This is a genomic window from Massilia polaris, assembly GCF_012927275.1.
GTDB classification, from domain to species: domain Bacteria; phylum Pseudomonadota; class Gammaproteobacteria; order Burkholderiales; family Burkholderiaceae_D; genus Telluria_A; species Telluria_A polaris.
Genome location: NZ_JABBGG010000011.1, coordinates 1 through 55,365 on the forward strand (window position 1 = coordinate 1; position 55,365 = coordinate 55,365).

Below are 55,365 nucleotides of genomic sequence, written 5' to 3' on the forward strand. Positions count from 1 at the left end.
GGAGACTCGAGATGGTTGGCCAGGAAGTGAAGGGTATCGTCGAGCATCGCGACGAAGGTTAACAGCGATGCCCGGCGTTTACAACAGCAAAATAAAAATGCCGTTCAGTCTTAACTGAACGGCATTAGGCTTCTGCCAGGCTTTTTTTCGCCCATCGTCCGCTCGTGTTCGCCACCGAACATTGGCGGCGGCAACTCTCCCGCATAATCGGCTATCACCGACGGGAGCACGCCATGGTTACGGTACGCAAGGGTCAAGCACCCGCCACACTGAAGCGCGATGAATTCCACCTGGTGTTCCACCGCTCATTCATGGATCCCGCCTTCGACGCCGTCGGCACCGAACTTGCCGCCATCGAAGAAATCGCCTGGGACAATTACCAGAAGGGCCGCAAAACGCCCGTCACCGCCAAGGCCGGACCCGGTTTTGCCGATCCCGACTACGACCTGTCGGTGGAATGGCGCGCCACCCGCGACCGCCTGATCGAGGCCGAGAAGCGCCAGAAAGATGCGGCCTCGCCCTCGCGCGTGCTGCTGATCAACGGTTCCGCCCGCAACGACGGCACCTGCCCGGGCGAAATCTCGAAGACCTTCCGCATGACGAAGCTGGCGCAGGACGTGCTCGACGCCGCCGGCATGCAGACCGACCTGCTCGACCTGAGCCTGCTGACCTCGGACTACGACCGCCACATCCACCCGTGCAAGGGCTGCGTGTCGACCGCGATGCCGCTGTGCCACTGGCCGTGCAGCTGCTATCCGAACCATGGCGAGCGCCAGACCAACGACTGGATGGCCGATATCTACGAGAAGTGGGTGTCGGCGCACGCGATCGTCATCCTGACGCCGGTGTACTGGTACAGCATGCCGTCGGTGCTCAAGCTGATGATCGACCGGCTGGTGTGCGCCGACGGCGGCAACCCCGACCCGACCTCGACCCACGGCAAGAAGCCCGAGCTGGCCAAGGAAATCGAGCTGGCGGGCTGGAATTATCCGAAGCACCTCGCCGGACGGGTCTACGGCGTGGTCGTGCATGGCGACGTCGCCGGCATCGAAGGCACGCGGCGCGGCCTGTCGGACTGGCTGGACTGGATGGGGCTGGCCGATGCTGGAAGCATGGCGCGGCTCGACCGTTACGTCGGCTATTTCGAGTCGTATGCGGAAAGCCACGAGGTGCTCGACCGCGATACCAATGTGCAGGAGGAAGTGCGCAATGTCGCGCGCGCCGTGGCGCATGCGGTCGGAGAATTGCGGTCCGGCCGGCTGTCGCAGCCGGACCGCAGCTTGAAGGAGCCGCGCCCGAAATAGGCGCGCCCGAAAATCAGATGGCGGTCAGGCCGCCGTCGACGGCCAGCTGGTGGCCGGTGATGAACGACGCGTGGCCGGAGCACAGCCACATCGCCGCTTCGGCGATGTCGCCAGCCTGGCCCAGGCGGCCGATCGGATTGGCGTCCTTGAGCTTTTCCTCGCGGGCCGGTTCGCGCTTGAGCGCGCGCGCCAGCATCGGCGTGTCGATCAGGCCCGGGCAAACGCTGTTGATGCGGATGCCGGCGCGGCCGTACTCGACCGCCGCGGTCTTGGTCATGCCGACCACCGCGTGCTTGCTGGCGGCGTAGATCGCCTGCGTCGGCGCGCCAGCCAGCCCGGCAACCGATGCCGTGTTGACGATGACGCCGCCGCCCTCCTGCTTGAGCATCTGGCGGATTTCGTACTTCATGCACAGCCAGGTGCCCTTGACGTTGACGCCCATGATACGGTCGTACAGGGCTTCGTCGGCTTCGGCCAGCGGCAGGTATTCTTCTTCGATGCCGGCGTTGTTAAACGCGCAGTCGAGGCGGCCGTAGTAAGCCACGGTCTTGTCGATCAGCGCTTCGACTTCGGCGTCGCGCGTGACGTTGCAGGATACGAACAAGGCCTTGCCGCCCGCTTCGACAATCATCGCGGCGGTCGCATGGCCGCCATCGACCGAGGTGTCGGCTACGACGACGCAGGCGCCCGCGCGCCCGAATGCGAGCGCAGCGGCCCTGCCAATGCCGCCAGCGGCGCCTGTCACCAGGACAACCTTGCCCGCGAACGAAATTCCCTCACCCCTGCTGCTTCCTGCCATCTAATTCTCCGTTGCTATGAACACGGGCAGCGTAAGATGCCCCAAGGAAACATCATACCATAGCCCCCAAATATGTATCCATCCCTACAATAATTCCAAATGCCTGGCGGGCTTTTCGTGTGCATGGTGGTGCGAGCTGATGCGAGTTGCGAGCAGCCCGTGGACGGTCCCGGCCAGGAATTCGCTACGCCTTTTCGCCAGGTTCGGGCAGGATGCAGGCGTCGACGATTTGCAGGTCGTTGTCCTTGGCGAAATTGACAACGAAGTGATAGGCGAGCGCGTCGAGCTTCTTCAGGTCGTTGTTGACCACGACCGCCTTCACACCGTTGAGCACGGTTGGCCGGACGTACGGGGAATATTTGAGGTGGGCATGGCGGCCGCCCTTGGCGCCTTCCGGCTGGAAGCAGGACATGACGCCGCACAGCCGCTCGGCCCAGTCGCTGGGCCGGAACTGCCTGCCATCGCTGGTCAGGCCAAGAATGAAGAACTCGTCAGCGAGGTCTTTCCTGGTTTGCGGTAACTCGGCCATAGGGCGGCTGGAACATGAATGCTGCGTGGATGATCCCCGGCGCGCGTTCGCCGGGTTTGGAACCGAACGGCAGTATTATATCTTATAGAAGAGTTGATGCCGCGATTTCGCTGTGGCAAGCGGGGCACAGCGGCCCTGCCCGCCGTAGCCGCTTAGCCGAGCCAGGCTGCGCTGGACGCCAGCAAAAGCAGCATCATCCATAATAACAGGGCGCGCCAGACCAGTCCCACGGTGCTCTGTAGCGCGCGCAGGTTCGGCTCTTCGCCCGGCAGGATATCGTCCTCGCTGTCGCTGACGTCGACCAGGGCGGCGTCGGGCGGCAGCACCTTGGCCGCATTCTCGTTCGGGGTGCCGAGGCGGACGCCCATGGCGCCGCCGCCGGCGGACAGGATGATGCCGCGCGCTTCGTCGGCCCAGCGGTGGGCGAAGTTGCGCCACGCGTAGATCGCGTCCTCGAAGTTGCCGACCACCGCGAACGCCACCGCCGTCAGGCGCACCGGCGCCCAGTCGATCCAGTAGAACGCCTTGGCGGCGAACTGCCCGAATGCTTCATTGCGCATGTGCTCAGGCTCGTTCCAGGCGCGCGCCAGGTATTCCGAGACGCGGTACATGACCGCGCCGGCAGGGCCGAGCGGCATCAGGAACCAGAAAAACACCCCGAACACGTTGCGGTGGGTGGTGATCAGGGACTTTTCGACCGCGATGCGGATGATTTCAGGCGTTTCCATGCCGACCGTGTCGATGCGCGCCCATTCGGCCAGCAGGCTGCGCGCGGTGGCTTCGTCGCCCGAATTGAGGGCCAGCTGGATCGAGGTGAAGTAGTGGCTGTAGTGGCGGAAGCCGAGGGTCAGGTAGACGATCAGCACGTTCCAGGCGAACGCGGCGAAGACCAGCTCGTAATGCATCAGGGTCCAGTAGATGGCGGCCGTCGGCACCATCAGCGCCGCCATCATCAAAATCCAGCCAAGGCGGCCATGGGTGGCGTCGCCGGCATTGAACCAGTGTTCGATACGCATCGCGAAGCTTTTGATCTCCGCATAAATCATATTATCTGCGCGCAAAGGCTTGAGTTGCTCGATCAGGAGCGCGCAAAGAATGGAGAGAAATGTCATCAAACGTCCTTTTTTGATATGAAGCAATACAGCATTGCCCGCTACGATAGCGCAGAGCAGTGCCGGAATCAAACTTATTGCCGAATTAGGCGCGCAGCAAGTGGAACAGGTTGCGCAGCATGCCGGCGGTGGCGCCCCAGATGAAGTGCTGGCCATAGGGCATCGCGTAGAAGTGGCGCCGCCCTGCCCCTTCGGGCATTTCGACCGACAGGCGCTGGTGGTTCATGCCGTCCATCAGGAACGCAAGCGGGACTTCGAACACGTCGGCCACCTCGTTGGGGTCCGGCGTCAGCTCGAACGGCGGATGGACCAGCCCAACCACCGGCGTGACCCGGTAGCCGCTTCCCGTCACGTAATCGGGCAGCAGGCCGATGACGTCGATATGGCTGCGCGCCAGCCCGATTTCTTCCTCGGTCTCGCGCAGCGCGGTGTCGACGGCCGAGTCGTCCTCGGGCTCGGCGCGCCCGCCGGGAAAGCTGATCTGGCCCGCGTGGGCGCTCAGGTGGTCGGTGCGGCGCGTCAGCAGCAGGTTCAGGCCATCAGGGCGCTGCACCAGCGGCACCAGCACCGAGGCGGCGGTCATGTCGCGGCGCGCGGCCAGCGATTCGTCGGCGGTTTCAGGGTGCCAGTGGGGCGGCGCGGCGAAGCGCTGGCGCAGCCAGTCCTCCAGCATGCGCTCGTGGTCCAGCGCGGCTTCTCCGGCGATCGCGTCGACCGGCAGCGATTGGGGATCGAAGGAAAATTTTGGCAAAGGCATTCCCGGACTATAGATGAAAAAAAGGCATCCTGTGAGGGATGCCTTTTCTCTAGTGCAGCTGTCGATATTACTTAGGAGCAGCCGAGCTAGCGCGACGGTTTGGCAGTTTCTCTTTGATACGTGCCGATTTACCCGAACGCTCACGCAGGTAGTACAGCTTGGCGCGGCGAACATCACCACGACGCTTGACTTCGATCGAAGCGATCAGCGGGGAATACAGCTGGAACGTACGCTCGACGCCTTCGCCGGACGAGATCTTGCGAACGATGAAGTTCGAGTTCAGGCCACGGTTACGACGGGAGATCACGACGCCTTCGTATGCCTGGGCGCGCTTGCGGGTGCCTTCGACGACGTTGACGTTGACGATGACGGTATCGCCTGGTGCGAAGTCAGGAATAGTCTTGCCGATACGGGCAATTTCTTCTTGCTCAAGTTGTTGAATCAAGTTCATTTTTATAACTCCAATAACCATCGTGCTGGCACCTGGGGCCCAGTAGAGGATGGGGTTTAAACCATGGGCGACATGCCCGAGGTTTGGTGCTGCTACAACACGGGTTTTTCCAAACCCGCCAAAAACTTTTCATCGGCTTTGGTCAGCAGGCCGGCGCTGCGCGCCTTGCCAAGCAGGTCGGGCCGCTTGTTCAGGGTGGCTTCCAGCATGCGCTGGCGCCGCCATTTTACGATCTCTGCGTGGTTGCCGCCCATCAGCACCGGCGGCACCTCGACACCTTCGTACGCTTCCGGCCGCGTGTAATGGGGCGAATCGAGCAGTCCGTTGACGAAGCTGTCTTCGATTGCCGAGGCATCGTCGCCCAGCACACCAGGCAATTGCCGCACTACCGCGTCCATCAGCACCATCGCCGGCAATTCGCCGCCCGACAGCACGAAGTCGCCGAGGCTGATTTCCTCGTCGACGCAACGGTCCAGCAGGCGCTGGTCGACGCCTTCGTAGCGGCCGCACAGCAGCACCAGTCCCGCTTCGTCCTTCAGCTGCATGACCTTTTCATGGGTCAGCTGCTTGCCTTGCGGCGACAGGAACACCACCCGCGGGGTTGGCAATCCGAGCTCGGTTTGCCGTTGTTTGGCTGCCGCGATCGCCGCTTCCAGGGGTTTGGCCAGCATCACCATGCCGGGACCGCCGCCATACGGGCGGTCGTCCACGGTGCGGTGCCTGTCGGTGGTGAAATCGCGCGGATTCCAGATCGTCAGGCCCCAGCGCTGCTGCTCGTGTCCGCGCCGGGTCACACCCGACTGCGTCAACGCGGCAAACATCTCGGGAAACAAGCTCACGACGTCAAACTGCATCGGGCTCTCGCTTCGACCGGGCCTTAATAATCGAGGCCCCAGTCAACAGTAATTTTTTTGGCTTCCTGGTCGACTATCTTGACGAAGTGGTCCACAAACGGAATCAGGCGCTCAGGCGCCTTTTCTTCGGAACCGGTTTCCACCGGCGCCACGCGCAGTATCGACTGCGCGCCGTTGTGCATCAGGTCGCTCACCGTGCCGAGGTTTTCACCCTGCAGGTTAACGACATCAAGACCGATCAGGTCAGTCCAGTAGAATTCATCGGCCGGCAGTTCGGGGAATTCAGCGCGCGAGACCGACACAGCGGCGCCCTTGAGCGCCTCCGCAGCATCCCGCCCGATGGTTCCGACCAACTGGACCACGACGTCGCCGCCGTGCATTTTCGCGGTCCGCACATCGACGGAACGCAGGCTGGGCTTATCCACCCACCAGGTTTTGATGCTCAGCAGCGCATCCGCATCCTCGGAGAACGGGGTGACCCGAATCGAACCGGTGACGCCAAAGGCGCCGGAAACGTAGCCGACCTGGGTCAGGTCGTCGGGGACTTGCACCCCGGGTGCTGCCGAACTGCTCAAAACAGGTACGACTTAAGCTACTGCAGGCTGGCTAGCAACCAGGCGAGCAACGGTTGGCGACAGTTGTGCGCCAACGCCTTGCCAGTAAGCCAGGCGGTCTGCGGTGATGCGCAGGCTAACTTCCTGACCCGATGCCATCGGGTTGTAGAAACCGATACGCTCGATGAAGCGGCCATCGCGGCGATTACGCGAGTCCGTAGCAACGATGTTGAAGAACGGGCGCTTCTTGGCGCCTCCACGAGCTAAACGAATAACGACCATAATAATTCCAAAAAGTTGTGCTGGGCGGAAAAAGCCGACAATTATAGCGCGCAATGCCGCACAGCAGCAAGCGTTAATGACAACAGGCGCGCAGTTCGGGCCAATTGAGCATTATCCCTGATTTTGGGCTGGACCGCCACCTGTACCGGCAGCCGGGCCGATGTTGGTTGGGGTCAGGTCTGGCATTCGGACACGAACTCAAGCGTCAGGCGCTTGAGTTCGTGTCCGAATGCCAGACCTGACCCCAAAGAATGGACGCTGGCGGGCGATCGCAATATGACCGATACTTTCACCTTTCCCGATTTCAAGATTGCCAAGTCCATGTCAACGCCGCACAAGAACAAGACCTTCGCTACCTTCCTCGCCGTCATCCTTGGCGGCCTCGGCGTACACCGCTTCTACCTGCGCGGGCCGCTCGACAAGCTCGGCCTGATGCACCTGTGCAGCCTGCCGATCGCGGGCATGGTGTACGGACTGGCGCCTGAGGCGGACGGCTTTTTCAAGCTGCTGCCGATCACCATCTCGTATATCGTCGCCTTCATTGAGGCGCTGGTGTTGGGCGTGACGGCCGATGAAAAATTCGACGCGCAGTTCAATGCTGGCTCCGGCCAGGCTTCGCAATCGCGCTGGATCCTGGCGGTGCTGCTGGTGACGACCATGATCATCGGTTCGGTCACCCTGATCGGCACCATCGCGCGCGTGTTCGACCTGCTGTACACCGGCGGCGCCTACGGCTAAGCCGTAGCGCCAAGCAGTTAATCGCGCGGCTTGCGGGAGTCGTCGCGCAGGCGTTCAGCCGCTTCCTCTTCCGACACCATCCGGCGCGCCGAGATGCCCGAGAAGGCTGTCGGGCTGGCCAGTACCAGGTTCGCATCCCAGCTCTGCCCCACCCGCATCATCTGCGGCGCCGGCAGGCTGTCCACCACGGCCGGGTCGATCCACGGCGCCACCTGCGCCAGCACCAGCTTGATGCGCGGCTTGATGGCCGCCTCGGCGATCCGTCCGCGCTGTCCCCACGCCACCAGCACCTGCCCGCTCGGGGTTCCGTCGCTATACACATTGGTGAACGCGATGTCGTAGCGGATGCCGTGCCGGTAGCTCATCATGAACTCTTCGAACAGCATCGCCAGGTCCTCGCGGGTGCTCGAATACGCGTAATCGTCGTTGGCCAGGTCCGCGCCGAAGAAACGGCCGACATCGGCGGCGCTGTACGCTTTCTGCTGCTCGCTTGCCTTGAGACCCTGGAACAACACCTGCCCCAGGCCCGCCATGTCCACCGAAGTCAGCGGATAGCTCGTGGACAAGGTGTCCGACACCAGCGTTTCGGCGCTGATCCGCCCGACCACGTTGCCCCAGATCGACAGCGACGGATTCAGCGCGCGGTGCGCAGGCGTGAAGAAGTCGGCGGCGTGCGCCAGCTCGTGGTACAGCAGGCGGCCCAGCACGCTCACCAGCTCATCGGCCGAACGGGTGGCGCGCTCGGTTGCCGGGAAGGCGCGGCGCGCATAGTCGTTGTCCTTGACCTGGCGGCCGAAGGCGCTGTAGTTCAGCTCGTCGTCGAAGGCGAGCCGGTAATCGGGCACTTCGGTGACGACATCGCGCTGGGCGGCGGTCAGCCACAGGTTGTTGGCGTCGAGGTAGATGGCGCCGGTGGCCGACATGTAGAAACTCGGGCGCACATGCGAACCCAGCACGATGGCCGTAGTACCGGCCAGCATGCGGCGGAAGTCGCCGTGCGGATCCTGGGTCAGCAGGAACTGCTCGAAATTGGCGCCGAGGAAATCGTGCGACACCAGCACCCGGCCCATGACCTGCGCCACGCTCGGGATCACGCCCGGCCCGGCCTCTTCCTGCAGCAATGGCAAGGTGGCGGCCGTGCAGAAGTTATTGCGGATGGAGTCGGTGTAGTACAGGGCGACGTCGTAGGTGCAGCGCCCGAGCGCGCTGGCGTAGCGCGCGGCGGTGCGGTAGGGATGCACGCGCGCGGTCATGTCGAACAGCGAGTCGGCGGCCAGCGTCTGGCGCTCGATGGCGATGATCACGTCGTCGGCATCCTCGCGCCCGGTGCTGGTGGTCATGGTCGCGCGGAACTTGAGCGCCGTGTCGGATCCCACCGTTGGGGCGCGGAACATCAGCACGCGTTCGTCGGCCGTGTTCATTTCCACTGTCGGACCGGACACCTGGATCCAGACGATGCGCGACACGCTGTCGCCGGCCGCCAGCACGGGCCAGGCCCGCAGCGACGTATCGGTTCCCGGGCGCACCGAGTGATCGGTGCGGACCGTGACGAAACTGCCTGCCGCGCGCGGCGCGACCGTGATGTCGGCCGTGACGGATTCGGCGACGCCGCTGGCCAGGCGCACGTCGGCGCGCAGCTTGACGACGCCGGCGTCCGCGCTGTCGAACGATACGGTCGGGCTTTGCGCGGACAGCAGGGTCACCGCCGGTCCGCTGACCTGGGTCCAGCTGACCTCCCCCATGACGCCGCTGCCGCAGGCGAGCACGCTGGCGCCGGCCGTCTTGCCAGTCTCGACCGTGGCATCGGCCACCACCTGCACCGTGCAGTCGCCGACAGGCGGAACCGGAACCGGCGCTGGTACCGGCGCCGGCGCGGGCGCCGCTGGGGTAGAAGCGTTGCCGCCGCCACCGCCGCAGGCCGACAGCAGCACGGTACTCAGCAGGAAGATGGCAAAGCGGATGGGGGCATGACGAACGAAAGGAAAACGGGTCACAAGCGGTCCAGTTCAGGCGAGGCCAGCTACGGCTGGGAACGCCACCGATTATAGACGCGAATTTTTCACTGCGGAGGCAAGAAGCGAGCAGCCAACATTTCCGCTCAACCTGTTACAGGGTCGCAACAAGTGACGTGAGGAAATTGACTTTACTGAACAACAATCATCTAATACGTCCATATGATTTTTGACACAGGAAGCGCCCATGGACTACAACGGCACCAGCGGCAATGACACGATCGACCAGAAGGCGCTGGGCATTGCCGACGGCAGCAGTATTTTCGGCGGCGCCGGCGATGACACCATCACGGCCAGTAGCGGCAACCTGATCGGTGAAGCGGGCAACGATACGCTGACCGGCACCGGCGCGTATGTCGGCGTGGCCTACTGGCGGTCGCCGGCCGGCGTCAAGATCAACCTGGCGACCGGCATCGCGCAGGACGGCTACGGCACCACCGACCAACTGGTCGGCATCCGCATCATCCAGGATTCGAACCATAGCGACGAGATCACCGGCGGCGCGGCCAGCGAAGAATTCTGGCTTAGCCGCGGCAACGACAAGGTCATCGGCGGCGGCGGCAACGATACGGTTATTTTTTACAATATCAAGTCGAGCGAAGTCACGGTCAGCTACGACAAGGCCAGCGACACCTTCACGCTGAAGAAGCACCTGGCGAACGGCGATAACGGGACCAGCACCGCCACCGGTGTCGCGGTGATCTCATTTACCGGCTCGGAATCGGATTCGCGAGATTTCAGCCGCGACATGTTCGATGACAGCACCGGTTTCCTGCGCAGCAAGCAGTTCCTGGCAGGCAGCGAGATGGGGAAGGTGCAGCAGCTCCGTACCGGCGACTTCAACGGCGACGGCAAGGCCGACATCCTCGCCGTTCGCACCAACGCCGACCTCGGCCTCACCGCCGAACCGCTGCAAATTCTGCTGGGCGATGGCGCCGGCAATTTCACCGACGGCAGCGCCGCGGTGTTCGGCGCCATTCCAAAAGTGAACTACGTGCCGCGCATTTTCGCCGCCGACTTCAACAAGGACGGCGTCACCGATATCTTCGCACCCGATTTCGGCTACGATGCACCGCCCTTCCCGGGCGGCCAGAATTCGCTGTACCTGTCGTCGCGCGCTACCGGTCACATCACCAGCGCAACATCGACGCTGCCGCAGGCGCTGCTTCAGAATCACGGCACTTCCCTCGGCGATATCAACAAAGATGGCCACATCGACATCTTCGTCAATGCGCTTAACGAACGTACCGGCAACGCCAACCAGTTGCTGGTCAACGACGGCACCGGCCGCTTCACCGTGTCGCACAACCTGCTGCCGGCGTCTATGACCAGCGCCACCTTCAATGCCGGCAACACCTGGTCGATGCTGCGCGACCTGAACGGCGACGGCTACGACGACATGGTGCTCGGCACCTGGGATCCAAGTCCGTTCCCGAGCCAGGTCCTGCTCAACGACGGGCGCGGCAGCTTCGCGTCGTCGACCCCGATCAACCTGCCGCGCAGCGCCCTGAACAAGGAGATCGTCATCGGCATCGAGACGATCAACCTGAACGGCGACGCCCTGCCCGACCTGGTGCTCTCGATGACCAACGGCGGCACCCACAGCGAGTTCTACACCACGCCGTACCTGCAACTGCTGGTCAACGACGGTAACGGCCGGTTCCACGACGAGACCCAGGCGCGCCTGCCCCAGAGCACGGCGACCGGCACACCTGGCGTCGCCAACTGGTACCTGTCGGCGCATGCGGTCGACGTCAACGGCGACGGCCACCACGACATCGTGGCGGACGGCACCGCATCGGCCACGTCAAAAGTGTTCATGAACGACGGACACGGCAACTTCAAGCTGGGCTGGGAAGGCGCGCAAGGCACGCACATCGTGGCCGCCGATGTCGATGGCGACGGCAAGATCGACCTGGTCGAGTCCGGACGCACAGGCTACTCGGTGCTGTTCAACACCGGCGCCGCGGCGATTCCGGCCTCCGGCGTCTATCGCGCCAGCGACCGCGGCGACAAGGTGAACGGCGGCGCCGCAGCCGAAACAGTCTACAGCGGCAAGGGCAACGACACCGTCGATGCCGGCGCCGGTCTCGACACCGTAATCTTCACCGGCAACCGCGCCGGCTACACGGTGGCCAAGACCGCCACCGGCTTTTCGGTAAGCGGCCCGGACGGCGTCGACGCGCTGGCCAATGTGGAGCGGATCAAGTTTGCCGACACCCACGTTGCGCTGGATATCAATGGCAGCGGCGGCCAGACCTACCGGATTTACCAGGCAGCATTCGACCGGGTGCCGGATGCGGCCGGACTGAGCTACTGGATGAAGCAAATGGATTCCGGCGCCAGCCTGGCCGATGTGGCCGGAGGATTCGTCGGCAGCAAGGAGTTTGCGGACCTGTACGGCGGCAGCAATCCGACCGCCGAAGCTTTTGTCGAGAAACTGTACACCAACGTCCTGCACCGCAAGCCGGATGCGGCAGGCTACGATTACTGGGTCGGCGTGGTCAAAGTGGGCGCGCCAAAGGCGGAAGTGCTCGCGGCCATCAGCGAGAGCGGCGAGAACCAGGCTGCGCTGGCCAGCATTATCGGCAACGGGTTTGCCTACGTGCCTTACGCAGGCTGATTGAACAGGCGGACGGGGCCACGGCCCCATCCGCCACTACTGCTTAGAACTGCTCGACTTCCAGCGCCAGCACACCGGCGCTGCCTTCCACGATCGCCGTACGCAAGCCCGATGCCTGCGACAGGATATGGTCGGCAAAGAAGCGCGCGGTCGCGATCTTCGCCTTGTAGAACTGCGCATCGCCCGCGCCCTCTTCCAGCTTGCGCTGGGCCGCCAGCGCGGCGCGTCCCATCTGCCAGCCACCCAGCACGATGCCGGCCAGCTTCAGGTACAGCACGCTGCCCGAGAACACACCCTTGACGTCGCCCTTGATGTTCGCCACCGTGTAGTCGACCACTTCGTCGAGCGCACGGCTGCCGTCCGCCAGCTGGCGCGCGATCGCCGCGAAATCGGCGTTGCCGCTTTCACGCAGCGCGCTTTCCGTCGCGCGCACTTGCGCGATCAGGCCCTTGGCCACGGCGCCGCCATCGCGCACCGTCTTGCGGCCAACCAGGTCGTTGGCCTGGATCGCGGTGGTGCCTTCGTAGATCGACAGGATCTTTGAATCGCGGTAGTGCTGCGCCGCGCCCGTCTCTTCGATGAAGCCCATGCCGCCGTGGACCTGGACGCCGTCGCGGGTGACCGTTTCGGACATCTCGGTCGACCAGCCCTTGATGATAGGGACCAGGTATTCGTACACCGCCAGGTTGGCCTTGCGCGTCTCCGCATCGGCATGGAAGTGCGCGACGTCGCTGATGCTCGCGCCGACGTACGCCAGCGCGCGCGCTGCCTCGACCTGCGAACGCATCGACATCAGCATGCGGCGCACGTCCGGATGGTTGATGATCGCGACAGGGCCCGCGGAACCGGCCAGGTCGCGCGATTGCACGCGGTCCTTGGCGAAGGCCGCGGCCTGCTGGTAGGCGCGGTCGGCCACGGCGATGCCCTGCATGCCGACGCCGAAGCGCGCCGCGTTCATCATGATGAACATGTACTCGAGGCCGCGGTTCTCTTCGCCCACCAGCGTGCCGATGGCGCCGCCGTGGTCGCCGAACTGCAGCACCGCGGTCGGGCTGGCCTTGATGCCCAGCTTGTGTTCGATCGAGACGCAGTGCGCATCGTTGCGCGCGCCGACCGAGCCGTCGGCGTTGACCATGAACTTCGGCACGACGAACAGCGAGATGCCCTTCACGCCCGGCGGCGCATCCGGCGTGCGCGCCAGTACCAGGTGGATGATGTTCTCGGCCATGTCGTGTTCACCGTAGGTGATGAAGATCTTGGTGCCGAAAATCTTGTAGGTGCCATCGCCCTGCGGCTCGGCGCGGGTGCGCACGGCGGCCAGGTCGGAGCCCGCCTGCGGTTCGGTGAGGTTCATGGTGCCGGTCCACTTGCCGGCAATGAGCGGCTCGAGGTAGGTGGCCTTCTGTTCGTCGGTACCGGCGGTCAGCAGCGCCTCGATGGCGCCGTCGGACAGCATCGGGCACAGTGCGAACGACAGCGACGCTGCGTGCAGCATTTCGATGCAAGGCGTCGCCACCAGCTTCGGCAGGCCCTGGCCGCCGAATTCGACCGGATGCTGCAAACCCTGCCAGCCAGCTTCGCCGAAGCTCTTGAAGGCTTCCTTGAAGCCCCTGGAGGTCGTTACCTCGCCGTCGCGCCAGAAGCTCGGCTCCTCGTCGCTCGGCTGGTTCAGCGGGGCGATCACGCCGCCGCAGAATTTCGCATTCTCTTCCAGTACCGCTTCAACCGTGTCGGCGGTAGCGTCTTCGCAGCCTGGCAGCTGGCTGATGGTCGACATTCCAGCCAGTTCGTTCATCACGAACAGCATGTCTTTCAGTGGCGCGTTGTAGCTCACCTTGATCTCCTAGTTATGCGCTTGCAATTGGCCCTACGGTTGGATCACGTTCCTGGATTCTTAACCGAGTTCTTTGACCAGTGCCGGTACGATCTCGAACAGGTCGCCAACGATGCCGTAATCAGCCACCGAGAAAATCGGCGCTTCCGGATCCTTGTTGATCGCGACGATGGTCTTCGAGTCCTTCATGCCGGCCAGGTGCTGGATCGCGCCCGAGATACCGACAGCGATGTACAGCGACGGCGCGACGATCTTGCCGGTCTGGCCAACCTGCCAGTCGTTCGGCACGTAGCCCGCGTCAACCGCGGCGCGCGATGCGCCCATTGCCGCGCCCAGCTTGTCGGCCAGCGGCTCGAGCAGTTTGAAGTTGTCGGCCGAACCCATGCCGCGGCCACCCGAAACAATGATCTTCGCCGCGGTCAGTTCCGGACGGTCCGACTTGGCCACTTCGCGGCCGACAAAGCTCGACTTGCCCGAATCGCCAACTGCCGTCACGCTTTCGGTCGCAGCCGAACCGCCGGTAGCGGCAGCCGAATCGAAGCCGGTGGTGCGCACGGTGATGACCTTGACCTTGTCGGTCGACTGCACGGTGGCGATCGCGTTACCGGCGTAGATCGGACGCTCGAAGGTGTCTGGCGAATCGACCTTGGTGATTTCGGAAACCTGCGCGACGTCCAGCTTCGCAGCGACGCGTGGCAGGATGTTCTTGCCGTAGGCGGTAGCCGGGGCCAGGATGTGCGAGTACGATGACGCCAGCGCCAGCACCTGCTCGGCGACGTTTTCGGCCAGGCCATCGGCGAAGTGGGCGGCGTCAGCCACCAGCACCTTCGATACGCCGGCGATCTGCGCGGCTTCAGCCGCTGCTGCGCCGCAGTTCGAACCAGCGACCAGGATGTGCACGTCGCCGCCGCACTGCGCAGCAGCGGTGATGGTGTGGTGGGTGCTTCCCTTGAGGGAGGCGTTGTCGTGTTCAGCAATAACTAGTGCGACCATGATTGTTCCTAATTTTTTGTGTGAGGACGGCCGGGCCGCGAATGGCCAGGCCGCGATCAGATAACTTTGGCTTCGGTGCGCAGCTTGGCAACCAGGGTCGCCACGTCAGGCACCTTGACGCCGGCCGAACGCTTGGCTGGCTCGACGACCTTCAGGGTCTTCAGGCGCGCAGCGACATCGACGCCCAGGTCTTCCGGCTTGACGATGTCGAGCGGCTTCTTCTTGGCCTTCATGATGTTTGGCAGCGTCACATAACGCGGCTCGTTCAGGCGCAGGTCGGTGGTGATGATCGCAGGCAGGGTCAGCGCCAGGGTTTCCAGGCCGCCGTCCACTTCGCGGGTCACGGTGACCTTGCCGTCTTCCAGCACAACCTTGGACGCGAACGTCGCCTGCGGCCAGCCCAGCAGGGCTGCCAGCATCTGGCCGGTCTGGTTGGAGTCGTCGTCGATGGCCTGCTTGCCGAGGATGATCAGCTGCGGCTGTTCCTTGTCGGCCAGCGCCTTGAGCAGCTTGGCGACCGCCAGCGGCTCGAGTTCGGCGCTGGTCTCGACCAGGATGCCGCGATCGGCGCCGATCGCCATGCCGGTGCGCAGGGTTTCCTGGCACTGGGTGACGCCGCACGATACCGCGACCACTTCGGTGACCTTGCCCGCTTCCTTCAGGCGCATCGCTTCTTCCAGCGCGATCTCGTCGAATGGATTCATCGACATTTTGACATTGGCGATATCGACGCCGCTGCCGTCGGATTTCACGCGCACTTTGACGTTGTAGTCGACCACGCGTTTGACGGGTACCAGGACTTTCATGGGGGTGCCTTTTGGGAAATTAGAAATTCGGTATTTGACTAAAGTGGCCTAGATTATAAGAGAAAAACCTCGACAGGACAGAATTAAAGCACGATCGTGCGATTTCTGGGTAGAGGGATTTGTCTAAATCGTCATTCATTGGCCATCGCTTATATCCTTCGTGGACAGCGACCGACGTTGAAGCATCGCAATCGGACCAGATATACAATGAAGATACACTGCGAGATTAGAGTCGCGCCAAGAAACCAGTTAGCTCAGCTACGAGGCAATTATGAAGAATACGACGGAACGAACGTCATCAGGATTTCTTGTCCGCTTCAGCGCTCGCGACACAACAAATCTTGTTAGCGAAGTGACTGTGGAGAAACTGGTCCAGATAACCGGATTGAGCAAGGATGAGCTAGTTCATCTTGCACTGAAGCAGATGGCGGATCGCTACTTGCCAAGCTACGAAAAAGATGACGGGCCGCTGATGGACGACCAATTGCGTGCCATCCGGGAAGGTAGTTCCGCCACAAGTACGCCGGACGAGAGTTTCACGGATAGAATTTTCTAACCGCATGGTGTCACGGCGACAGGGAAGGAAATTTGTGCCACTCCCTGTGGCGGGGGACATTGTGTGGTGTGCATTTCCTGAAATCGTGGGAATCCGAGGGGCCAAAAAGCGTCCCGCCCTGGTCGTTCGCGTTTCGCCAGCAACACATGAAGTTGCGGTCGTCTATGGCACCACTCAAAAAACCGATCAGCTTTATCCATCCGAAATTGCGCTTGATCCGTCAGACGCTGGCTTCGCAACCAGCGGCCTCGCGTATCGGACAAAGTTCGACCTCAGCCAGATCGTCCAACTCCCCTTTGACAGTGTCTGGTTCGGGCCTGCTCCTGGACGAGCTACGAACGCGCCACCTCCGAAGATGGGCACTCTCCACCCTAGCTGCTTTGCAGCCATGCACGCGGCGTTAAAAACAATTAAGCGATAAGCCCACATCAGCGCCGCCTAGCCGGCGTTTCCCCATCAAAGCGCTACTCCCGGACGGAAGAAATGACGATTATTGTGCTGAGCGCACCTGGCTGTCCGCGAGCGCCCAGCTCTTTGCCAGGTCGCGCAGCACGCCCTGCCCGTCAGCAGTCTTGCCCTGCCCCGCCAGCGCCTTCTCCAAGCCATTCAACGCCCAACCATTACCCGGATGTAGCGCTAGTCCCTCGCGGAAGGTCTGTTCCGCGGCAGCGAAGCGCTTCGCCTTCAATTGCATGCCGCCCAATCGCTGGCGCGGGCCGTTGGCCAGCATTGGCGGTTCGGCGCTGTCAATGAGGGCTGCCGCTTCCATCGCCTTCGCCTGCAGCGCAAGGGCGTCATCCGTGCGCTGTTCCGCCAAAGCGATTTCGGCGCCCAACTGCGCCTCCGAGCTGGCTACGAAGGCACGAATCATCTTCGCCATGTAGTCCTTGCCCGTGGACTTTGCGGCCAGCATTTTGGCCTTTGGCTTGAGCTTCTCAAGCGCGGCGCGCGCATCGGCATGCTGCCCGGTACGGGCCAGCGCGATACCGCGTGACATTTCGCCCAGCACCGTCGCCAACCCCTTGCCGCCGGTCGGCACCGGCTCCTTCACCAGCGCATCCCAACGCTGCAGGTGCAACAAGGTCAGCACCGGAAGGCTGCGCACATACTCGCCATATTCGTGGTCACCCTTGCTGCGGCCCGCCGCGCCGCGCGCTGTTTCAAGCGCCAGGTCGCCCCGCCCTTCCATCAACGACGCGTACCACTGGAAATGCGAATTGTGGCCGCGCCAGTCCATGCTGACCGAGAAGTTCTGCTTCTTCAGCTCAGCGAACATCGTCTCGTCCGCCGCCACCGCAAGCTGGTTGACGCGCGTCGCGTCGGCGTAGCGGCCAACGTGAGCGTAAGTGTGCGATGGCATGTGCAGCAGGTGCGGCGACTTCGGCGCCAGCGCGCCCAGGCGCTCGGCAGAGGCAACGGCACGCGCGGCGACCGGCACCGCGTCAACCACGTGGATCATGTAATGGTTCAGCCCGACGTGTCGGGGATATTTGGCCAGGCCTGCTTCAACCATGTTGGCCACTTCGCCAATCCGCCCCAGCGGCTTGCCGGTCTTGTCGTCCCACCAGTCGCCGCTGGTGGCGACCATTTCCGCTTCCGCATAATGCGTGAGCACATCCGGGTCGGCCGGATAGCGTGCCGCCAGCTGCTGCATGTAGCCGGCGTACGCGACGTCAAGCGGGTCGGCCGGCTCGGACGATCCTGACGGCGAGCGGCACACTTCCGCGTACGGCAGCGCAAGCGGGCGGCCGGCACTGCGGCCATACCGGACGGCGAGCGACTCGATCAGCGCCAGGTCGCGTTCGGACACGCCTTTGCTGTGCTTGAGCGCGTAGTCGGCGTATTTGGCCGCTTCGGTCAGGTCGCCGCGTTTCGGGTTGTTGATGTTGGGGCCCATCTGCACCGCCACGCCCCATGCGCACATGCCGCACTCCGGGTCCTGCGCGAGCGCGGCCTTGAACGCGCGGATCGCCTCCGGGCGGTTGAACGCATACGCTTGCGCCATGCCCTGCGCGAACAGGCGGCGCGCCGCGTCGCTGCCGTGCGAGGGCGCCAGCGTGGCCTCGCCGAAGCCGTCCAGCATCGGCGCGGTGGCTCTGGTGTCCACGGTCAGGGGCAGGATCGTGCAGGCGCCGATCACCGACAGCGATAACGCGGTCATGCATAGCCGCTGCGGGAGTTTGGAGCGAAGGAGTTTGCGCATGACGTAGCCCGGTGTGTGAATGAGGTGAGGATTTGCTTAGATTGGCAATTTTGCCACATCTCACACTTCCCACCGAGATAACTTTTTACCGCTGCGCCGCAAAAGTACGGACGTGCGGACACCCGCCGGCGCGCACTGGGCGCGGCAAGGTTCGGAAAAGTCGGGAAGAGACCGGGATGGTGCGAGCGGACGCCCGCACCACGTGAGGATATTACTTACGGCGCATCAGGAAAACGAATTCGTGGCCGTTCTGGGTGTGCGATACGAGGGCATTGCCAGTTTGCTTGGCAAAGGCCTGGAAGTCACGCACGGAGCCGGAGTCGGTCGCGATGATTCGCAGCACTTCGCCAGTCGCCATCTCAGCCAACGCCTTCTTCGCCTTCAAAATCGGCAAAGGGCAGTTCAAGCCTCGTGCGTCGAGTTCTTTGTGATATTCCATGATCTCGCTGTCGAGTAGGGTGTCGCTCATCATTGCTGTGCAGGGTTTAATAGGTCACTCAACCGCATACTACTCCTATTTCCAGATCATGACGCACCGCACCAATATTTATCTTGGTTGTTGTGTTATCACAACGACAGTTGACGTATTGAACATGTAGAGGATGGGCCCGGCAGTGCCGGGCCCGGTTGCGCAGGCATGCGCTTAAGCGCGCTGGCCCACCCATTCCGCGACGCCCGCCAATGCTGCTGGCAGGCCGCTTGGATCGGTGCCGCCGGCCTGCGCCATGTCAGGACGTCCACCGCCCTTGCCGCCCACTTGCTGGGCCACAAAATTCACCAGCTCGCCCGCCTTGACCTTCGAGGTCGCGTCAGCGGTCACGCCGGCGATCAGGCTGACCTTGCCGTCGGTGACGCTGGCCAGCACGATGGCGGCCGTCTTCAGCTTGTCCTTCAGCTTGTCCATCGTTTCGCGCAGCGCTGTGACGTCGGCGCCGTCCAGCGTCGCCGCCAGCACCTTGATGCCGTTGACGTCGACTGCCCTGGAGACCAGCTCGTCGCCCTGCCCTGCCGCCATCTTCGACTTGACCGCAGCCAGTTCCTTTTCCAGCGACTTGACCTGGTCCTGCACCTGGCCGATACGCGCAGTCAGTTCATCAGGGCTGGTCTTGAGCGCGCCCGCAGCTTCCAGCAGGCGGCGGTTCATCGACTGCACCAGCGCCAGCGCGCCTTCGCCAGTCACCGCCTCAACGCGGCGGATGCCGGCTGCGACGCCGCTTTCGCCGATGATCTTGAAGAAACCGATGTCGCCGGTGCGGGTGACGTGGACGCCGCCGCACAGCTCTTTCGACGAGCCGATATCGAGCACGCGCACTTCGTCGCCGTACTTCTCGCCGAACAGCGCCATCGCGCCGTGCTTGACCGCGTCGTCGAACGACATCAGGTGGGCCTGGGTCGGATGGTTCTCGAGGATTTCGCGGTTAACGATCACTTCGACGCGCGCGATTTCGTCCGCGGTCAAAGGTGCGTTGTGGCTGAAGTCGAAACGGGTCTTTTCAGCGTCTACCAGCGAACCCTTCTGCGCCACATGGCCGCCCAGAACTTCGCGCAGCGCCTTGTGCATCAGGTGCGTGGCCGAGTGGTTGCGGATGGTGCGTGCGCGCTTGGCTTCATCGACATTCGCCGCGACCGATTCGCCCACCTTCAGCACGCCCGACTTCAGCACGCCGTGGTGGCCCGGTACGTCGGCCTGGATCTTGAGCGTGTCTTCGACGTCGAACTGGCCGGCCGCGCCCAAAATCGCGCCCTGGTCGCCCACCTGGCCGCCCGACTCGGCGTAGAACGGCGTGGTGTCGAGCACCACGATGCCCTGCTGGCCGGCGGCCAGTTCCTGCACCTGCACGCCTTCGGCATACAGCGCGATCACTTTCGAATCATGCGCCAGCTTGTCGTAGCCGACGAACTTGCTCTTCTCGCCGCTGTACTCGACGCCGGCCGCCATCTTGAACTTGCCGGCTGCGCGTGCGGTTTTCTTTTGCTGCTCCATCGCCGCGGTGAAGCCTTCTTCATCAAGCAGGATGCCGCGTTCGCGGCAGATGTCGGCGGTCAGGTCGAGCGGGAAGCCGTAGGTGTCGTACAGCGTGAAGGCGGTGGCGCCGTCCAGCTTCTGCGCATCCTTGGCCAGCTGCGCTTCGAGGATCTTCATGCCGTTTTCCAGCGTCTCGCCAAAGCGCTCTTCTTCCGCTTTCAGTACCTGTGCGACGCGCTCTTTTGCCTCGGCCAGTTCCGGATACGCGGTGCCCATCTCGTTCGACAGGTCGGCGACCAGCTTGTAGAAGAACGGCTTGGTCTGGCCCAGCTTATGGCCGTAGCGCAGTGCGCGTCGGATGATGCGGCGCAGGACGTAGCCGTGGCCTTCGCTGCTCGGGATCACGCCGTCGACGATCAGGAACGAGGCGGCGCGGATGTGGTCCGCGATCACGCGCAGCGATTTGCTTTCGAGGTCGGTGACGCCGGTCTCGCGCGCGGCCGCCTTGATCAGGGCCTGGAACAGGTCGATCTCGTAGTTGCTGTGCACGTGCTGGAGCACGGCGGCCAGGCGTTCCATGCCCATGCCGGTATCGACGCAAGGCTTCGGCAGCTTGTGCATCACGCCCGCTTCGTCGCGGTTGAACTGCATGAACACCAGGTTCCAGATTTCGATGAAGCGGTCGCCGTCTTCGTCAGGCGAGCCTGGCGGGCCGCCGGCGATGTCGGCGCCGTGGTCGTAGAAGATCTCGGTGCACGGGCCGCACGGGCCGGTGTCGGCCATCTGCCAGAAATTATCCGACGCGTAGCGCGCGCCCTTGTTGTCGCCGATGCGGATGATGCGCTCGCGCGGGACGCCGATTTCTTTTTCCCAGATGTCGAAGGCTTCGTCGTCTTCCATGTAGACGGTGACGGTCAGCTTATCGGCCGGCAGCATGTAGACCTTGGTCAGCAGCTCCCACGCGTACTGGATCGCGTCGCGCTTGAAGTAGTCGCCGAAGCTGAAGTTACCCAGCATTTCGAAGAAGGTGTGGTGGCGCGCGGTGTAGCCGACGTTTTCCAGGTCGTTGTGCTTGCCGCCGGCGCGCACGCAGCGCTGCACCGAGGTGGCGCGCGAATACGGGCGGGTGTCGGCGCCGGTGAAGACATCCTTGAACTGCACCATGCCGCTATTGGTCAGCAACATGGTCGGATCGTTGCCCGGAACGAGCGGGCTCGAACGGACAATCGTGTGGCCCTTGGATTCAAAGAACTTGAGGAATTTGTCGCGGATTTCGGATGATTTCATGTTGTGTGGGCGAGTTCGGGCAGCATGCTATAAAAAAACGATTATAGCGTAGGTCAGCCTGCGAAATCGGCCCCGATGATATCGATCCGGTCGGTGCAAAGCGCATCGACGCCCCAGCCGAGCAGCTCGCGCGCCCGCAGCGGGTCGTTGACCGTATAGCAAAACAACCCGAACCCGGCCTGTTTGACCTGGCGCGCGAACTGGCGCGTGAGCTTTTGGTGGTTGGCGTGGATGGCAACGGCGCCCAGGGTTTTGGCCTGTTCCAGCCAACCGGCCGGCGGGTCGTTCACCAGCAGCGCGCGCGGAATATCGGGCGCGGCCAGCTGCGCCGCGGCCAACGCCAGCGTGCTGAACGACGAAAACAGCGGCACCTGCAGCGGGTCGTCGGCGGCGATCTGAAGGCCGAACATGGCCTGGGTCAGCGTCGCCACCACCCTGCCGGTCTCCGCCTCGAAGCCCGGCGCCGGCTTGATCTCGACATTCATCCAGACCCCGCCGGCACGGCAGGCGTCGGCGAACTGGGTGTACAGCGGCACCGGCTCGCCCATGAAGCGCGGCGCGAACCAATTGCCGGCGTCCATCGCCACCAGTTCGACGGCGTCGTAGTCGGACACCTTGCCGGAACCGGGAATGGTGCGTCCGAGGAAAGGATCATGCATGACGACCGGCACACCGTCGCGCGCCAGCATCACATCGAATTCGACCGCATGGAAGCCATGTTCGATGCCGCAATGCAGGCCGGCCAGCGTGTTTTCGGGCGCCAGCTTGCCGCCGCCGCGATGGGCTACAACCTTGGGATAAGGCCACATAGTGAAATCCGGGTCAGGAATTCCAAAACACTATCACATCCGCGCGGTCATGATGAGGCTGGCCGCCAGGGCGAAATGAAGAATTACTGTGAACCAAAACCTTATCTGAAATGCGCGCTTGGATGATTTATGCCTCAGCCAACGCTGCGCCACGAGGGCTCCAGGCCAGCCGCCCGCAAGGCCGAGCAAAAGCAGTGTTCGCTCGGGCGTGCGGCGACGCCCGGTCCGGGCCGCACGTTTATCAAGCGCATATGCGGCGAAACACACGAGACTCGCGCAAACGTAGAACGCTGCCAGCGATGGAACTGCCTGGTCAATCATAACGACTCTTTTCTTTAGGAAATACAAAGCTTACGGCCTCCCGGTGTTGCTGTCCAATTATCGTGTTCGAGCGTGAAGTGCCGAACAGAGACGCGGCCGGTAACACCCTACGCTCGACAGACTGGCATTCACGGGCTTGTTGAGCACCGGAGTGCCTGTTATTTTTTCCATCAATTAGTGGAGGTCGATATGGGTTTCGATTTAGCGAATCTGCTTCAGCAGTACACGGGCGCCAACGCCAACACCGACCGCGCGGCAGACGATTTCGACCAGGTAGCGAATGCGGCGCCACGCGCACAAGTTGCCCAGGGCGTCAGCGCGGCATTGCGTTCCGACCAGACGCCACCGTTCCCGCAGATGGTCGGCCAGATGTTCGGACAGAGCGATCCCAACCAGCGCGCAGGCACGCTCAACCAGCTGATCGGCGGCCTCGGTCCTGGACTGCTGAGCTCGATCGCCGGCGGGGCGCTGGGCAATCTGTTCGGCGGCGGCAACAACAACGCCCAGCCCCATGTTACGCCTGAACAGGCAGCAAAAATGACGCCTGAGCAGGTACAGGAAATCGCGGCCAAGGCCGAGAACGAAAACCCGGGCATCGTCGACCGCATGGGCGACTTCTACGCGGAAAACCCAACCTTGGTAAAAGCTATCGGCGGCGCTGCGCTCGCCATCGTGCTGGGCCAGGTAGCACAGGGCATGCGTCGTTAAACTTTAAAAACAGGAGATAAAAATCATGGGTATCCTCAGCAATATTTTCCGCAAAATCTTCCCTTCGTCGCACCCGGCCGCAGCGCAAGCCAAGCCACCGGCAACGCCAGGATCGATGCAATCGCAGCCAACCCAGACCGCACAGCAGACTACGCCGCAGGCCGCGCCCCGCGCGGCAGCGCCTCCGGCCGCACCGATGGAAATGGTCGACGTCGAAGCTATCCTCAACAAGATGGCCCAGTCGGCCGGCGAGCCGCTGAACTGGCGCACCTCGATCGTCGACCTGCTCAAGCTGCTCAACCTCGACAGCAGCCTGCAATCGCGCAAGGAACTGGCGCAGGAGCTCGACTACAAGGGCGACACGGGCGATTCGGCCGCGATGAACATCTGGCTGCACCGCCAGGTCATGAACCGCCTCGCGGCGAATGGCGGCAAGGTACCTGCCGACCTGCGCGACTAAGTTCCCGCCGCTTTCTGCTGGCAATGTCCCGCCGTCGCGCGGGGCATGGCGTCTTGACCATGTCCTGCGCGCATGGAATACTCCGGTGCAAGCCAATTCGGCACTCGCCACCTGAGACTCCCACATGAAATTATTGATTGCCCTGCTGCTTGCATCCGGACCTGCCTTAGCCGATGATGCGGCGTTCTTCCGTTGCCGCGACATCAGCGACGACAGCAAGCGGCTGGCGTGCTATGACGCGGTCAGGCAGCCGACTGCTGTGCAGAAACGTGAAGTGCAGGAACAGGCGTTCGGGCTGACGCCGAAGCGGCCGGAGCTCGCGACGATCCAGAGCGTTATTCCGGGGTCGTTCGAAGGATGGGAAGGCGACCAGAGAATCAGGCTGGCCAACGGGCAGGTTTGGCAGGTGGTCGACGACAGCAACGGCGCCGTGACGGGCAAGGATTTGACAGCGACCGTGGCGCGTGGCGCGATGGGGGCGATGTATATGGAGATTGAGGGATCGCGCAAGTCGCCGCGGGTGAAGCGCGTGAAGTGACGCGGGTTGAATTCGGCGGATGCCCGGTCCCTTGGGAGCGCGCATCCGCCGAATTATGATTAGATTAGAAGTAGCTGAGACCCAGCGCGGCGCGCACTTCGTCAGCCGTGCGTGCAGCCACTTCCCGCGCCTTCATCGTGCCATCCTTCAGCACCTGCATCACATAGCCCCTGTCCTGCGCCAGCAGTTCGCGGCGCTCGCGGATCGGCGCCAGCATTTCCTGCAGCACCACTTCCAGCCTCTTCTTGACGATGCTGTCGCCCAGCCCGCCGCGAACGTAGTGCGCCTTCATCTCTTCCAGCGCCGCCTTCTCGGTGTCGAACGCGTCGAGGTACATGAACGCCACGTTGCCTTCCAGGTGACCCGGGTCCTGCACGCGCAAGTGCAGCGGGTCGGTGTAGACCTGCTTGACCGCCGCGCGGATTTCGTCCGGCGTCGCGCCCAGGTTGATCGTATTGCCCAGCGACTTGCTCATCTTGGCCTTGCCGTCGATGCCAGGCAGGCGGCCGATCTCGGGCACCAGCGCCTTCGCCTCGACCAGGATCGCGCAGTTGTACATGCGGTTGAACTTGCGCACGATCTCGTTGGTCTGCTCGATCATCGGGATCTGGTCTTCGCCCACCGGCACCAGGCTGGCCTTGAACGCGGTGATGTCGGCAGCCTGGCTGGCCGGATAGGTGAGGAAGCCGGCCGGGATGTCGCGCTCGAAGCCGCGCTGGCGGATTTCCTCTTTGACGGTCGGGTTGCGCTCCAGCCGTGCGACGGTCACCAGATTCAAATAATAGAATGTCAGTTCTGCCAACTCTGGGATCTGGGACTGAATCAGGATCGTCGTCAGTGCGGGGTCGATGCCGACCGCCATATAGTCGAGCGCAACTTCAACCACGTTGCGGTGGACTTTGCCGATGTCGTCCATGTTGTCGGTCAACGCCTGGGCGTCAGCCAGCATCACGAATTGCTGATAGCTATGCTGATAGGCAACGCGGTTGCGCAGGCTGCCCACAAAGTGGCCAAGGTGCAGCGGACCTGTCGGGCGATCGCCCGTCAGGATGACCGGAAGGTTGGGTGTCTGGTTCGGCGTTGTCATCGTAAATCCTCTGGATTGCCCCGATGCTGCCGCGCCAACAAAAACGCCGCCCAATCGAGGCGGCGTTTAAAAGCATCACATTGCTGTGGAACGGCCGCGCGCTGTCAGCGGCGCCACCAGATTACGCTAGCAAATTGTGAGCGGAATAAATTCATGCCAGCATCGTTACAGAGTAGCCGCCTTCTGTCAAGAACAGAACACCGATACCATTAATGCGAACTTTCGCGTTTTGCATGGCATCTAATTTATAAGTTTCCCACGAAAAATAAGGCGCCTGTGGCGCGGAAACTTCCGAATAACCAACCGGTTGAATTCATGAATAACATTAACAGGCTTGAACCAAGCGCGCCGCTCGAACTGTGGGGCGGCCTCGAATGCACAGTCAACCGCGTCCACGACGATTATCACAGCCAGATGGACCGCAACGGCCATGTTCACCGGCTCGACGACATTTCCCAATTCGCAGCGCTCGGTATCCGGGCGATCCGCTACCCGATCCTGTGGGAACGCACCGCACCCGGCGGCATCGCCGGCGCCGACTGGGAATGGCCGGACGAGCGCCTGCCGGCCCTGCGCGCGGCGGGCATCACGCCGATCGTCGGCCTGGTGCACCACGGCAGCGGTCCGCGCCACACCAGCCTGGTCGACCCGGCCTTCGCGCCGCAACTGGCGAAGTACGCCGGCGCAGTTGCCGCACGCTACCCCTGGGTCGAGTACTACACGCCCGTCAACGAACCGCTGACCACCGCCCGCTTCTCCGGCCTCTACGGCCTGTGGTACCCGCATGGCCGCGACGACCTGACCTTCCTGAAAGCCCTGCTGGTGCAGTGCCGCGCCGTGGTCCTGTCGATGCAGGAAATCCGCAAGCACAATCCCGACGCCAGGCTGGTGCAGACCGACGACCTCGGAAAAACCTACAGCACCCGCGAAATGGCCGATGCGGCCGCGTTCTACAACGAACGGCGCTGGCTGGGCTGGGACCTGCTGTGCGGCATGGTCGGCCCCGAGCACGCGCTGTGGAACTACCTGGTCCAGAGCGGCATCGAGCCGAACGACATCCTGTGGTTCCGCGACAATCCCTGCCCGCCCGACATCATCGGCGTCAATTACTACGTCACCAGCGAGCGCTGGCTCGACCACCGTCCTGAGCGCTATCCGGAACATCATCGCGGCAACATCGGCGGCGTACCGTGCGCCGACATCGAATGCGCGCGCGTGCTGGCGACGCCCACGGCCGGCATCGGCCCCTTGCTGCAGGAGGCGTGGGACCGCTACCGGATCCCGCTGGCGGTCACCGAAGCGCACATCGACGCCAACCGCGAAGACCAGTTGCGCTGGCTGCTGGAAATCTGGGAAGCCGGCAAACAGGCTCAGCTCAACGGCGTGGACATCCGCGCGATCACCGTCTGGGCGCTGCTCGGCTCGTTCGACTGGAACAGCCTCGTTACCCGCGACCAGGGCTATTACGAGCCGGGGCCGTTCGACCTGCGTTCGCCCGAACCGCGTCCGACCGCGCTGGCGCGCATGATGCGCGAACTGGCCGATGAGAAACCGCTGTCGCATCCGGTCCTGCGCGGACAGGGATGGTGGCGCCGTTCCAGCCGTTTCTCGTGCCAGCCGGTGGCGACGCCGCTGGCGCTGACCTCGATATCGGCCGATGGCCACCGGCTGGTCGGCAAGCAAGCGCGGCCGATCCTGATCACCGGCGCGACCGGCACCCTGGGGCGTGCCTTCGCCCGCCTGTGCCGCGAGCGCAGCCTGGCCTACCAGCTGCTCAGCCGTCATGAGATGGACATCGCCGACCCGGATTCGGTCGAACGCGCGATGGCGCGCTGCAAGCCGTGGGCCGTGGTGAACGCGTCCGGCTATGTGCGCGTCGATGATGCCGAGAACGATGTCGAGCGTTGCTTCCGCGAAAACGCGCACGGCCCGGCAGTGCTGGCCGCCGCCTGCGCACGGCATGGCGTGCACCTGACCACGTTTTCAAGCGACCTCGTATTCGACGGACGGCGGAATGATCCCTACGTCGAGAGCGATACGGTGTCGCCGATCAATATCTACGGCAAGAGCAAGGTCGAGGCGGAAACCTCGGTACTGGAGCGGCATCCGGGATCGCTGGTGGTACGCACCAGTTCGTTCTTCGGTCCGTGGGACCAGCATAACTTCGTCACCCAGGCGCTGGCAGCGCTGGGCGGCGGCGGATCGTTCCAGGCGGCGAGCGACATTATCGTGTCGCCGACCTATGTGCCCGACCTGGTGAACACCTGCCTCGATTTGATGATCGACCGGGAATGCGGCGTGTGGCACCTGACCAACGGGCATCCGATTACCTGGGTCGAGCTGGCCAACAAGGCGGCCGGGCTGGCGGGCGTGGATGCGAGCCGCCTTGAAGGCTTGTCGATCGCCTATATCGCGCCGCGGCCGCTCTACACCGCGCTGCATAGCGAACGCGCGATGTTGTTGCCGAGTCTGGATGATGCGCTCGGACGGTTCCTCCATCAGCGCGGCGAGCCGATGCAGGATGAGGCGGCGTGTTATCCGGAGCCGGTGGCGCGGTGATTGAATCGGCGTTGTGCACTGCCTGTTTATCCGCCGAACTCGCTCCTAATGCAAATGCTCCCGCACATACCGCTCAATCTCGGGCCCCTCGAACCAGGCGATATCTTTCGGAATCTCTTCCGTCACCGCCTTGCGCGCCTGTTCGCCGAGATTCTCACGCATCAGGCCCAGGAACTTCGGCGGCGCGATCACGCACAGCGAATCGAAGCGCTTGTCGTAACAGGCCTTGTCGATATAGCGGCTCACCTCTTTCGAAAACAGTTCCACATCATGTTCGATCGGCGTCCGGTGCGGCTGGGAAGTGTTGCGTTGCAGGCCCCGGCCGCTGAAATTTTGTCCTTCGGCATCCGACTGGACTTCACGCCCGTCCTGGCGACCTTCCGGATTGATCATGTCTTCGATCTCGCGCAGTTTTTCGTTGCTGTCGTCCATCTCGAAAATGCGCGCGCGGCTTGCATCGGCCGCGATCACCCACGTGGTTTGCATACGCCCCTCCTTTGCTTGAACAGGCAACAGCGCCTGTTGTTCCAGTGTAGCGCGCGGCCGGGAAAATGCGGCGCAGCTTAGGACCCCGGCACCCGTATAAAATAGACATTGGCTGGCTGTCGTTTTGCTTGCCCTTACGACCAACCAGAACAAAAGGCCTGACCCAGTGCAAGAGCAACACGCGTTCCCGTTTCTGCGGGAAATCATCCTGTTCCTGACCCTCGCGGGAATCCTGATTCCACTGCTGCAGCGTTTCCGCATCAGCCAGGTGCTGGGATTCCTCGCGGTCGGCGCCCTGCTCGGCCCCAATGGCCTGGCCTTGTTCGCCAACGATATTGCCTGGCTCAGTTACCTGACCTTTCCGAATTCCGATGGGGTCAAGGTGCTGGGCGAGCTCGGCGTGATCTTCCTGATGTTCATGATCGGCCTGGAGCTGTCTGCTGCGCGCTTGTGGGCGCTGCGCAAGTGGGTGTTCGGCGCCGGCGTCGCCCAGGTATGCGTGTGCGCGGCGTTGATCGGCGGCACGGTGCTGCTGATGGGCCATCCGATGGAGACCGCGATCATCCTCGGTTTCGTGCTGTCGCTGTCGTCCACCGCGGTGGTCATGCAATTGATGAACGAGAGCCACACGGCAAGCACGCCGCTGGGCCTGGCCGGATTTTCCGTGCTGATGCTGCAGGATCTCGCGGTGGTGCCGCTGCTGATCCTGATCGGCGCGATGAGCAAAAGCGCCGGCAGCGATCCGAGCTGGCTGATCGCCGGCGCCATGCTCAAGGCGGGCATCGCGATCACCTTGATCTACCTGGTCGGCGGGCGCCTGCTTCATCCGCTGTTCCGCACCTTCGCGCGCCAGCGCCAGCCGGATGTGTTCATGGCGCTGATCCTGCTGGCGGCGCTCGGCATCGCCAGCTTGTCCGCCCTCGCCGGCATGTCGATGGCGCTGGGCGCGCTGATCGCCGGCCTGCTGCTTGCGGAAACGGAATTCAAGCACGAAATCGAAATGATGATCGATCCCTTCAAGGGCTTGCTGATGGGCCTGTTCTTCATGACTGTCGGCATGGGCATGGACCTGCGCCAGGTGGCGCTCAATCCGCTCTGGCTGGCCTCAGTTGTGCTGGGGCTGGTGACGATCAAGGCTTGCGTGGTGGCGGCGCTGTTCCGCTACGGCGGCCTCGGCCGGGGCCGTGCGATCGAAGGCGGGCTGATGCTGGCCCAGGGCGGCGAGTTCGCCTTCATCGTGATCGCCTACGCCGTGGCCGGCAAGCTTGTTGCGCCGGAACTTGGCCAGCTGGTGATGCTCGCTGTCGGCCTCAGCCTGTTCATCACGCCCGTGCTTACCCGCATCGGACGGATGATCGGCGACAACTGGGAACACCATAAAGACGAGCTGGAGGCGGCCAGGGACGGCGAGGCGCTCGAGCACGTGCGCGAACGCATCATCATCGCCGGCTACGGCCGGGTCGGGCAGCTGCTGGGCAAGTTGCTGGCAGCGCAAGGGATTCCGTTTGTCGCTTTCGAAAACAATGCCAAGCTGGTGGCGAAAATGCGCGCGCTCGGTTTGCCGGTGTATTTCGGCGACGCGTCCCGTACCGAACTGCTGCGCCGCGTCGATGCCGGATCGGCCCCCGCCATCGTACTGACGATGGACCATCCAATGGCGGCCCTCCAGGCCGTGCGCGGCATCCGCCGCGAGTTTCCCGATATCCCCCTGCTGGCGCGTTCGCGCGATGCGCGCCATGCGCTGGCGCTCAAGCAGGCCGGCGCCACCACCGTTGTTCCCGAGACGCTCGAAGCCAGCTTGCAACTGTCGGCTTCCGTGCTGGAAACGCTTGGGCTGGACGAGGAAGACATCGACCGCATCGTCGACGACGAACGCGACCTGTTCAGCGCGACCCTGGCCAGGAACGCCCAGCTGAGCAAGCCGCAAAGGCAGCTATAATCGCTGCCTGAATTGCAACGATAAGCCGACCTCATGACACAAGAAACTCCGAAGGCGCTGGGCCATATCCGCGTACTCGACCTGTCGCGCGTACTGGCCGGGCCGTGGTGCTCGCAGAACCTTGCCGACCTCGGCGCCGACGTGATCAAGATCGAGCGCCCCGGCGTCGGCGACGACACCCGCGCCTGGGGCCCGCCCTACGCGAAGGATGCGCAGGGCAACGACACCAGCGAGGCGGCGTATTACCTTGCAGCCAACCGCGGCAAGCGCTCCGTCACCGTCGACATCGCCAGCGGCGAAGGCCAGGCGATCGTGCGCGACCTGGCGCGCGACGCCGATGTCGTGCTGGAAAACTATAAAGTCGGCCAGCTCAAACGCTATGGCCTCGACTACGACAGCCTGAAGGAAATCAATCCGGATATCGTGTACTGCTCGGTGACCGGCTTCGGCCAAGACGGCCCCTACGCGCACCGCGCCGGCTACGACTTCCTGATCCAGGGCATGGGCGGACTGATGTCGGTGACGGGCGAACGCGACGACCTGCCGGGCGGCGGTCCGCAGAAGGCCGGCGTGGCCATCACCGACCTGATGACGGGCATGTACGCCACCGTGGCGGTACTCGCTGCGCTGATGCACCGCGACCGCACCGGCGAAGGCCAGCACATCGACATGGCGCTGCTCGACACGCAAGTGGCGATGCTGGCCAACATGGGCAGCAACTACCTCAACAGCGGCAAGGCGCCCAAGCGCTGGGGCAACGCGCACGCCAATATCGTTCCGTACCAGACTTTCGCCTGTGCCGATGGCCACATCATTGTTGCTACAGGTAACGATGGGCAGTACCAGAAATTTGTCGAGGCCGGCAACCGGCCCGACCTTGGCGCGGACCGGCGCTTTGCCACGAATCCATTGCGCGTCCAGAACCGCGACGTGCTGGTGCCGCTGCTGGCCGAGATGGTCAAGACCCGCAGCCGCGCTGAATGGATCCGCCAGCTCGAAGAGGTCGGCGTGCCCTGCGGCCCGATCAACGACCTGGCCGATGTGTTCGACAACCCGCAAGTGAAAGCGCGCGAGGTCGCCTTCGACATGGATCACCCTGCCGCGGGCAAGGTCAAGCTGGTGCGCAGCCCGATGAAGATGTCGGTGACACCTGCCATGGCGGAGCTGCCTCCGCCAATGCTGGGCCAGCATACCGATGAGGTGCTGCGTGATTTGTTGGGGCGCAACGACACCGAGATCGCAGCCTTGCGTGGCAAGGGCGTTATCTAAGCACGCGCGTCGGTGGCGGAACGCAGTGCGTCCCGCCCCGATCGCTTAGTGCAGTTGGTGTTTCAGGTCGGACAGTTCGTCGTGTACCTTCATGATGGCTTCAGTCACCCGTGGCGTCACCGCGGCCTGGCTGCGGCAGACGCGCTTGGCTTCGTCGCCCATCGACTCCAGCTCGTCCACGCACTGGCGGATGCGGTTCTCGTCGTGCGACTGGATGACCTGCTGGGCCTTGCTCGATTCACGGTCAAGTTTCTGGATGCAATCTTTCAATTGCGATGGGGCGCTGTCGGCCTGCAGGGTTTGCGAAGCCTGCCCGATCGCCTGTTGAATACTGCTGAACCTTCTTTCGATTTCCGATGATTGCAACATTTCAGCCTCCATACGTACGCTGGCACGGGGCCGTGCCAATTTAAATATATTAGATATTCGGCAGGCGGCAAGGTTCAGTATGTTCCTGGCCGGTAGCATCCGGCATCGATTCGCTCCGGGCCAGCCGCGTTTCGTCGCCTTGTTGTTGCCGCCGCCCCAACGCGCGGCGACAATGGCGCATCGTTTTGAAAGGACGTTGCCATGCAAATGCCCCCGCCGCCGCCCACTACCGGATTCCCGTTCCGCCAGCTCGCCCGGGACGCGGGCTACGCAGCCGTACTGAACATCCTGTGCGCCGTCGTGATCACATCGATAACGCGCCGCCCGGAGAATTTTTTCGAGAACGTGGTCTACTCGATGTGCATCGGGATGATCGTGCTGGTGATCGCCGACGGTGCGCGGCTGGCGATGTGGGGCGCGCACAAGCGTCCGCGCTGGCCGGTGTTCTTCGCCATCCTGGCCGTCGCGGTGCCGTTTGCGCAGTATGCCGGAATCGCGCTTGGCGGCCTGCTGCTCGGCCGCAGCGTCCCCTCGGCCACCGAGACGGCGTCGAAGTCGATGAACTCGATGCTGGTGTTCACGCTGCTGGCGGCCGGCGCGGCCTGGCTGTTCTTCGTCAGCCGCGACCGCATCGTCCGCGCCGAAGCGGCGCTGGCCCTGGAAACGGCGCGCGCCGAAACCATCAACCGGCAAGCGCTGCAAACCCAGCTACGGTTGCTGCAGGCGCAGATCGAGCCGCACATGCTGTTCAATACCCTGGCCAACCTGCAGGGGCTGATCGCGCTCGACCCGGCACGCGCGCAGACGATGCTTGACCAGCTGATCCTCTACCTGCGTGCCACGCTCACCTCGTCGCGTTCCGAGAACACCACGCTGGCGCACGAATTCGCCCTGCTCGACGCCTATCTTGGCCTGATGTCGGTGCGGATGGGGCAGCGGCTCGGCTACACGCTCGACTTGCCGCCGGCGCTGGCCGGCGTGAAGCTGCCTCCGATGCTGCTCCAGCCGCTGGTCGAAAACGCCATCGTGCATGGCATTGAACCGGACATCGACGGCGGCCATGTGACCGTCAGCGCGGCGGCGCAGGACGGCATGGTGGCGCTGTCGATTGCCGACACCGGACGCGGTTTGCACGCCACGCCGGGCCAGGCCGGCACCGGCCTGGGCGTGGCCAACACCCGCGAGCGTTTGGCCGCGGTCTACGGCGAACGCGCAAGCCTCTCCCTGACGCCCAACGCGCCGCACGGCGCGCTGGCCCGACTGACCCTGCCACTGCAAACACCATGACCATCCGCGCCCTGATCGCCGAAGACGAACCTATTCTCGCTGCGACGCTTGCCGCCGCGCTGGGCAAACTGTGGCCGGGCCTCGAGATCGTCGCCACCTGCCCGAACGGGATCGACGCGGTGGCGCAGGCCCTCGCGCTGCGGCCCGACGTGCTGTTCCTGGATATCAAGATGCCGGGCCAGAGCGGGCTGGAAGCGGCCGAGGAACTTGCCGAGCGATGGGACGCGGCGCTGTCCTTCCCCGAAGTCGTGTTTGTGACCGCGTACGACGAATACGCCCTCGCCGCCTTCGAGCATGCGGCCGCCGACTACGTCCTGAAACCGGTCAACGAAGCGCGCCTCGGCAAGACCATCGAACGCCTGCGCCAGCGCCTGGCGAACCGCAGCGGCGACCACGGCCTGGCCCAGCTGGTAGCGCAGATGCACGCGCTGCTGCCGCCGGCGCCGCAGCCGCAGGAGCGCCTGTCGATGATCCGCGCCGCCGTGGGCAACCAGGTGCGGATGATCCCCTTGTCGGACGTCGTGTATTTCGAAGCGCTCGACAAATACGTCAACGTGGTCACGCAGGAAGGCGAGGCGCTGATCCGCGTCAGCCTGAAGGAACTGCGCCCGCAGCTCGACGACAGCGTGTTCTGGCAGGTCCACCGCGGCACCATCGTCAACATCGGCGGCGTGGCCAGCGCGTCGCGCGACGACGCCGGGCGGCTGACGCTGGCCCTTCGCACGCGGCCGGAAAAGCTGCGTGTCAGCCCGCTGTACGCACACCTGTTCCGGCAGATGTGAGGACGGGCGCCGGCGCGAGCGGCGCGAGTCCGCGCAGGCGCAGCGCAATCAGCATGGCGATCCCGAGCAGCGCGAGCAGGACCGACACCACGGCGTTCCAGGCGCCGATGCCCCACGCCAGCCCGCCTAGCCACCCGACCATGCTCCCGCCAACGTAGTAGAAGAACAGGTACAGTGCGGACGCCAGCGCCTTCGGCGCGCGCGCGCGCATGCCGACCCAGCTGCTGGCAACCGAGTGCGAAGCGAAAAAGCCGAAGGTTGCCGCGCACATGCCTGTCACCAGCACGATCAGGTTGGCCGACAGCGTCAGCGCCAGCCCGGTCATCGTCAGCGCCATCGTCATCCACAGCACGTTGCGGCGGCCGATCCGGTCGGCCAGCCTGCCCGCCCAGACCGAGCTGTACATGCCGGTCACGTACAGCACCGACAGCAGGCCGACCGCGGTCTGGCCGAGGCTGAACGGCGCTGCCAGCAGGCGGTAGCCGATGTAGTTGTACAGGCTGACGAACACGCCCATCAGCAGGAAGCCGAGCGCGAACAGCCACGGCAGGCCATCGTCGCGAAGATGCAAGCGCGCGCCATCCAGCAGCGCTTTCACGCCCGGCCGGCCGGGACGGAAGTTGTTCGACTCCGGCAGGCTGCGCCAGAATTCCCAGCCCGCGTACAGCCCGGCCACGCCGAGGCCGAACAGCGCGAAGCGCCACGATGCGTAATCGGCGACCACCGAGGTGATGACGCGCGCCAGCATGCCGCCCAGCGCGGAGCCGCCGATGTACATGCCGATCGAGACGCCAAGCGACTGCGGCGCGATTTCCTCGCCCAGGTAGGCCATCGCCACCGCAGGCATGCCGCCCAGCGCGACGCCGAGCAGCGCGCGCAGGATCAGCAGCTGGGTGAAGTCCTGCGCGAACGCGCACAGCAGCGTGCAGGCGGCGCCGCCGACCATCGAGGCCGTCATCAATGCCTTGCGGCCGATGCGGTCCGACAGCGCGCCGCCCAGCACCAGTGTCACCGCCATCGTCAGTGTCGAAATCGACAGCACCCAGCTGCTCTCGGCGGCGCTCAGCGCGAACTGCTGCGCCATCAGCGGCATCAAAGGCTGCACGCAGTACAGCAGCGCGAACACGGAAAAGCCGCCGAACAGGATGGCGCGGTTGATGCGCTTGACGCGCGGGCTGTCGGTGTTCATGGATGACTCCTGGCTCGAAGGGAACCCCCATGTTAGGATTGCGTATTAATACTGTCCAATATATATTTCAGGCGATATATATCTGTAAAATCGATTACTCATGGAATTACGCCACCTCCGCTACTTCATCGCCGTCGCCGAAGAGCTGCATTTCACGCGCGCGGCCGAGCGCCTGCACATCGGGCAGCCGCCGCTCAGCCAGGCGATCCAGGCGCTCGAAGCCGACATCGGCGCGCAGCTGTTCGCGCGCACCAAACGCTCGGTGCGGCTGACCGACGCGGGCAAGCTGTTTTTGACGGATGCGCGGCGCATCCTCGCGCTGTCGGAACAGGCCGGGGCAACCGCGCGGCGCGCCGAACGCGGCGAGGCCGGAGAGCTGCGCATCGGCTTCACCTTCTCGACGCCGCTGACGCCGTTTTTTGCGACGGTGATCAACCGCTACCGTGCCGCGTATCCGCAGGTGAGCCTGACCTTGCATGAGCTGGCGACGCTGCGCCAGCTGGAAGGGCTGACGCAGCGGACCCTGGACCTGGGATTTATCCGGCCGCCGGAACGGGGCCGCGCCGATGACTTGAAGCTGACCGCGATGCGCCAGGATCCGCTGGTAGCGGTGCTGCCGACCGCTAACCCCTTGTGCCGCAAGAAGACGGTGGCGATGCGCGACCTCGAAGGGATGCCGTTTGTGATGTATCCGGCGGGCGCCGGGACCGGGATTTATCCGCAGATCTTCAGGCTGTGCAGGGACGCGGGGTTTGTGCCGCATGTGGCGCTGGAGGCTGGCGAGGCGTCGACCATCATCGGGCTGGTCGCAGCGGGGTGCGGGGTGTCGCTGCTGCCGAAGGCGTTCGAGCGGATCAGGATGGATGGGGTTTGCTACCGGCCGATCGCCGATGAAGGGGCGACGACGACCTTGCTGCTGGCGCAGCGCAAGGATGAAGTGTCGCCGTTAGTGGAGGCGTTTGTGGCGCTGGCCATGGAGGCGGCGCGGGAGTGACGGCATTCGGCGGATGCGCCCTTTGGGCGTATCCGCCGGCACACCACCGGCCTTAGTTCGGCTTGCCCTTCGACGACCAATACACGCTGACGATCTTCCACTTGCCTTCGGCGCCTTTCAACATCTGCCACGCCTCCAACCCGTGGTTGATCACCTTATCGCCGATACGGAAATCAAAATCGAACAGCACGAAGGCCACATGCCTGTCCTGCGTGATGCGGACATTGTAGAAGCGCTCTTCCACGACCTGCTTTTCAGTCTGGATAAATTCGGCAAAGCCCGGATATCCCATCGGACTCATTCCGTCGAAGTTGACGTCGATCGTCTCACGTACCTTGGCGATGCCCTTCGGGTCGGCCGGACTCGCCCACAAGATGTTCGAATTGAGCATCAGCGACGACAGCAGCTTGATATCCTTGGATTTGAGCGCGGCCTGGAAGTCCTGGACGACTTTGTTGATCGCCGCGATGTCTTCCGGCGTGCTTTCATAACGGCCCACATGCGAAGGCATGTCGGCGGCGAAAACAGGGGAGCAAATCAGGGCTGCGGCGAGAACGGCGGCGCGGAAGGAAAGGGACATCGGCAACTCCTCGTTGAATGGAGCGCCGATGCTATCCCGGGCTTACACAATACGCAACAACTAGTTATTACGCATAGTCGGCGTCCAGCTCCGAACCGGCATAGTTCTCCAGCTCCGCGAACAGGTTCTTCATCGACGTGCGGCTCTGGATCTTCTGGATCACCGTGCAGTGCTCGCGGTACGACGCGATGCGCTCGGCCAGCACGGCCTGGTGCTGCGCCGGCACCTTGGCCATCAGCTCGGCCCATCCAGCCTCATAGTCAGGCTTGTTCTTGCGCACCGACGACACCAGCCGCTCGAAGTCCTTCTGCCCGGTTTTCGCGACGATGCGCCCGCCCCCTTCGATCGCGAAGATCACCGCCAGCGCGATCACGCCTTCGGCATTCAGGTCGGCATCGTTGATCGGGCCTTCGTAATGATGGCGGCGCAGCCAGTTCGCGGTGCGCACGATCGCCTGCACGGCCTTGCGCTGGCCAAGCTGGATCTCGTAGCGCTCCGGCCCCGACCAGTTCTGGTTCGGGTCTGCGCTGCAGATGTCGACGAACAGTTCCTTCAGCCTGCGCTGCATGTACACCGGGTCGTTGTCGTATTCGCCGACCAGCGAATCCTCCGGCAGCGCGGCGAGGTCGCGGACCATGCGAAAACCCACCTGGAACGCGTGCTCGGCGCCCTCTTCGACCAGGTAGTCGATCGCGCCATCTTCATCGCCGTCTTCGATCTCGTGCTCGATGCCCAGCGAGACGCAGCCGACCGTCAGGAAGTAGGCGCGCTGGATCCCTTCGGCGGTGCGGTCGTTGGTGAACTTCTCCGCGACCATGGCGGTGATCCCGGCCAGTTCATCGGCCAGGATCGCCGGCTCGTCGCCGTTGTCGCCGGCGCCGAAACAGCGGATCGCGCGCACCATACGCGGCAGGCGTTCTACTACGAGTGCTGGCAGCATTGACGGTTCCGCGTTCACGAGAAGATGTCGGTGCCGAGGCTCTTGCGCGTGCCGCGCTTAGGCGCGCTGCTGCGCGCCGACGGCACTTGCTTGCGCAGGCGGTACAGCAGTTCGCGCGTCGAGCGCTGCAGGAATTGCGGCTCGTCGTCCGGGTCGTCCGAGAACTCGGCGTCGGCCAGGTCGGCGCTGTGGCGGAAGTCGGGGAACAGCTCGAACAGGGCGCGGTCCCAGCCGTCTTCATTGGCCTTCACCAGCTCCACCGCCAGCGGGATGATGTCGCTGTCGGACGAGGAATGCGCGGTGATGTACGACCCCTTCGAGATCACTTCGCCGGCCAGTTCGAGGATGTCCTTCGGCGCCATCGAGAACAGGATCGCGAACGCGGTCGCGCCGTAGTCGGTGGCCGAGGCTTCGGCCAGCAGCGCGTGGCGGCGCTCTTCGTCGTCGGTGGAGAACACCACGCCGTGGATGTGCGCGAACAGCGATTCGGCCACGCGCTCAGGGTCGTCTTCGATCATCTCTTCGGACCAGGTGGCGGCGATGAAGGCCAGGCTGTCGGCCCATGCCTTGGGCGGCACCAGCAGGGTCGCCAGCGAGGTCTTGCCGCCGTCGAAGCCGGACAGGTGCAGCGCGGTGACTTGCGGCGGCAGGGTGCCGAGCACCTCGGAGACCACCAGGTCGCCGTGCGTTTCAGCAGCTTCCGAGAACGCCTGTTCAGCGTGCCCGAGCGAGCCGGCCAGCACCAGCTCCGTCACTTGTTTCGACAGCGCGGGCAGGTAGGTTTTTTCGGTCATTATTGGTCTCCGTCCTGGTCGAACATCTGCGCGAAGTCGTCGGTGGCGCCGCCATCGCCGTCATCGTCGACATCGTCGCCGTCGTCGTTTTCACCCAGCTTGTCGAACGAGTTGTCCTCTTCTTCCCACATGCGCGGGTGCTTGAACAGGAAGGCGGTGATGATGGCCTGGCGCGCCAGTTCCGGGTGGTTCCCGGTCATCGCCGCGTACATGGCCGCGCCCTCGCCTTCGACGGCAGCCATCGCGAACACCTTGGCCGGGTCGCCGCCTTCGTAATCGAACGCTTCGCGCAGCAGCCCTTTTGGATTGCTGAAGGTGATGCGGTCGACCAGCGCGAAGCTCATCATGTTGACGTCTTCAATGCCGCCGCCATCGGTGTATTCGCCAACCAGCGCATCGACCATCATGTCGTAGTTCTTGCGGTTTGGCGGATCGCCCAAAATGCCGTCGATCTGGCCGCCTAGCTCGCGCGACTGGTAGGCAAATTCGGGATGTACTCTTGTCATGGTAAAAATCCTGTTGGTGGTGCGTGTTGTGTCCGGAAAGGCGCCGGGATGGCGCCGGATGCTCAGGCTGGCAGGGGAACGCCGTTCAGCTGGAACAGCGCGCGCCACAGCTCGTAGGCTTCGGCCTCGGCATCGAGGATGATGCGGTGGTTGACGCTCTGGTCGTATTCGTCGCGTTTGGCGCGGTCCGACAAGATTTCATAGGCCTTGGCGACGCTTTTGAAGCGCACTGCGGCGGCCGGCGCGTCGTTGCGGTCGGGGTGGTAGCGCATGGCCAGCGAACGATAGACCTTTTTGATCTCCTCGTCGCTGGCGTTCGGCGCCACGCCCAGTACCGCATATAAATTTTCCAATCGAAACCCCCAGCGGTCGGACAACACATTAAAGCGAGATTATCCTATAGATCAGCCCCGGCTGTCAGGGTTGCCGCGCGGGGCCCGCGCGTACGGTAAAATGCGGCAACCTGATTCCAACCTATCTATTTCCATGAGCAACGAGAAAAACAAACCCGACGCGGCGGCGAACGCGCCGACGTCGAACTTCCTGCGCGCCATTGTCGACCACGACCTGGCCGCCGGCACCCACGTCCGCCCGGGCCTGCCGCCCGTCATCACGCGCTTCCCGCCGGAGCCGAACGGCTACCTGCATATCGGCCACGCCAAGTCGATCTGCCTGAATTTCGGCCTCGCGCGCGACTACCAGGGCCTGTGCCACCTGCGTTTCGACGACACCAACCCGGCCAGGGAAGAACAGGAATACGTCGACACCATCATCGACAGCGTCAAATGGCTCGGTTTCTCGTGGGAGCAGGAAGGCAGGAACCACCTGTACTTCGCCAGCGACTACTTCGACCAGCTGTACGAGATGGCCGAGTACCTGATCAGCGCCGGTTTCGCCTATGTCGACAGCCAGAGCGCCGAGGATATGGCTAAAAACCGCGGCAACTTCGGTACGCCGGGCACCAATTCGCCGTTCCGCAACCGCCCTGCCGGGGAATCGCTGGCGATCTTCCGCGACATGAAGGCCGGCAAGTACAAGGATGGCGAACACATCCTGCGCGCCAAGGTCAGCGAAGACGCGATGGCCGCGCCCAACATGAACCTGCGCGACCCGGCCATCTACCGGATCCGCCACGCGCATCACCACCGTACCGGCGACGCCTGGTGCATCTACCCGATGTACGACTACACGCACCCGATTTCGGATGCGCTGGAAAACATCACGCATTCGCTGTGCACGCTCGAGTTCCAGGACCACCGCCCGTTCTACGACTGGCTGCTGGCCACGCTGGCCGAAGGCGGCTTCTTCCGGCAGCCGGTGCCGCGCCAGTACGAATTCGCGCGCATGAACCTGACCTATGTGGTCACCAGCAAGCGCAAGCTGCGCCAGCTGGTCGACGAAAAGATCGTGTCGGGCTGGGACGACCCGCTGATGCCGACCATCGTCGGCCTGCGCCGCCGCGGCTATACGCCGGAATCGATCCAGTTGTTCTGCGAGCGCATCGGCGTCTCGAAGGCCGACGGCTGGATCGACATGAGCACGCTCGAAGGCAGCCTGCGCGACGACCTCGACCCGAAAGCGCCGCGCGCCAGTGCGGTGCTGCGTCCGCTCAAGCTGGTCATCGACAACTTCCCGGATGGCCAGTCGGTCGACTGCAGCGCGCCGGTCCACCCGCATCTGCCGGAACTGGGCAACCGCAGCTTCCCGATCACCAAAAACCTGTGGATCGAGCAGGAAGACTTCATGGAAGTGCCTAGCAAGGGCTACTTCCGCCTGTTCCCGCCAAGCGGCGACACGCCGGGCAGCCGCGTGCGCCTGCGCTTCGGCTACGTGATCGAGTGCACCGGTTTCGACAAGGATGCCGACGGCAAGGTGATTGCCGTGCACGCCAACTACTTCGAAGACAGCAAGTCGGGCACCGAAGGCGCCAACACCTACAAGGTCAAGGGCAACATCCACTGGGTGTCGGCCGACGCCGCTTTGGCCGCGGAAGTGCGCCTGTACGACCGCCTGTTCACCGACCCGAACCCGGACGCCGGCGGCAAGGACTTCAAGCTGGCGCTCAACCCGAACGCGCTGGAAGTGATCACCGCCTACCTGGAACCGGGCATGAAGGACGCCGCGGGCGACCAGCGCTTCCAGTTCGAACGGCACGGCTATTTTGTGGCCGACCGGGTCGATTCCACGCCTGGCAAACCGGTGTTCAACCGGATAACAACCCTGAAGGACAGCTGGGCTAAGTAAGCCAGCCGCCCTGTCCGACCTCCCGCCCCGGCCCTTGCCGCGGCGGGATTTTTTTTGCTAAAACGCTAGCAACTGTTGTGTATTTGAAATCCTATCAACAGTGATAGGTCCGCGAACTTGTAACAGTGGGTAACGTAGGAAAAAACCGGCCAGCCTTCCTCAAATCCGAAAGCCGACATGCCTCCTTGGTTTCATCGACAGCAAGCGTATGCGAAGCATCGCGCGATCTGGTACGGCGCATTGTTCTCCGCCGTGACCGGGCTGCTGTTCTATCTTGCCGCTGCCAAGTTCATGGAAGGCGACATCCGCGAAAGCTTCACCAATCACGCGCGCACTGCCCAGAACACCATCAACGCCCGTATCAAGTCGTATACGGACGTGTTGCGCGGAACCGCCAGCCTGTTCAGCACGATCGAACCGGTGACGCGCGAACAATTCCGCGAATACGTCCTGGGCCTGAACGTCCGCAACCACTTCCCCGCGATCGAGACCATCAACTATGCGCAGTACGTGCGCCACCAAGACCTGCCCGCCTTCGAGCAGCGCATGCGCGCCGAGCAGCAGGCCGGACGCTTCGGCGGCGCACCGTTCAAGGTAACGCCGGTGGTAGCCGAACCGGACCACTCGATCATCACCTTCATCGAACCGGACGTGCCATGGTTCGGCGCGTTCGGCTACGACCTGCACACCAATTCCTACGTGCGCGCGACCATCGCCGCTTCGCGCGACGGCGCCGCCCTGATGACGTCGGGCACGCGCATCGTCGCGATGTCGACCCCGAGCCAGACCGGCCTCGGCATGCGGCTGCCCACCTACCGTCCGGGCATGCCGATCAACACGGTGGACGAACGCCGCGCCGCCTATATTGGTTCGGTCGGCATCGCCTTCAGCGTGCCCAAGCTGATCAAGGGCGTGCTCGACGAAATGCCGGTCGATCCGGTGCGCCTGACGCTGGTGGATGTCGGCCAGGGGCTGAAAGTGGTGCCGCCGCGGCCGGGCCAGCCGCCAATCGTGCTGTTCGATAGCATTGCCACCGATGCGCAGCCAGCGCCGCCCCTGGCCGCGGGTAACGATATCGTCACCGTGAAACTGCCGGTCGACTATAACGGGCGCATCTGGGAGGCGACCTTCAGCGCCCGGAAGAACGCTCTGTACAACGGCATCGAACAGTACTTCCCGCTGCTGGCGATGGCGGCCGGCTCGGTCAGCGCGATCCTGATCTACGCCTTGCTGTACACCCTCACGTCGGCGCGCATCCGGGCCGTTCAGCTGGCGCGCGACATGACCAAGGAGCTGCGCGACAGCCAGGCCAGGCTGCAGCTGTCGCACGCGAGCCTGCGGCGGCTGGCGGCGCACGCCGAGAACATCAAGGAGAGCGAGCGCAAGCGGATCGCGCGCGAGATCCACGACGACCTCGGCCAGAACCTGCTGGCGCTGCGCATCGACGCCGACATGCTGGCCTCGCGCACGCGCGAGCGCCATCCGCGCCTGCACGAACGGGTGCGCGCAACCTTGCAGCAGATCGACGCGATCATCAAGAGCGTACGCCAGATCATCAACGACCTGCGCCCCAACGTGCTCGACCTCGGCCTGAACGCGGCGGTGGACTGGCAGATCCGCGAGTTCCGGCGCCTGACCGGCATCGCCTGCGAGCTGGTGGAGAACGAACACGAGCTCGACATCAGCGACCACTGTGCTACCGCGCTGTTCCGCATCCTCCAGGAGTCGCTCAGCAATATCTCGCGCCACGCGCACGCCGACCGGGTCCGGGTCGACCTGCACGTGGAGAACAGCAACATCACCATGATGGTGTGTGACAACGGCATCGGCCTGGTGCGCGACGGCGTTGGCAAGCCCGGCTCGTTCGGCCTGGTGGGCATCGAGGAACGCATTCACTTGTTGGGTGGAACATTTACGATCAGCAGTAACGGCGGAAAAGGCACCTGCGTCTGCATCACCGTACCGATTGCAAACGAGAATGGTTCGCTGCGCACGCATCCCGCCGGCCAGACACATGGCAGCGACCACTTTATTCCCGCCTGAGCGTCGCCCATCGCCCGTGCATCGCAGTTGCAGCGATGCGTGGCGATTGTGCAACGCGCGGCTTTCACCGATGGGTAGTTGACGATGGTCAAGTCCCCGACCAAACCCGTGCGCAAGAATAGGGTTCTCGTGCTTTTGGTCAAGAGTGTTCTTGATGCCAATCTAGCCCAGGTGAAATGGAGGTTACTTATAGACAACCCGATCGCACCATCCGCACCACTTAAACGTACTTAAAAAACATCTCACTCCCGAAAAAGGAAATGTCATGAACTCAACCGTAGACTTCAAAGAAATTTCGGAACTGAACCTTGATCCGATCAAGCAAAAGCTCATGCATGTCGAGTCCGGCGAAGGATGGACGCAGGAGCAAGTGAATGCCGTCGAGGTCGAGTACCGGCGCTTTCTTTACCTGATGAAAAAATTCCCGAACGAACAGACCTCGCCGGCCGTGGCGGTCGACACCTTCTGGCATTACCACATCCTGGACACCATGAAATACGCGGTCGATTGCGAGCATGTGTTTGGCCATTTTCTGCACCACTACCCGTATGTCGGCATGCATGGCGAAGATGCCGATGCCGAGCATCACAGCAGCGGCGAGCGCATGCGCGAGCTGTACGAGCAGACCTTCGCCGTGAGCTACAACCCGGGCGCCGCGTTCTGTGGCATCGTGCGTCCGCCTGAACAGAAACAGGCCGGCCAGGCTGCTTTCTGCGGCATTGTTCGCCCGCCGCAGCAGGACGCGGCATTCTGTGGGATTGTTCGTCCACCTGAGCAAAAGGCGGCGGCGTTCTGTGGCATTGTTCGCCCGCCGGAACAAAAGACGGCAGCGTTCTGTGGGATTGTTCGCCCGCCTGAGCAGCAGGCATCCGCGGCGTTTTGCGGCATCGTGCGTCCGCCCGCGCAGAAGGCCGCGGCCGCGTTCTGTGGAATTGTGCGCCCGCCTGAGCAGGACAAGCAGGCCGCAACCGCCTACTGCGCACTCGGCAAGCTGCCGCACGGCGCCAAGGGCGACGCCATCAGGACCAATGCCGGTGTTGCGGCCGCTGCAGCCCATTAAAACGGCAACGGGCGCACCCTGACGGGAGCGCCCGCAATATGCAAGGCACGGGTCGCATGGAACCGTGCCTTGTTTCTTGCGTGTCCGCTTACGCGGCAGCGGGATTGCCAGGCTGAACGGCCATCAGCGCGCGCAGCTCGCGGATACTGAAATTGCTCACCTCATGCATGCGCAGCAAGATGGTCGCGCCGATCGGCAAGGTGCGGTGCCGGATCTTGCTGATCACCGGCGGCGCCACTTCGAGGGCACGCGACAGCGCGGCATCGTTTTTCAGGTGCAGTTTCTCCATGATCGCATCGAGGACGCGGTTGGGATCGTAGCCGGCTGCATCCGGAATTTTTCTTCCTGACATTACAAATCTCTCAAGCAAGTTCGTACCGTGTCTAATTCGACGCGGAAAGGTTACTACAAATCAATAAATGGTGTGAATTGCCAAAAACCATCGAATATGCGGCGTTTCGTGCAATCGGCACGATGATACACAGCTTTGATGATAGCTGCATAAGACCGCCCGATTTTGCTTCGGCGGCGGCGGCTTGGCGGGCCGGCATTTACTGGTCGCCGGAGCGCGGCGGAATCAGCGTGACGGGCGTGAACATCCAGTCGATGGCGATGCGGGCGGCCAGTTGGCTGTAGGTGGAGGGAATCAGGCAGAACTGGACCAGCATGCGGTCCTCGTCCGATGGTGCGAGCCGCCAGTTGAGCTGGCGGCGGATCTCTTCAGGCGCGGGCGGCGGGCGGCGCTCTGCTTCGCGCGCTGCCATGTAGGCCCGGACCTGCTCCTTGGTCGGTTGGTTGATGCGATGCGGCATGGAAAGCCCTGGCACAAGTAGGCGATCGGATAAGACTTCGCTCACGATAAGCCCGGCAAGGGCGGTCCGCTTGAGAGAGCTCAAATGTGAATCCGATTTCGCCCCGCCAACTCGTGCCTGTGCACGCGACACGACGCTTTCACTTCATTGCGAAGCGTGCTTCACTTCTTCTGGTGCACGCGCCGTTGCTGGCTTTCTTGCGTTTTCTGCTTATTTTGCTTGTCCGTAAATAGGGTGACCGCATCTTTGCGGGCTTGCTCTAGCGTACGCATTTCTTCCTGATCGTCGTGTTTGACGAAAAAGTCCGCCGCCTGAGCGTCAACCACTAACTTAATGGCAGCGGCGTCTTCCAGGTCGTAAATTTCGGTGAGGAGGGTCGTTATTTCGTCCAGGTATTCTTCGTAGGTCATGTTCGTTTCCAATAATAAGTCCGCTATTGTGCCAGAGCCATGGCCGCCACGGCTTCCGCCACGTCCGGATGGCGCAGGCGCACGCCCAGTTCCTGGCGCAGGCGGCGGTTATCCAGGCGGCGCGATTCCGACATAAACGACAGCAGCATCGGCGACACCTGCGCCTGCAGTTCGGCGCGTGGCAGGCGCGGCGGGCGCGGCAACGCGAACGCATCGGCGACCGTATCGAAATAATCGCCCATCTTCAGGCGGCTGTCGTCCACCGCATGATAGACCCGCCCGGGCCGGGCCCGGAACAGCGCCAGCGCGACCACCTGCGCCAGGTCGTCCGCGTGGATGTGGTTGGTGAACACGTCGTCTGCCGGCAGCAAGGCCGGCGTGCCCTGCTCCAGCCGCTTGATCGGCAGGCGGTCGGCAGCGTAAATGCCGGGCACGCGCACGATGGCCAGGTGCGCGCCGCTGCGGCGCGCCCAATCGCGCAGCACGCGCTCGGCATCGACGCGGCGTTGGGCGCGTGCGTTGCGCGGCGCCACCGTGCGCGTCTCCGGCACCAGTTCGCCCGCGCAGTCGCCATACACCCCGCTGGTGCTGACGTAGACCACGCGCCCGCCGGCAGGCAGCAAGGCGGTCAGGCGCCGGCTACGCAGGTCCAGTTCGCCGTCAGGCTGCGGCGGCGCCAGGTGCACCACGTACTGCGCCAGTCCGGCCAGCCGTTTCAGCGTTTCAGGCTGATCGAGGTTGCCGACGACCGGCACCGCCCCCGCCCGGCGCAGCTCGGCGCAACGCCCGGCGCTGCTGGTGAGCGCGAACACGCGAAAACGATCTCGCACCAGCGGCAACAGGCGCATGCCGACGTCGCCGCAACCGATGATCAGAAGGTGCGGCCGCTTGAATTGTCGAGTTTTGTCCATGTCATTTATTGTATGACAAGACGTGCGCGCGGGGTTACGGGACAATGCGGGTACCGCCGCTGTGCTATCATTTCCTGTTGATAAAGAACTAAAGTTTGCTATGACTTACGCGGAACTACGCCGGAATCCCGCGGCCGACGCCTTCTGGGCCGGGCTGGCGGCGCGCGACCACTGCCTCCAGATATACGACTCCGACCGCCTCTTCCTGAACGCGCTGGAAGGCTTCGTCGCGGGTGGCATCCGGCAAGGCGATTCGATCGTCCTGATCGCAACGCCGGCACACCTGTCCGCCCTCGCCGCCCGTCTCTCGCGCAACGGCTTCGACGTCGATGCGGCGGTGGAACGCGGCCAGTACATCGCGCTCGACGCCGCCCAGACCCTGGCCCGTTTCATGGTCGACGGCTGGCCTGATGAAGCCATGTTCAACGCCGTGGTCGACGAACTGCTCGGCCGCGCACGGCGCCACCACCACAAGGTACGCGCGTTCGGCGAGATGGTCGCACTGATGTGGGCTGACGGCCTGTGCGACGCCGCGGTCCAGCTCGAACACTTCTGGACCCGCCTCTGCGTCCAGGAAGAATTCTCTCTGTTCTGCGCCTATCCTAAAGCAGCGTTCGGCGACGCTGCCGATGCCGGCATCCACCAAGTGTGCGCTGCCCATTCCAAGCTGTATACAATGTAATCTTCGCCTCACCGGCGCCTGTCGAGGCTGCCGGAACCAGCAGGCAGGCAACTTCCAACACACTCATTCAGCATGACTTTCCAGATTACAGTCCTACCTAGCGGCCATCAATTTGCTTGCGAACCCGATGAAACGGTCCTGACGGCAGCCCTGCGCGCCGGCATCGGCCTGCCGTACGGCTGCAAGAACGGCGCCTGCGGTTCGTGCAAGGGCAAAGTCGTCGAAGGCTCGGTCGAGCACAAGGCGCATCAGCAACGCGCGCTGCCGGAAGACGAGCGCGCACTTGGCATGGCCCTGTTCTGCTGCGCCGTTCCAGGAAACGACCTGGTCATCGAAGCGCGCGAAGTCGCCGGCAGCAGCGAATACCCGGTACGCAAGATGCCGGCGCGCGTGGCCAGCGTCGAAAAAGTCGCACCCGATGTTGCCGTGGTCACGCTTCAGTTGCCCGCCAACGAAGCGCTCGCCTACCGCGCCGGCCAGTACATCGAATTCCTGCTCAAGGACGGCAAGCGCCGCAGCTACAGCATGGCCAGCGCGCCCAGCCTCGAAGGCCCGGTCACGCTGCACATCCGCTACATGGCGGGCGGACTGTTTACCGAGCAGGTGTTCAACACGATGAAAGAGCGCGACATTTTGCGCTTCGAAGGGCCGCACGGCACCTTCTTCCTGCGCGAGGAAACCGACAAGCCGATCGTGCTGCTGGCGTCCGGAACCGGGTTCGCGCCGATCAAGGCGCTGGTCGAGCACCTGATCCACTTGAAATCGACCCGTCCGGTCAGCCTGTACTGGGGTGGACGCCGTCCGCTCGACCTGTACATGAACGCGCTATGCGAAGAATGGGCGGCCACCCTGCCGGGCTTTAGCTACGTGCCGGTGGTATCGCACGCGCTGCCGGAAGACCACTGGGCCGGCCGGACCGGCTTCGTGCACGCGGCGGTCATGCAGGACATTCCCGACCTGTCGAACTACCAGGTCTACGCCTGCGGCGCGCCGATCGTGGTCGACTCCGCGCGCCGTGACTACGTCGAAAAGTGCAAGCTGCCAGCCGACGAGTTTTACGCCGACGCCTTCACCAGCGAAGCCGACCTCGCCCCATAATCCGCCGACCGATTTTGGAACAAAAACCACGTTAGCGGCGGCGTACGGAACCTGCATCGAATTGCTGGCGATGCCTGCCCGTCACCTCGCGGTAGAACGCGCGGATCTCCACCATGTCCGCCTCGATTTCCCCGCTGGTGGTGTACATCCGCCCGATGCCGCCGGCCTTGCGCGCGTAGTCGAGGTAGGCCAGCCCGATCGGCACGCCGGCGCCATGCGCGATGTGATAAAAGCCGGTCTTCCAGTGCGTGACCTTTCCGCGCGTGCCTTCCGGCGCGACGATCACCGCCAGCCGTTCGCGCGCCGCGAAGGCGTCCACCGTTTTCTGCACCAGGTTCGATGACGCGCTGCGGTCGACCGGAATTCCTCCCAGCCAGCGCGCGACCGGTCCCAGCGGACCGGCGAAAACACTCGCCTTGGCCATCCAGTAGACCCGCAGCCGCAGCACGAACGCGACCATCAGCGTGATCGGGAAATCCCAGTTGCTGGTGTGTGGCGCGGCAATGAGCACGTATTTCGGATGCGCCGCGATCTCATCGGGCGTCATGCCCTCGGTGCGCCAGCCCATCAGGCGCAAGACCACCCCCGACAGGGCGCGCATGGCGGTGTTGACGACGGGCGTGTCAAAAATCGTGGTCTGCATGAAGTTGAAAATGGGAAGGCGCGCGCTGGGGTCCGGTATTTTACCCGAGTCGACACTCATTCTGTTGACGCGCGGAAAGCCGTTCAAAAGAGGTAAGATCAAACCACGAAGGCAAAAATTTTCCCCGAACAACCAGGAGTGAGCATATGCAAATCAACGTCAACACCGACAAGTCCGTCGAGCGCCACCAGGGGCTGGACGAGCACGTTCAAACCGTTGTCGGCGCTGCCGTCCAGCGCTTCGGCGAACAGATCACCCGGGTCGAGGTTCACCTGTCCGATGAAAACGCCGACAAGTCGGCCGACGGCGGCAGCCGCTGCACACTGGAAGCGCGCGTCACCGGCTACCAGCCGGTCGCCGTCAGCAACCACGCCGCCACCCTGCACCAGGCCATCAATGGCGCGGCTGACAAACTCAAGCGTGCGATCGACAGCGCGCTGGGCCGCCTGCACGACAAGAAACTGCATGAAAAACCGCAGATCGCGGAAGAAGCCCTGACCGAGCAGCACGACGACCAGGGCAATATGATGTAATCCCCATCGCCGGCGGCCGCCCGGCTGCCAGCTCTACAGCCCGTCCTGCGCCAGCTGGCGCAGGTAGCGCACTCCCGCCAGCGCGCGGCTCCCGTACCACGACATCATTTCCCCATCGACCAGCCGCACCGGCTTGCCGATCTGCTTTTCCAGCGCTTCCGCATGGGTTTCGGTGAAACGGTAAGGTTCGGTCGACAGCAGCACGCCGTCGATGCCCGCCACCAGCTCGTCCGACCAGTCGAAGCGCGGATAACGCGCTTCGCCCAGTTGCGGCACGCTCCAGCCGATTTCAGCGAGCATGCGCGCGATGTAGGTGTCGGAAGAAATGCTCATCCACGGGTCTTGCCAGATGCAATACAGCACGGTACACGCCCTGCCCTTTGGCCGCGCGCGCAGCTGCGCCAGTTCGGAGGCGAACGCCGCGCACCACGCCTCGGCCTCATCGTTGGCGCAAAAGATCCCGCCCATCAGGCGCGCCAGGCCAAGGTTGTCTTCCGGCGCAAGCGGATGGGTGACCACGATATTCGGCACGAACTCAGCCAGCGCATCGACGGTCGGCTTCTCGTTCTCGTCGATATTGACGACCAGGTGGGTCGGCGCCAGCGCGCGGATTTTGTGAATGTTCACATCCTTGGTGCCGCCGATCTTGGGAATGGACGCGACCATGTCGGCCGGATGGATGCAGAAGCCGGTCCGCCCGGCCAGTTGCTGCGCCAGTCCCAGGTCGCACAGCAATTCGGTGATCGACGGCACCAGCGAGACGATGCGGGCATCCGGCGCCGGTTGGTGTTCGCGTCCAAGGGCATCAAGCAGTTTCATGGAATTTCATTAGAAGTGAATGCCCGCTATTGAAACACTGTTGTTTAGCGAGCGCCAGTGCTCCCGCGCGGGATGCAATGCGCTATCATTCGTTTCTTAACAGAATTGTACTGCTGAAATACGACGGAAAGCGCATTTTGGAACAGATCGGCACCTTCGGTGCGTCCCCCTACAAGGTCGAGGACCTGCAGTTATTCAACGGCACTAACGCGGAAACCACCGCGCGGGCGCTGGCCGGCTGCGCCATCATCCGCCTGCCGCATGGCGGCAAGGTCGCCGACAGCTATCGCGCGCGCCTGTACATCGTGCTGCGCGGCGCGCTCGACGTGGAAGCCGATACCAGCAGCGGGATGAACGACGGCACCGTCAGCCGGATCCTGCCGGGCGAGAGCGTCGGCGAGCAGGCCGTGCTGGACGATACCGCCAACCTGTTCGCCATCACCGCCAGCGAAGAGTCCGACCTGCTGGTCATCGAAGCGGAGCTGGTGTGGCGCCTGATCGACGAATCGAACGGCCTCGCGCGCAACCTGCTGCGCATGCTGTCGTTCCGCATCCGCGCCGCCAACGCGCTGCTGCGCCGGCGCCAGAAGCTGGGCGAGTTCTATCGCCAGCTGTCGCTGAACGACAGCCTGACCGGGCTGTGCAACCGCGCCTGGCTGAACGACATGCTGCCCAAGATGATCGCCACGGCGCAGCGCAACGGCGCCCCGCTGTCGCTGGTCATGATCGACCTCGACCACTTCAAGCGCTTCAACGACACCCACGGCCACCCGGCCGGCGACGACGCGCTGCGGGTCGCCTCCGACGTCGTCGCCGCGGCCTTGCGCCCGACCGACTTCGCCGTGCGTTACGGCGGCGAAGAGCTGATGGTCATCCTCCCCGACACCAGCGAGCAGCTGGCGCTGATGGTCGCCGAGCGCCTGTGCTGGCGCCTGCAGGAAGCGGTGGTATTTTCCGACATGCGCCTGCCGCTGCCGCACATCACCGGCTCGTTTGGCGTCGCCTGCCTGGCGGCTGGCGAGACCGAAGACGCGCTGGTCGCGCGCGCCGACGCGGCGCTGTACCGCGCCAAGCAGGACGGCCGCAACCGCGTCGCGCTCTAGTTCCGCTCATCCGAACGGATGTTGATCTCGGCTTTAAATGAGCCAATGAGGTACGCAACGCCCTGCGATTCGTACAAAACCGGCGCATAATCTTTAATAGCCTAGCAGGAGATGGCTATGCCACGCCCTAAGCCCGCTCCACCTACCGATGCCGCCGCCGTACTTCCGGAAAACGCGAAACCACGCGGCAAAGCATTGGCCCGTCCACGTCGCTGCAGCTGCTCGGTGTATCTTCACGGCCAGGACACATATCCTGGCGCGATCGACTTGTACACCTTTGCAATTCGCGGGCGGTCCGGACAGAGCTACCAAATTGTCGCCAGCACGATTAACCATGTAGTCGTGATTTGCGCAATCGCCCGCCGATTCACACCCCTTGGCTGAGCGCCGATCCTGACACTCGCGGGTCGTGGCGGCGGTACAATACGCCCCATGACAACCCACACCTTCCTCTGGCACGACTACGAAACCTTCGGCGTGCAACCGCGGCGCGACCGCCCGGCGCAGTTTGCGGCGATCCGCACCGACGCCAAGCTGAACGAGATCGGCGACCCGATCATGCTGTACTGTCAGCCGGCGCCGGACTTCCTGCCCGATCCGCAGTCCTGCCTGATCACCGGCATCACGCCGCAGCAGTGCCTCGAACGGGGTGTGCCAGAACATCAATTCGCCGCCACCATCGAAGCCGCGTTCTCGCAGCCCGGCACCATCGGGGTCGGCTACAACACGATCCGCTTCGATGACGAGGTGACGCGCTTCCTGTTCTGGCGCAACCTGATCGATCCGTACGCGCGCGAGTGGCAGAACAACTGCGGCCGCTGGGACCTGCTCGACGTCGTCCGCATGACCTACGCGCTGCGCCCGGAAGGCATCGAGTGGCCGCTGCGCGAAGATGGCCGCCCGAGCTTCAAGCTGGAGGAACTGTCGAAGGCCAACGGCCTGGCGCACGAAGCGGCGCACGACGCGCTATCCGACGTGCGCGCGACCATCGCGCTGGCGCGCCTGATCCGCGACAAGCAGCCGCGCCTGTTCGACTTCTGCCTCAGCCTTCACAAGAAGGACAAAGTCGCCTCCGAGATGGGCATGCACCTGGCAGCCGGTACCCGCCAGCCGTTCCTGCACGTGTCGGGCATGTTCCCGGCCGAACGCGGCTGCATCGGGCTGGTCTGGCCGCTCGCCACCCACCCGTCGAACAAGAACGAAGTGCTGGTGTGGGACTGCAGCCACGATCCGTCCGAGCTGTTCGGCATGGATGCGGAGACGATCCGCATGCGCATGTTCGCGCGCAGCGCCGACCTGCCCGAAGGCGTGACCCGCCTGCCGGTGAAGAGCATCCACCTGAACAAGTCGCCGATGCTGGTCGGGAACCTCAAGACCTTGAGCGCGGCGATGGCCGAACGCTGGGGCATCGACATGGAACGCGGCCTCGCGCACGCCGCCATCGCGGCCGCCGCGCCGGACATGAGCGTGGTGTGGGAGCAGGTCTACTACCGCCCCGCGGCAGCGCAAGAAACCGATGTCGATGAAGACCTGTACGGCGGTTTCGTCAGCCGCGACGACCGCCGCAGGCTGGACTCCTTGCGCGCCGAGGCGCCCGCCAAACTGGCGCAGCAGCGTCCGTCGTTCGAGGACGAACGGCTGGCCGAACTGCTGTTCCGCTACCGCGCGCGCAACTTCCCCGAGACCCTGAGCGAGGCCGAGGCACAGCACTGGGAGCAGCACCGCGCGGCCCGCCTGTTCGACGGCGCCGCGGGAGCGCGCACCGTGGAGCAGCTGTTTGCCGAAGTCGATGCGCTGTCCGAAGACGCCGGCGAACGCGCCGAAGAAATCCTTGGCGCGCTGTACGACTACGCGGAATCGATCGCGCCGCAGCGCTACTGAGCGCTTTTCTCCGCCGCCATGCGCAGCAGTTCGGCCAGGGCGGCGGTGTCGACCGGCTTGACGAAGTGCTGGTCGAAGCCGGCCGCGCGGGTGCGGTTGCGGTCCTGCTCCTGGCCGTAGCCCGTGACCGCCACCAGCATCGCGCCGGCGCTCGCCGGATCGGCGCGCAGGCGGCGCGCCAGTTCATACCCGTCCATGTCGGGCAGGCCGATATCGAGCAGGCACACGTCGGGACGCACTGACTGCGCCAGCGCCAGTGCCCGGATCGAACTGTATTCGACCGACACCTCGTGCCCGAGCGCTTCGACGTACATCGCCAGCATTTCGGCTGCATCGGCATTGTCGTCGACAACCATCACCTTCAAGGCTTTACCCGGCGCTGCCGGCGCGATGCCCGACGTCTCGGGCTTGACCGCAGCCTGAGCCGCAATGCGCGGCAGGCAAAGCGTGAACGTGCTGCCTTCGCCAATCGCGTCGCTGTGCGCCGATACGGTGCCGCCGTGCAGTTCGACCAGGCTTTTCACCAGCGCCAGCCCGATCCCCAGCCCGCCCTGCGAGCGGTCGGAGGTGCGCTCGGCCTGCGAGAACAGCTCGAAGGCGCGCGCCAGCACGTCGGGCGTCATGCCGATGCCGTTGTCGGTGACGCGCATGCGCACCACGCCGCCATCGAGCTCGACCGCCACCACGATACTGCCGTCGAGCGGCGTGTACTTGGCTGCGTTGTTGAGCAGGTTGGTCATCACCTGGGTCAGGCGCTTCTGGTCGCCCAGCACATACGCCGGTTCGGGCGGCGTATGCACCGTCAGCTGGTGCCTGCGCGCGTCGATCAGCGGACGGACCTGCTCGACCGCCTCGGCGACGATGCGGCGCGCGTCCAGCTTTTCGCGCTCGAGGGTGATCAGGCCGCGCGTGACGCGCGACACGTCCAGCAGGTCGTCGACCAGGCCGGTCATGTGCTTGACCTGGCGCGAGATGACGGCGCTGGTCTGCTTGACGCGCGCGGCGTCGAGCCGGCCCATGGCCAGCAGGTCGGCGGCGGCGCCGATCGGCGACAGCGGGTTGCGTAGCTCGTGCGCCAGCATCGCCAGGAATTCGTCCTTGCGGCGGTCGTCCTGGCGCAGCGCTTCCTCCGCCCGCACCCGATCGGTGATGTCCATTTGCGTGACCACCGCGCCGCTGACGGCGCCCGCTTCATCGCGGATCGGCGCACCCGTGATCAGCACGATGCGGCGCACCGGCGGCGTGTCGCAGGTTTCGATCTCGATGGTGGCGCGCGGCGCTTCTTCGCCGCGCAGCACGCGCGCGGTGACCCAGTCCTCCGGCGCCAGCGGCAGGCCGTGGCGCGCCGATCCGTCGGCCCACCATCCGCTGCGCATCGCTGCCTGCTCGCCGTCGCACCGTTCGCCCCACAAGCGCCGGTGGGCCGCGTTGGATTGCCGGATCACGCCGCTGGCGTCGGTCACCACGATGCCGGCGGGCGCGGCCTGCAGCAGTGCGTCGATGCGGCTGCGCTCGGCCTGCGCCGCGAGCGCAGAGTCGAGCGCGCGCCGCTCGCTTTCGCGCAATTCCGCCTCGTTGCGCTTGCGCTCGGCGATGTCCTTGAACAGCAAGGCCACCTCGCGCCGCGCCGGATTGCCGATCCTGAACGCGTAGACGTCGAACCAGCGGCCCATCGCCCTAGCTTCGTTTTCGAAGCGCACCGGTTCGCCGGTATCGGCCACCCGCCCGTACGTTTCGATCCAGTGCCGTTCCAGTCCCGGGTAAATGTCGAGCGCGGTTTTCCCGATCACTTCCTCGGGCATGCCGGTGTGGGTGAAGAACGCGTCATTCGCTTCGCGAAAACGGTAAT

The 55,365-nt window shown here is 63.8% G+C and carries 54 protein-coding genes and 2 pseudogenes (1 of these 56 only partly in view); 23 read left to right on the plus strand and 33 right to left on the minus strand.

The window, feature by feature from the left end; genetic code table 11:
- Positions 1-233 precede the first annotated feature (233 nt).
- Positions 234-1,304, plus strand: a complete 1,071-nt coding sequence (locus tag HHL21_RS17460; RefSeq protein ID WP_169468234.1) for a flavodoxin family protein — start codon at positions 234-236, stop codon at positions 1,302-1,304.
- A gap of 13 nt (positions 1,305-1,317) precedes the next feature.
- Here the strand turns inward: HHL21_RS17460 and HHL21_RS17465 are convergent, their stop codons facing one another.
- From HHL21_RS17465 to rpsP, 8 genes are all read right to left on the minus strand, one after another.
- Positions 1,318-2,103, minus strand: coding sequence for an SDR family oxidoreductase (locus HHL21_RS17465; protein ID WP_169468239.1), 786 nt, complete (start codon positions 2,101-2,103; stop codon positions 1,318-1,320).
- Positions 2,104-2,287: 184 nt separating this feature from the next.
- Positions 2,288-2,632 carry a DUF3579 domain-containing protein gene (locus tag HHL21_RS17470; protein WP_169468241.1) on the minus strand — a complete coding sequence of 115 codons (345 nt, stop codon included), beginning with the start codon at positions 2,630-2,632 and terminating at the stop codon, positions 2,288-2,290.
- A gap of 152 nt (positions 2,633-2,784) precedes the next feature.
- Positions 2,785-3,744, minus strand: coding sequence for a CobD/CbiB family protein (locus HHL21_RS17475; protein WP_169468242.1), 960 nt, complete (start codon positions 3,742-3,744; stop codon positions 2,785-2,787).
- A gap of 85 nt (positions 3,745-3,829) precedes the next feature.
- A complete protein-coding gene (locus HHL21_RS17480) occupies positions 3,830-4,501 on the minus strand; it encodes a CoA pyrophosphatase (RefSeq protein WP_169468244.1) in 672 nt (223 codons plus the stop codon).
- 67 nt (positions 4,502-4,568) lie between these two features.
- Positions 4,569-4,952 (minus strand): 50S ribosomal protein L19, encoded by a 384-nt coding sequence (gene rplS, locus HHL21_RS17485; RefSeq protein ID WP_169468246.1) that lies wholly within the window; start codon positions 4,950-4,952, stop codon positions 4,569-4,571.
- A gap of 92 nt (positions 4,953-5,044) precedes the next feature.
- The gene (gene trmD, locus HHL21_RS17490) at positions 5,045-5,806 is read right to left on the minus strand and encodes a tRNA (guanosine(37)-N1)-methyltransferase TrmD (protein ID WP_169468247.1); all 762 of its coding nucleotides are present in this window, start codon (positions 5,804-5,806) and stop codon (positions 5,045-5,047) included.
- Positions 5,807-5,829: 23 nt separating this feature from the next.
- Entirely contained in the window at positions 5,830-6,357 is a 528-nt protein-coding gene (gene rimM / locus HHL21_RS17495; protein WP_370659755.1) for a ribosome maturation factor RimM, read from the minus strand.
- A 36-nt stretch (positions 6,358-6,393) separates the two neighbouring features.
- Entirely contained in the window at positions 6,394-6,642 is a 249-nt protein-coding gene (gene rpsP, locus HHL21_RS17500) for a 30S ribosomal protein S16 (RefSeq protein ID WP_169468251.1), read from the minus strand.
- A 276-nt stretch (positions 6,643-6,918) separates the two neighbouring features.
- On the opposite strand from rpsP, the gene HHL21_RS17505 reads away from it, so the two are divergent.
- Positions 6,919-7,380: an NINE protein gene (locus HHL21_RS17505; RefSeq protein ID WP_229496552.1), complete on the plus strand. Its 462-nt coding sequence runs from the start codon at positions 6,919-6,921 to the stop codon at positions 7,378-7,380.
- A gap of 17 nt (positions 7,381-7,397) precedes the next feature.
- Here HHL21_RS17505 and HHL21_RS17510 read toward each other — a convergent pair whose 3' ends face one another.
- Positions 7,398-9,374, minus strand: a complete 1,977-nt coding sequence (locus tag HHL21_RS17510; protein ID WP_169468252.1) for a hypothetical protein — start codon at positions 9,372-9,374, stop codon at positions 7,398-7,400.
- A gap of 205 nt (positions 9,375-9,579) precedes the next feature.
- On the opposite strand from HHL21_RS17510, the pseudogene HHL21_RS22200 reads away from it, so the two are divergent.
- Together HHL21_RS22200 and HHL21_RS22205 are read left to right on the plus strand one after the other, a co-directional pair.
- Positions 9,580-10,428, plus strand: a pseudogene (locus HHL21_RS22200) (FG-GAP repeat domain-containing protein); the annotation flags it as partial.
- A gap of 348 nt (positions 10,429-10,776) precedes the next feature.
- Positions 10,777-12,015: pseudogene (locus HHL21_RS22205) on the plus strand (DUF4214 domain-containing protein); the annotation flags it as partial.
- Between the two features lie 43 nt (positions 12,016-12,058).
- On the opposite strand, the gene HHL21_RS17520 reads toward HHL21_RS22205, so the two are convergent.
- From HHL21_RS17520 to HHL21_RS17530, 3 genes are read right to left on the minus strand one after another with little or no spacing between them, the layout of a single operon-like run.
- Complete coding sequence (locus HHL21_RS17520; protein WP_169468256.1) at positions 12,059-13,849, minus strand: acyl-CoA dehydrogenase; 1,791 nt, start codon at positions 13,847-13,849, stop codon at positions 12,059-12,061.
- Between the two features lie 60 nt (positions 13,850-13,909).
- Positions 13,910-14,842 (minus strand): electron transfer flavoprotein subunit alpha/FixB family protein, encoded by a 933-nt coding sequence (locus HHL21_RS17525; RefSeq protein WP_169468258.1) that lies wholly within the window; start codon positions 14,840-14,842, stop codon positions 13,910-13,912.
- 56 nt (positions 14,843-14,898) lie between these two features.
- Positions 14,899-15,648 (minus strand): electron transfer flavoprotein subunit beta/FixA family protein, encoded by a 750-nt coding sequence (locus HHL21_RS17530; RefSeq protein ID WP_169468260.1) that lies wholly within the window; start codon positions 15,646-15,648, stop codon positions 14,899-14,901.
- Positions 15,649-15,919: 271 nt separating this feature from the next.
- On the opposite strand from HHL21_RS17530, the gene HHL21_RS17535 reads away from it, so the two are divergent.
- Both HHL21_RS17535 and HHL21_RS22210 read left to right on the plus strand, forming a co-directional pair.
- Positions 15,920-16,204 carry a hypothetical protein gene (locus tag HHL21_RS17535; RefSeq protein WP_169468262.1) on the plus strand — a complete coding sequence of 95 codons (285 nt, stop codon included), beginning with the start codon at positions 15,920-15,922 and terminating at the stop codon, positions 16,202-16,204.
- 4 nt (positions 16,205-16,208) lie between these two features.
- Positions 16,209-16,625 (plus strand): type II toxin-antitoxin system PemK/MazF family toxin, encoded by a 417-nt coding sequence (locus HHL21_RS22210; RefSeq protein WP_169468264.1) that lies wholly within the window; start codon positions 16,209-16,211, stop codon positions 16,623-16,625.
- 69 nt (positions 16,626-16,694) lie between these two features.
- Here the strand turns inward: HHL21_RS22210 and HHL21_RS17545 are convergent, their stop codons facing one another.
- The 5 genes from HHL21_RS17545 to HHL21_RS17565 all read right to left on the minus strand — a co-directional run bounded on the left by HHL21_RS17545 (position 16,695) and on the right by HHL21_RS17565 (position 22,790).
- Complete coding sequence (locus tag HHL21_RS17545; protein WP_169468265.1) at positions 16,695-18,365, minus strand: hypothetical protein; 1,671 nt, start codon at positions 18,363-18,365, stop codon at positions 16,695-16,697.
- A gap of 253 nt (positions 18,366-18,618) precedes the next feature.
- Positions 18,619-18,876, minus strand: coding sequence for a sulfurtransferase TusA family protein (locus HHL21_RS17550; protein WP_229496570.1), 258 nt, complete (start codon positions 18,874-18,876; stop codon positions 18,619-18,621).
- Between the two features lie 174 nt (positions 18,877-19,050).
- Positions 19,051-21,660: an alanine--tRNA ligase gene (gene alaS / locus HHL21_RS17555; RefSeq protein WP_169468267.1), complete on the minus strand. Its 2,610-nt coding sequence runs from the start codon at positions 21,658-21,660 to the stop codon at positions 19,051-19,053.
- A 53-nt stretch (positions 21,661-21,713) separates the two neighbouring features.
- The gene (gene ugpQ, locus HHL21_RS17560; RefSeq protein ID WP_169468269.1) at positions 21,714-22,469 is read right to left on the minus strand and encodes a glycerophosphodiester phosphodiesterase; all 756 of its coding nucleotides are present in this window, start codon (positions 22,467-22,469) and stop codon (positions 21,714-21,716) included.
- Between the two features lie 33 nt (positions 22,470-22,502).
- On the minus strand, positions 22,503-22,790 hold the full coding sequence (locus HHL21_RS17565; protein WP_169468271.1) for a DUF1294 domain-containing protein: 288 nt from the start codon (positions 22,788-22,790) through the stop codon (positions 22,503-22,505).
- A 189-nt stretch (positions 22,791-22,979) separates the two neighbouring features.
- On the opposite strand from HHL21_RS17565, the gene HHL21_RS17570 reads away from it, so the two are divergent.
- The 3 genes from HHL21_RS17570 to HHL21_RS17580 all read left to right on the plus strand — a co-directional run bounded on the left by HHL21_RS17570 (position 22,980) and on the right by HHL21_RS17580 (position 24,496).
- Positions 22,980-23,498 carry a hypothetical protein gene (locus HHL21_RS17570; protein WP_229496554.1) on the plus strand — a complete coding sequence of 173 codons (519 nt, stop codon included), beginning with the start codon at positions 22,980-22,982 and terminating at the stop codon, positions 23,496-23,498.
- A 25-nt stretch (positions 23,499-23,523) separates the two neighbouring features.
- Positions 23,524-23,958 (plus strand): DUF3597 domain-containing protein, encoded by a 435-nt coding sequence (locus HHL21_RS17575; RefSeq protein WP_169468274.1) that lies wholly within the window; start codon positions 23,524-23,526, stop codon positions 23,956-23,958.
- Positions 23,959-24,082: 124 nt separating this feature from the next.
- Positions 24,083-24,496: a hypothetical protein gene (locus tag HHL21_RS17580; RefSeq protein ID WP_169468276.1), complete on the plus strand. Its 414-nt coding sequence runs from the start codon at positions 24,083-24,085 to the stop codon at positions 24,494-24,496.
- Between the two features lie 64 nt (positions 24,497-24,560).
- Here the strand turns inward: HHL21_RS17580 and trpS are convergent, their stop codons facing one another.
- Positions 24,561-25,583 carry a tryptophan--tRNA ligase gene (gene trpS / locus HHL21_RS17585; RefSeq protein ID WP_169468277.1) on the minus strand — a complete coding sequence of 341 codons (1,023 nt, stop codon included), beginning with the start codon at positions 25,581-25,583 and terminating at the stop codon, positions 24,561-24,563.
- Positions 25,584-25,898: 315 nt separating this feature from the next.
- On the opposite strand from trpS, the gene HHL21_RS17590 reads away from it, so the two are divergent.
- Positions 25,899-28,142, plus strand: a complete 2,244-nt coding sequence (locus tag HHL21_RS17590) for a family 1 glycosylhydrolase (protein ID WP_229496556.1) — start codon at positions 25,899-25,901, stop codon at positions 28,140-28,142.
- A gap of 45 nt (positions 28,143-28,187) precedes the next feature.
- Here HHL21_RS17590 and HHL21_RS17595 read toward each other — a convergent pair whose 3' ends face one another.
- Complete coding sequence (locus HHL21_RS17595) at positions 28,188-28,781, minus strand: host attachment protein (RefSeq protein ID WP_169468279.1); 594 nt, start codon at positions 28,779-28,781, stop codon at positions 28,188-28,190.
- Positions 28,782-28,794: 13 nt separating this feature from the next.
- Between HHL21_RS17595 and HHL21_RS17600 the strand changes: the two genes are divergently transcribed.
- Together HHL21_RS17600 and HHL21_RS17605 are read left to right on the plus strand one after the other, a co-directional pair.
- A complete protein-coding gene (locus HHL21_RS17600; RefSeq protein WP_169468281.1) occupies positions 28,795-30,567 on the plus strand; it encodes a cation:proton antiporter domain-containing protein in 1,773 nt (590 codons plus the stop codon).
- A 33-nt stretch (positions 30,568-30,600) separates the two neighbouring features.
- Positions 30,601-31,836, plus strand: a complete 1,236-nt coding sequence (locus HHL21_RS17605; protein ID WP_169468283.1) for a CaiB/BaiF CoA transferase family protein — start codon at positions 30,601-30,603, stop codon at positions 31,834-31,836.
- A gap of 45 nt (positions 31,837-31,881) precedes the next feature.
- Here HHL21_RS17605 and HHL21_RS17610 read toward each other — a convergent pair whose 3' ends face one another.
- Positions 31,882-32,205 (minus strand): hypothetical protein, encoded by a 324-nt coding sequence (locus HHL21_RS17610; RefSeq protein ID WP_169468285.1) that lies wholly within the window; start codon positions 32,203-32,205, stop codon positions 31,882-31,884.
- 201 nt (positions 32,206-32,406) lie between these two features.
- On the opposite strand from HHL21_RS17610, the gene HHL21_RS17615 reads away from it, so the two are divergent.
- Both HHL21_RS17615 and HHL21_RS17620 read left to right on the plus strand, forming a co-directional pair.
- On the plus strand, positions 32,407-33,492 hold the full coding sequence (locus HHL21_RS17615; RefSeq protein WP_169468287.1) for a sensor histidine kinase: 1,086 nt from the start codon (positions 32,407-32,409) through the stop codon (positions 33,490-33,492).
- Positions 33,489-34,274: a LytR/AlgR family response regulator transcription factor gene (locus HHL21_RS17620; RefSeq protein ID WP_169468289.1), complete on the plus strand. Its 786-nt coding sequence runs from the start codon at positions 33,489-33,491 to the stop codon at positions 34,272-34,274. The genes HHL21_RS17615 and HHL21_RS17620 overlap by 4 nt, the downstream gene beginning before the upstream one ends.
- On the opposite strand, the gene HHL21_RS17625 is transcribed toward HHL21_RS17620, so the two are convergent.
- Positions 34,237-35,463: an MFS transporter gene (locus HHL21_RS17625; RefSeq protein ID WP_169468291.1), complete on the minus strand. Its 1,227-nt coding sequence runs from the start codon at positions 35,461-35,463 to the stop codon at positions 34,237-34,239. The genes HHL21_RS17620 and HHL21_RS17625 overlap by 38 nt on opposite strands.
- Positions 35,464-35,563: 100 nt before the next feature.
- Here HHL21_RS17625 and HHL21_RS17630 point away from each other — a divergent pair, with 100 nt between their 5' ends.
- Positions 35,564-36,457, plus strand: coding sequence for a LysR substrate-binding domain-containing protein (locus HHL21_RS17630; RefSeq protein WP_169468293.1), 894 nt, complete (start codon positions 35,564-35,566; stop codon positions 36,455-36,457).
- Positions 36,458-36,509: 52 nt separating this feature from the next.
- Here the strand turns inward: HHL21_RS17630 and HHL21_RS17635 are convergent, their stop codons facing one another.
- From HHL21_RS17635 to HHL21_RS17655, 5 genes are all read right to left on the minus strand, one after another.
- Positions 36,510-37,037: a Cif family virulence factor gene (locus HHL21_RS17635; RefSeq protein ID WP_169468295.1), complete on the minus strand. Its 528-nt coding sequence runs from the start codon at positions 37,035-37,037 to the stop codon at positions 36,510-36,512.
- 67 nt (positions 37,038-37,104) lie between these two features.
- On the minus strand, positions 37,105-37,977 hold the full coding sequence (locus HHL21_RS17640) for a hypothetical protein (RefSeq protein ID WP_169468297.1): 873 nt from the start codon (positions 37,975-37,977) through the stop codon (positions 37,105-37,107).
- Between the two features lie 14 nt (positions 37,978-37,991).
- Positions 37,992-38,771: a hypothetical protein gene (locus HHL21_RS17645; RefSeq protein WP_169468299.1), complete on the minus strand. Its 780-nt coding sequence runs from the start codon at positions 38,769-38,771 to the stop codon at positions 37,992-37,994.
- Positions 38,771-39,277, minus strand: coding sequence for a hypothetical protein (locus HHL21_RS17650; protein ID WP_169468301.1), 507 nt, complete (start codon positions 39,275-39,277; stop codon positions 38,771-38,773). Before HHL21_RS17650 ends, HHL21_RS17645 begins: the two co-directional genes overlap by 1 nt.
- Positions 39,278-39,339: 62 nt before the next feature.
- The gene (locus tag HHL21_RS17655; RefSeq protein WP_169468303.1) at positions 39,340-39,630 is read right to left on the minus strand and encodes a DnaJ domain-containing protein; all 291 of its coding nucleotides are present in this window, start codon (positions 39,628-39,630) and stop codon (positions 39,340-39,342) included.
- A 133-nt stretch (positions 39,631-39,763) separates the two neighbouring features.
- Here HHL21_RS17655 and HHL21_RS17660 point away from each other — a divergent pair, with 133 nt between their 5' ends.
- The 3 genes from HHL21_RS17660 to HHL21_RS21460 all read left to right on the plus strand — a co-directional run bounded on the left by HHL21_RS17660 (position 39,764) and on the right by HHL21_RS21460 (position 44,624).
- Complete coding sequence (locus HHL21_RS17660; RefSeq protein ID WP_169468305.1) at positions 39,764-41,521, plus strand: glutamine--tRNA ligase/YqeY domain fusion protein; 1,758 nt, start codon at positions 39,764-39,766, stop codon at positions 41,519-41,521.
- 177 nt (positions 41,522-41,698) lie between these two features.
- On the plus strand, positions 41,699-43,564 hold the full coding sequence (locus HHL21_RS17665; protein ID WP_206085876.1) for a sensor histidine kinase: 1,866 nt from the start codon (positions 41,699-41,701) through the stop codon (positions 43,562-43,564).
- 265 nt (positions 43,565-43,829) lie between these two features.
- Complete coding sequence (locus HHL21_RS21460; protein ID WP_206085878.1) at positions 43,830-44,624, plus strand: glycine-rich domain-containing protein; 795 nt, start codon at positions 43,830-43,832, stop codon at positions 44,622-44,624.
- Between the two features lie 88 nt (positions 44,625-44,712).
- Here HHL21_RS21460 and HHL21_RS17675 read toward each other — a convergent pair whose 3' ends face one another.
- The 4 genes from HHL21_RS17675 to HHL21_RS17690 all read right to left on the minus strand — a co-directional run bounded on the left by HHL21_RS17675 (position 44,713) and on the right by HHL21_RS17690 (position 46,757).
- The gene (locus HHL21_RS17675; RefSeq protein WP_169468307.1) at positions 44,713-44,976 is read right to left on the minus strand and encodes a hypothetical protein; all 264 of its coding nucleotides are present in this window, start codon (positions 44,974-44,976) and stop codon (positions 44,713-44,715) included.
- A gap of 199 nt (positions 44,977-45,175) precedes the next feature.
- Positions 45,176-45,436, minus strand: a complete 261-nt coding sequence (locus HHL21_RS17680; RefSeq protein ID WP_169468309.1) for a hypothetical protein — start codon at positions 45,434-45,436, stop codon at positions 45,176-45,178.
- Positions 45,437-45,597: 161 nt separating this feature from the next.
- A complete protein-coding gene (locus HHL21_RS17685; protein WP_169468311.1) occupies positions 45,598-45,846 on the minus strand; it encodes a hypothetical protein in 249 nt (82 codons plus the stop codon).
- Positions 45,847-45,869: 23 nt separating this feature from the next.
- Complete coding sequence (locus HHL21_RS17690) at positions 45,870-46,757, minus strand: SDR family oxidoreductase (protein WP_169468313.1); 888 nt, start codon at positions 46,755-46,757, stop codon at positions 45,870-45,872.
- A gap of 100 nt (positions 46,758-46,857) precedes the next feature.
- Here HHL21_RS17690 and HHL21_RS17695 point away from each other — a divergent pair, with 100 nt between their 5' ends.
- A complete protein-coding gene (locus HHL21_RS17695; RefSeq protein ID WP_169468315.1) occupies positions 46,858-47,439 on the plus strand; it encodes an MEDS domain-containing protein in 582 nt (193 codons plus the stop codon).
- A 72-nt stretch (positions 47,440-47,511) separates the two neighbouring features.
- The gene (locus HHL21_RS17700; protein WP_169468317.1) at positions 47,512-48,537 is read left to right on the plus strand and encodes a CDP-6-deoxy-delta-3,4-glucoseen reductase; all 1,026 of its coding nucleotides are present in this window, start codon (positions 47,512-47,514) and stop codon (positions 48,535-48,537) included.
- Positions 48,538-48,568: 31 nt separating this feature from the next.
- Here HHL21_RS17700 and HHL21_RS17705 read toward each other — a convergent pair whose 3' ends face one another.
- Positions 48,569-49,180: a lysophospholipid acyltransferase family protein gene (locus HHL21_RS17705; RefSeq protein ID WP_169468319.1), complete on the minus strand. Its 612-nt coding sequence runs from the start codon at positions 49,178-49,180 to the stop codon at positions 48,569-48,571.
- 146 nt (positions 49,181-49,326) lie between these two features.
- Between HHL21_RS17705 and HHL21_RS17710 the strand changes: the two genes are divergently transcribed.
- On the plus strand, positions 49,327-49,713 hold the full coding sequence (locus tag HHL21_RS17710) for an HPF/RaiA family ribosome-associated protein (protein ID WP_169468321.1): 387 nt from the start codon (positions 49,327-49,329) through the stop codon (positions 49,711-49,713).
- A gap of 33 nt (positions 49,714-49,746) precedes the next feature.
- Here HHL21_RS17710 and HHL21_RS17715 read toward each other — a convergent pair whose 3' ends face one another.
- Positions 49,747-50,532 (minus strand): helical backbone metal receptor, encoded by a 786-nt coding sequence (locus HHL21_RS17715; RefSeq protein ID WP_169468323.1) that lies wholly within the window; start codon positions 50,530-50,532, stop codon positions 49,747-49,749.
- Between the two features lie 137 nt (positions 50,533-50,669).
- Here HHL21_RS17715 and HHL21_RS17720 point away from each other — a divergent pair, with 137 nt between their 5' ends.
- Entirely contained in the window at positions 50,670-51,635 is a 966-nt protein-coding gene (locus HHL21_RS17720; protein WP_169468325.1) for a GGDEF domain-containing protein, read from the plus strand.
- 432 nt (positions 51,636-52,067) lie between these two features.
- Positions 52,068-53,516: an exodeoxyribonuclease I gene (sbcB, locus tag HHL21_RS17725; RefSeq protein ID WP_169468327.1), complete on the plus strand. Its 1,449-nt coding sequence runs from the start codon at positions 52,068-52,070 to the stop codon at positions 53,514-53,516.
- Here sbcB and HHL21_RS17730 read toward each other — a convergent pair.
- Positions 53,510-55,365, minus strand: the 3' portion of a protein-coding gene (locus HHL21_RS17730) for a hybrid sensor histidine kinase/response regulator (RefSeq protein ID WP_169468329.1). The gene runs 1,039 nt beyond the window's last position; only the last 1,856 of its 2,895 coding nucleotides appear in the window; its start codon lies off the right edge, out of view; it ends in the stop codon at positions 53,510-53,512. The two genes, sbcB and HHL21_RS17730, sit on opposite strands and share 7 nt — an antisense overlap.

Excerpts from the sequence above, each read along its gene's own strand:
- HHL21_RS17460 (WP_169468234.1), top strand. The coding sequence starts at position 234 with ATGGTTACGGTACGCAAGGGTCAAGCACCCGCCACACTGAAGCGCGAT.
- HHL21_RS17465 (WP_169468239.1), bottom strand. The coding sequence starts at position 2,103 with ATGGCAGGAAGCAGCAGGGGTGAGGGAATTTCGTTCGCGGGCAAGGTT.
- HHL21_RS17470 (WP_169468241.1), bottom strand. The coding sequence starts at position 2,632 with ATGGCCGAGTTACCGCAAACCAGGAAAGACCTCGCTGACGAGTTCTTC.
- HHL21_RS17475 (WP_169468242.1), bottom strand. The coding sequence starts at position 3,744 with ATGACATTTCTCTCCATTCTTTGCGCGCTCCTGATCGAGCAACTCAAG.
- HHL21_RS17480 (WP_169468244.1), bottom strand. The coding sequence starts at position 4,501 with ATGCCTTTGCCAAAATTTTCCTTCGATCCCCAATCGCTGCCGGTCGAC.
- rplS (WP_169468246.1), bottom strand. The coding sequence starts at position 4,952 with ATGAACTTGATTCAACAACTTGAGCAAGAAGAAATTGCCCGTATCGGC.
- trmD (WP_169468247.1), bottom strand. The coding sequence starts at position 5,806 with ATGCAGTTTGACGTCGTGAGCTTGTTTCCCGAGATGTTTGCCGCGTTG.
- rpsP (WP_169468251.1), bottom strand. The coding sequence starts at position 6,642 with ATGGTCGTTATTCGTTTAGCTCGTGGAGGCGCCAAGAAGCGCCCGTTC.
- HHL21_RS17505 (WP_229496552.1), top strand. The coding sequence starts at position 6,919 with ATGACCGATACTTTCACCTTTCCCGATTTCAAGATTGCCAAGTCCATG.
- HHL21_RS17525 (WP_169468258.1), bottom strand. The coding sequence starts at position 14,842 with ATGGTCGCACTAGTTATTGCTGAACACGACAACGCCTCCCTCAAGGGA.
- HHL21_RS17530 (WP_169468260.1), bottom strand. The coding sequence starts at position 15,648 with ATGAAAGTCCTGGTACCCGTCAAACGCGTGGTCGACTACAACGTCAAA.
- HHL21_RS17535 (WP_169468262.1), top strand. The coding sequence starts at position 15,920 with ATGAAGAATACGACGGAACGAACGTCATCAGGATTTCTTGTCCGCTTC.
- HHL21_RS22210 (WP_169468264.1), top strand. The coding sequence starts at position 16,209 with ATGGTGTCACGGCGACAGGGAAGGAAATTTGTGCCACTCCCTGTGGCG.
- HHL21_RS17545 (WP_169468265.1), bottom strand. The coding sequence starts at position 18,365 with ATGACCGCGTTATCGCTGTCGGTGATCGGCGCCTGCACGATCCTGCCC.
- HHL21_RS17550 (WP_229496570.1), bottom strand. The coding sequence starts at position 18,876 with ATGAGCGACACCCTACTCGACAGCGAGATCATGGAATATCACAAAGAA.
- alaS (WP_169468267.1), bottom strand. The coding sequence starts at position 21,660 with ATGAAATCATCCGAAATCCGCGACAAATTCCTCAAGTTCTTTGAATCC.
- ugpQ (WP_169468269.1), bottom strand. The coding sequence starts at position 22,469 with ATGTGGCCTTATCCCAAGGTTGTAGCCCATCGCGGCGGCGGCAAGCTG.
- HHL21_RS17565 (WP_169468271.1), bottom strand. The coding sequence starts at position 22,790 with ATGATTGACCAGGCAGTTCCATCGCTGGCAGCGTTCTACGTTTGCGCG.
- HHL21_RS17570 (WP_229496554.1), top strand. The coding sequence starts at position 22,980 with ATGGGTTTCGATTTAGCGAATCTGCTTCAGCAGTACACGGGCGCCAAC.
- HHL21_RS17575 (WP_169468274.1), top strand. The coding sequence starts at position 23,524 with ATGGGTATCCTCAGCAATATTTTCCGCAAAATCTTCCCTTCGTCGCAC.
- HHL21_RS17580 (WP_169468276.1), top strand. The coding sequence starts at position 24,083 with ATGAAATTATTGATTGCCCTGCTGCTTGCATCCGGACCTGCCTTAGCC.
- trpS (WP_169468277.1), bottom strand. The coding sequence starts at position 25,583 with ATGACAACGCCGAACCAGACACCCAACCTTCCGGTCATCCTGACGGGC.
- HHL21_RS17590 (WP_229496556.1), top strand. The coding sequence starts at position 25,899 with ATGAATAACATTAACAGGCTTGAACCAAGCGCGCCGCTCGAACTGTGG.
- HHL21_RS17605 (WP_169468283.1), top strand. The coding sequence starts at position 30,601 with ATGACACAAGAAACTCCGAAGGCGCTGGGCCATATCCGCGTACTCGAC.
- HHL21_RS17610 (WP_169468285.1), bottom strand. The coding sequence starts at position 32,205 with ATGTTGCAATCATCGGAAATCGAAAGAAGGTTCAGCAGTATTCAACAG.
- HHL21_RS17615 (WP_169468287.1), top strand. The coding sequence starts at position 32,407 with ATGCAAATGCCCCCGCCGCCGCCCACTACCGGATTCCCGTTCCGCCAG.
- HHL21_RS17620 (WP_169468289.1), top strand. The coding sequence starts at position 33,489 with ATGACCATCCGCGCCCTGATCGCCGAAGACGAACCTATTCTCGCTGCG.
- HHL21_RS17625 (WP_169468291.1), bottom strand. The coding sequence starts at position 35,463 with ATGAACACCGACAGCCCGCGCGTCAAGCGCATCAACCGCGCCATCCTG.
- HHL21_RS17630 (WP_169468293.1), top strand. The coding sequence starts at position 35,564 with ATGGAATTACGCCACCTCCGCTACTTCATCGCCGTCGCCGAAGAGCTG.
- HHL21_RS17635 (WP_169468295.1), bottom strand. The coding sequence starts at position 37,037 with ATGTCCCTTTCCTTCCGCGCCGCCGTTCTCGCCGCAGCCCTGATTTGC.
- HHL21_RS17640 (WP_169468297.1), bottom strand. The coding sequence starts at position 37,977 with ATGCTGCCAGCACTCGTAGTAGAACGCCTGCCGCGTATGGTGCGCGCG.
- HHL21_RS17645 (WP_169468299.1), bottom strand. The coding sequence starts at position 38,771 with ATGACCGAAAAAACCTACCTGCCCGCGCTGTCGAAACAAGTGACGGAG.
- HHL21_RS17650 (WP_169468301.1), bottom strand. The coding sequence starts at position 39,277 with ATGACAAGAGTACATCCCGAATTTGCCTACCAGTCGCGCGAGCTAGGC.
- HHL21_RS17660 (WP_169468305.1), top strand. The coding sequence starts at position 39,764 with ATGAGCAACGAGAAAAACAAACCCGACGCGGCGGCGAACGCGCCGACG.
- HHL21_RS17665 (WP_206085876.1), top strand. The coding sequence starts at position 41,699 with ATGCCTCCTTGGTTTCATCGACAGCAAGCGTATGCGAAGCATCGCGCG.
- HHL21_RS21460 (WP_206085878.1), top strand. The coding sequence starts at position 43,830 with ATGAACTCAACCGTAGACTTCAAAGAAATTTCGGAACTGAACCTTGAT.
- HHL21_RS17675 (WP_169468307.1), bottom strand. The coding sequence starts at position 44,976 with ATGTCAGGAAGAAAAATTCCGGATGCAGCCGGCTACGATCCCAACCGC.
- HHL21_RS17680 (WP_169468309.1), bottom strand. The coding sequence starts at position 45,436 with ATGCCGCATCGCATCAACCAACCGACCAAGGAGCAGGTCCGGGCCTAC.
- HHL21_RS17685 (WP_169468311.1), bottom strand. The coding sequence starts at position 45,846 with ATGACCTACGAAGAATACCTGGACGAAATAACGACCCTCCTCACCGAA.
- HHL21_RS17690 (WP_169468313.1), bottom strand. The coding sequence starts at position 46,757 with ATGGACAAAACTCGACAATTCAAGCGGCCGCACCTTCTGATCATCGGT.
- HHL21_RS17695 (WP_169468315.1), top strand. The coding sequence starts at position 46,858 with ATGACTTACGCGGAACTACGCCGGAATCCCGCGGCCGACGCCTTCTGG.
- HHL21_RS17700 (WP_169468317.1), top strand. The coding sequence starts at position 47,512 with ATGACTTTCCAGATTACAGTCCTACCTAGCGGCCATCAATTTGCTTGC.
- HHL21_RS17705 (WP_169468319.1), bottom strand. The coding sequence starts at position 49,180 with ATGCAGACCACGATTTTTGACACGCCCGTCGTCAACACCGCCATGCGC.
- HHL21_RS17710 (WP_169468321.1), top strand. The coding sequence starts at position 49,327 with ATGCAAATCAACGTCAACACCGACAAGTCCGTCGAGCGCCACCAGGGG.
- HHL21_RS17715 (WP_169468323.1), bottom strand. The coding sequence starts at position 50,532 with ATGAAACTGCTTGATGCCCTTGGACGCGAACACCAACCGGCGCCGGAT.
- sbcB (WP_169468327.1), top strand. The coding sequence starts at position 52,068 with ATGACAACCCACACCTTCCTCTGGCACGACTACGAAACCTTCGGCGTG.